The organism is Kitasatospora sp. NPDC036993 (assembly GCF_055607525.1).
The window spans coordinates 229734-285231 of the sequence record NZ_JBVJRP010000011.1; the positions used below are offsets into that span (position 1 = coordinate 229734).

A 55498-nucleotide genomic window follows, 5' to 3' on the forward strand; every position below is an offset into this window, starting at 1 on the left:
GTGCAACGCGGGGGGGGGGCTCACGGGGGAGGGGGGGGACGTGGGGGCGGGTGTGTGGGGGGGGGGGAGGCCTTCCTGGTGCGGAACGAACGGGCCTTCCCTGTGTGAACCCCCCCCCCCCGGGCCCCCGCGACGGGCCGGCGGCCGGCGGCGCTCAGATCTCGTCGTCCAGGCCCTGCTCGATCGCGTACCTGACCAGTTCCACCCGGTTGTGCAACTGGAGCTTGCCCAGGGTGTTCTGCACGTGGTTCTGCACCGTCCGGTGCGACAGCACCAGCCGGTCGGCTATCTGCCGGTAGGACAGCCCCTTGGCCACCAGCCGCAGCACCTCGGTCTCCCTGGCGGTCAGCCGCGGGGCGGCCGGCGCCGAGGCCGGGGCCGGCTCGGCGGCCAGCCGGCGGAACTCGCCGAGCACCAGGCCGGCCAGGCCCGGGGTGAACACCGCGTCGCCGACGGCCGTACGGCGCACCGCGTCCAGCAGCTCCTCCCGCCCGGCCGACTTCACCAGGTACCCGGTCGCGCCGGACTTCACCGCCTCCAGCACGTCCTGGTGCTCGCCGCTGGCGGACAGCACCAGTACCCGGACCGCCGGGTCCTGCGCGACCACCTGACGGCACGCCTCGGCTCCGGACAGGCCGGGCAGGTTGAGGTCCATCACGACCACCTGCGGCGAGCAGGCGCGGGCCCGGCGGACGGCCTCCTCGCCGTCGCCCGCGGTGGCCACCACGTCCAGCCCGGCCTCGGCGAGGTCACGCGAGACGGCGTCCCGCCACATCGGGTGGTCGTCCACCACCATCACCCGCACCGGCCGGTCGGTGGTCGGCTGATCGGTCATCGGCTGGCTGGTCATGGAGTGGCCTTCCTCGGGACGCGCAGTTCGACCTCGACGCCCTCCCCGGGCACCGAGTACAGCTCGGCCGTGCCGCCGAGGTCCAGCAGCCGGCCGCGGATGGACTGGGAGACACCGAGCCGCCCGGCCCGCTCCGCCTCGCCGAGCCGCCCGGGGGCGAAACCCGGGCCGTCGTCGCGGATGCTGACCGTGACGGCCTCCGGCTCGTCCTCGACCAGGATCCAGGCCCCGGCCCGCTCCCCCGCGTGCCTGCGCACGTTGTCGACGGCGGCGCCGACCGCCGCCGCGAGCTCGCCGGCCGCCGGCCCCGGCAGCAGCACCGGGGTGCCGGGGGCGGAGAGCGTGATCCGCTCGTCCGCGTACGGGCGCAGCAGCGCGGTGAGGTCGCACGGCTCGTCCGGGTCCCGCGGGTCGGCCGCGTCGGGCCGCGCCGCGCGTTGCCCGGGCAGCGGACCGGCCGTCATCAGGGCCCGCAGCGCGCGTTCCTGCTCGCCGGCCAGCCGTCCCAGCTCGGCGAAGTCCGCGCCGCCTGCCGTCCCCCCGCCCAGCTCGGCGCCGCGCCGCTGGACCAGGGCGAGCACCTGGAGCACGCCGTCGTGGATGTCCCGGGAGAGCCGCTCGCGCTCCCGGGTGGCCGCCTCGACCTGGAGCGCCCGGGTGAGCGTGGCCTCGCTGGCCCTGGCCAGTTCGATCACGTAGCCGATCGCGCAGCCCGCCACCATCAGCAGCACGATGTTGTGGATGTTGTCACCGGTCGGCCCGCCGTGGCCGAGGATGTTGGCGACGCCGATCAGCGAGCCCGAGGCCGCCGCCGGGCGCCAGCCGCCCTTCGCCGCGAAGCCGAGCACCGTCCCGGCCGCCCAGATGGTCGGCAGGGTGGGCGCGCCGTGGCTGATCCGGGCCGGGGAGTCGGTCAGGCCGCTCATCACGATGCCGGTGACGGCGAGGGTGAGGTCGGTGCCCAGGACGTACCAGGTGCAGCGCTGCGGATTGGCGAAGGCCCGGGTGCTGGCCAGGGTCCAGAGGGTCAGCGCGCCGAGGAAGATCCAGCCGGCCACCGGGTGCAGGAAGTGCAGGTACGAGTTGAAGTACCGCAGCAGGGCGTAGCACAGGGCCAGCACCCGGAAGTAGGAGATCGCCTTCCACAGCGGCAGCTCGACGGACATGCCGCCGACCGCCACCGTGCCGCCGACCGCGCCGGCTCTGCCACCGTCGTCCGTCATCCGCCCCGCCCCTCCCCGGGCCCGTCGGGACCGCCGGAGCGGCCCCGGCGCCTACTCCGGCTTGCCCGGCTCGGCGGCCTTCTCCGCCTCCGCCGCCTTCTCCGCCTCCGCCGCCTTCTCCGCCCGCTCGGCCTCGGCAGCCTTCTCGGCCTTCTCCGCCTCGGCGGCCTCCGCCTTCTCGGCCTTGGCGGCGGCCCGGCGCTCGGCGTCGGCCTTCTTCTTGTCGTCGGCGATCTGCCGCTTGGCGGCGGTCGCGTAGATGTCCACGTACTCCTGGCCGGAGAGCCGCATGATCTCGTACATCACCTCGTCCGTCACCGAACGGAGGATGAAGCGGTCGTTCTCCATGCCGTGGTAGCGGGAGAAGTCCAGCGGGCGGCCGATCCGGATGCCGGGGCGGATGCCGAAGTTCGGGACCACCTGGCCGGGCGGCTGCACCTTCTCGGTGTCGATCATGGCGACCGGGATCACCGGGGCACCGGTGGCCAGCGCGACGCGGGCCAGGCCGCCGACCTTGCCGCGGTACAGCTTTCCGTCGGGCGACCGGGTGCCCTCGGGGTAGACGCCGAACAGCTCGCCCTGGTCCAGCACCGCGATGGCGCTGCGGATCGCGGCCTCACCGGCCCCGCGCACGCCCGAGCGGTCCACCGGCAGCTGGCCGACGCCCTTGAAGAACGCCGCGGTCAGCCGGCCCTTGAGCCCCGGGGTGTTGAAGTACTCGGCCTTCGCGATGAAGGTGACCCGGCGCCTGATCAGCGCGGGGAAGAAGAACGAGTCCGAGAAGGACAGGTGGTTGCTCGCGATGATCGCCGCACCCTCGGCGGGAATGTTCTCCTCGCCCTCGATCCACGGCCGGAAGAAGAGCCGAAGCAGTGGCGCGACGATCATCTTCATCAGTCGGTAGAACAACCCGGGCCTCCTGTTATGCGGACCGGTCGATCCTAATGCCCCGCGACCGCCCGCTGCGCCCGCCCCCGCCGAAGGGAGGCCGCCCGAGCCCCTCGGAGGGGGTGTACGGCCCGGCGCGGAGCGTGGGACGATGCGGATTCGCAGCACTCCCCCTCCAGCGTCCCCTCCCCCAGCGCCGTCCGCCCGCGAAGGAGTCCGCCATGCCGTTGCTGCCCGGTGCCGAGCCGTACCGCCACCGCGGCGGGCCGGTGGGGGTGCTGCTCTGCCACGGTTTCACCGGCTCGCCGCAGTCGCTGCGGCCGTGGGCCGGGGAACTGGCGGCGGCCGGGTTCACCGTCTCGCTGCCGCTGCTGCCCGGGCACGGCACCCGCTGGCAGGACATGCAGCTCACCCGCTGGGAGGACTGGTACGCCGAGGTGGAGCGCGAGCTGCTGGCGCTCGCCGAGGAGTGCGAGCAGGTCTTCGTCTGCGCGCTGTCGATGGGCGGCGCGCTGGCCCTGCGGCTCGCCGCGCTGCACGGGCCGACGGTGTCCGGGCTGGTGCTGGTCAACCCGTCGGTGCGGCCGGACACCCCCGCGAGTGTGCTGCTGCCGGTGCTGCGCCACCTGGTGCCCAGCGTGCCCGGGGTCGCCGGCGACATCGCCAGGGCCGGTGCCACCGAGGTCGGCTACGACCGGACCCCGCTGCACGCCGCCTGGTCGCTGAGCCGGCTCTGGCGGGAGGTCGGGCGGCTGCTGCCGGAGGTGACCCAGCCGGTGCTGCTCTTCCACAGCCCGCGGGACCACGTCGTCTCGCCGGCCAACTCGGAACTGGTACTGGCCCGGATATCCTCGACGGACGTGACGGAGCGGCTGTGCCGGCGCAGTTTCCACGTCGCGACGCTGGACCACGACGCGGCGGAAATATTCGCGGCGAGCCAGGACTTCATCCGACGGCTGGCTCCCGCGCACGCGGCGGGCGTCACCCGGGTCGAATCCGACGATCACCATGGCTGAAGGGCCGGAAGTGCACGAGAGCAGCACGGCGGGCGGGGACGAGGCTCCCCGCGAGGACGGCGCGACGAAGGACGGCGGAGCGAAGGACCGCGGGACGGACGCCGCCGTCCCGGGCGGTGCGCCGACGGACCGTACCGGCCAGGACGGCGCCGCGACGCCCCCGCCCCTCAGGGACCCGGTCAAGGGGTCGGTCAAGGAGCCCGCCGGGGAGGCCGCCGAGCCGCAGGCCCCCGTCGACCGCCGGGCGCGCCGCACGCCCGAGCGCAGCCAGGCCGAGCAGGACGAGATCTTCGCCGCCCTGGTCGCCCAGTTCGACGACCCCGTCGACCTCAACAACCCCAACTGGCCCGAGGTCGAGAACCTCCGGGCGCAGAACGAGCTCAAGGGTGGCCACAAGAGCGGCCCCGACGGCCGCGGCGAGCAGGACGACCTCTCCGACCTCGCCCCGCAGCCCCGCCCCCGCTCCGGCCGGCCGGTGATGCCGGCCGGCGGCTCGGGCCCGCGCGACTTCGAGCTGGCCGAGGAGACCGACGAGGGCCACTTCGTCCCGCCGGAGCCCCCGCCGCTGCCCGCTGCCGACGTGACCGCCAAGTTCGCCTGGCTGGCGGTGCTCGGCGGCCCGGCCCTGCTGCTGGTCGACGCGGTGGTCTGGCGGGAGGTCTCCGGCTGGCCCGCCTGGGTCGGGATCACCGCCTTCCTCGGTGGCTTCGTCACCCTGGTCGCGCGGATGAAGGACCGCGACGAGGACGAGCCGGAGGACCCGGACAACGGCGCGGTGGTCTAGTCCCTAGGGCCTCGGGATCTCCAGGACGGCGAGCACCGGCAGGTGGTCGGTGGCGGCCCGCAGGTCGGCCTCGGTGACGCCGGGCAGCCCGTGCGGCACCCCGCAGCCGAGGACGGTGATCCCGGGCGTGGCGAACACGGCGTCGATCCGCTGGTAGGGGCGCTCGGGTACCGAGGTGAACTCGCCGCCCCAGGGCGCGGTCGGGTGCCCGTCCTGGAGCCGGGAAGCCAGCAGCTGCCAGCCGGGCCCGTCCGGGTGCTCGTTGAAGTCCCCCGCCACGACGCCGAGTTCGGCGATCGCCAGCTGGTCGAGCAGCAGCTCGAACTGCCCGTACCGCTCCTCCTGGTCCAGACTGAGGTGGCAGCTGGTGACGGTGAACGGCGCCGAGCCCGGCAACCGCAGCAGCGCGGTGGCGAAGCCCCTGGCGTGCAGGCCGCGGGTCTTGGGCAGCAGCCGGTCGTGCACCCCGAGCAGTTCCACCGCGCCGGGCCGGCCGAGCAGCAGCGGACCGGCGGCGGTCCGGCCGCCGCCGGCCAGCACGGTGGTGCCGGTGTTCCCGGCCAGCCAGGCGGCCTGGCCCTCGGGCCGCCAGTAGCGCGGGGACTCCTGGACGCAGACCAGGTCCGGCTCGCAGGCCCTGATCACCCGGGCCAGTGCCCGCCGGTCGTCGCGCAGCGAGCGGATGTTGTAGCTGAGCAGGCGCAGCCGGCCGGGGCCGGACGGTGGCAGCGGTCCGACGGCCACGGCGGTCCCGGCCTCGGTCTCGCTCTCGGTCACAGCGGCGGTCTCGGTCACGGCAGCGGTCGTCTTCGCGGCGCTCAATGGTCCTCCCCTGGGCATCGTCACCGGATCGCTCCGACCGTACGCGGCCGGCCCCGGACGTGCGACGGCGGCGGCGCGTCCGGGATCGGTCGGGACCCGGTCGCACCGCCGCCGGCGGGCTGGAGAGGGTGTCAGGCGGTGCGGGCGAGGTCCGCCGCGCCGACGATGCCGGCCGCGGAGCCCATCGAGGCCAGCACGATGTCGGCACGCGGGCGGTGCACCCCGCCGGTCAGGTAGTGCTCGAACGCCTTGGCGACCGGGTCGAGCAGCAGGCGGCCGGAGTCGGAGACGCCACCGCCGAGCACGAAGACGCCCGGGTCGAACAGCGAGGCGAGGTCGACCATGCCGCGGCCCAGCCAGTCGGAGAGTTCGGCGTAGCACTCCAGGGCGAGCGGGTCGCCCTCCTCGGCGGCCTGGGTGATGTGGATGCCGCGGATGGTCTCGGCGACGCCGTCGTTGAGTTCCAGCATCCGGCGGCCGCGCACCTGGTCGGCCGCCGCCTTCTCCCGGCCGTAGCGGCGCAGCGCGCGCCCGGAGCCGTACTGCTCCCAGCAGCCCTTGCCGCCGCAGCCGCAGGGCAGGCCGTCGGGGATCATGTTGAGGTGGCCGATCTCGCCGGCCACGCCGAAGCGGCCGCGGTGCAGCCGGCTGTCCAGGACGATGCCGCCGCCGATGCCGGTACCGACGGTGATCAGCACCATGTCGCGGTGGTCGGCGGCCGCACCGAAACGGAACTCGGCCCAGGCGGCGCAGTTGGCGTCGTTCTCGACGACGACGGACAGGCCGGTGAGCTCCTCGATCCGCCCGCGCAGCGGCTCGTTCTCCCAGTCGATGTTGGGGGCGAAGATCACCGTGGAGCGGTTGCTGTCGACGAATCCGGGGGCTCCGACACCCACCGCCGCCACGTCGGGGTGCTGCTCCTTGAGCTCGCGCACGACCTGCGCGATGGCGTCCACCGCCCACTGCGGGTCGGCCGGGGTGGGCACCCTGGTCCGGGCCAGGATGGCGCCCGCCTCGTCGACCACGCCTGCCGCGATCTTGGTCCCGCCGACATCGACGCCGATGGTCAGAGCCATGTGTCCCTCAGCTATTCACTCGTTCCCGCTGGACGGAACGCTACCGCCCAACCCTGCCTCCGTACACAACCTCGCATACATTATCCGAAGACAATCTTGGGAGAACCGAGCCGCGACGCTTCAAAAGTCGTATCTAATCTCCATCTTCGTGACGCAAGTGAGCAGCGTGATCACGCTCCGAAATTAACGGTTTCACTGCTTGGCGGACGGCTCGTCACTCTCGTCAAGATCGGCTTCGGCGTCCGCGTCGAGGTCGAGGTCGAGGTCGATCTTCTCGGCCGACGCGCCCTGCCCCGCGGTCCAGCGGCTCTCGTGCCCGGCCACGGCGGCGCGGTAGGCGGCCAGCAGTTCGGTGCCCGCGGCGGCGAGCCCGGTACCGGCGGCGGAGAGGTGGGAGTAGACCTCCGGCTGCTGGTCGCGCAGCTTGTCGGCCAGCCCGGACAGGGTGATCAGGGTGGTGGCGCCGGCCTCCTGGGCCTTCTCGCCCAGCGCGCCGGCGAACCGGCGCACCTCGTCCACCAGCGGGCCCAGCTCCGGCCCGAACGGGTGGGACTGCCCGCCGTCCTGCCCGCCGTCCTGCCCGGCGCGATCGCCGGAGCCGCCCGAGGACTCGGCACGATCGCCGGAGGGCTCCGTACGGTCGTCGCCGGGCTCGGTACGGTCGTCGGTGCTGGTCATCGCGGGCGCCTCCTCAGCCGTGGCCGCACCCCGCGGCCCTCCGGCCCGACGCTACCCGACCGGCCGCGCGGCCAGGAAAGGCCCGAGTGCCCGTCAGCCCCGCGGCCAGAGCGCCGGGTCCGGCGCGAACCGCACCGAGAGCACCCCGTCGTGCAGCCCCGCCCCGGCCACCGTGCAGCGGCGCAGCGCGGAGGGCAGGACGAGCACCCGGCGGTGGGTGCCGAGCCCGAGCACCAGTTCGTCGCCCCGGCGGACCAGGTCCAGCTCGGTGCGGTCGGCGCCGGGCAGGTCGAGGTGCCAGACCAGCAGGCCCTCCTCGGCGAGCCGGTCCTCGACCGGCCAGGGCGCGGGGGCGAGCCGCTCCGGCCCCCCGCCGTCCCCGTAGAGCCGGTCGGCGACCGCTTCCAGGGTGGCGTCGGCCAGGCCCGCGACCAGCACGGGGGCGTCGGTCTCGGCGGCGAGCCCGGTCAGCTCCTCCTGCCGGCGGCGGGCCAGCGCGGCCAGCCACGGGTCGGGAGAGGAGACGGCCGCCTCCGGGAGCGCGCCGTGCACCACCACGGCGTCCGGCCGGTGCCCGTGCAGCGCGAGCCCCGCCCTGATCCGGCGCAGCTCCCGGTACGGGTGGCCGTCGGCGCGGACGACCAGCCGGACGCTGGTGCCGGGTCCGGTGATCGCGTCGCGGGACTCGGCGAGCGCCGCGGTGGCCTTGGTGCGCCCCTCGTACAGCCAGTCGGCGGGCATCGGGACGCCGGCCAGCCCGGCGAGCAGCGGGCGCAGCGCCCGGGCGGCCTGCCGCTGCTCGGGGACGAGGCGGTCCAGGTAGCGGGCGAGCTGCTCGGGCAGGGCGAGGGTGGCGATCAGTTCGGCGGGCGCCGGGGCGAGCACGACCAGGACGTCGTGGTCGGCGGCGGGCAGGGCGCGCAGCAGGGCGAGCCGGGCGATACCGGGGAGGGCGGTGAGTTCCTCGGGGTCGAGCTGTTCGGCGCCGAGCAGGTCGAGGGCGGGCTTGAGCCGGCCGGCGAGCTCGCCGACGGCGTAGCGGAAGGCCGCCTGCTCGTCGATCCGGGAGACGGTCAGGCCCGGTGCGTACAGGAGCGGTTCGGGCTCCAGCCGGGTGCCGAGGACGGAGTCCAGGGTGTGGTGCGGATCGTCGGCGGCCAGCAGCCAGGTGCGGTGTCCGCGCCGGGCGGCGTGCAGCGCGGTGGCGGCGGCCACCGTGGGCGCGCCCGCGTCGCCGCTGACCAGGATGGTGCGTGTCGCCGTCATGCCGTCAGCCCCCGTTCGGTGTGTCAGCCCTGGGCGGGCTTCTTGCCGCCGGCGTCCTCGACGCGCTTCTTCAGGCCGGCCAGGGCGCGGTCGATGATGACCTTCTCGGCCTTGCGCTTGATCATGCCGAGCATCGGGATCTTGACGTCCACGGCGAGCTGGTAGGTCACCTCGGTGCGGCCGCCGGCCAGCGGGGCGAGGGTGTAGGAGCCGTCCAGCGAGCGGAGCATCTGGCTGCGGACGAGGGTCCAGGAGACCTCGCGGTCGCCGTCCCAGGTGTAGGCGAGGACGTGCTCGTCCCGGATGGCGCCGGCGTCGAGCAGCAGCCGGACCCGGGCGGCGCGGCCGTCCCCTCCGGTCTCCAGGACCTCGACCTCCTTGACCTCTCCGGTCCAGGCCGGGTAGGCGGCGAAGTCGGCGATCACGGCCATGACCGTGGCCGGGGTCGCGTCGATGGTGATGCTCGACCTGGTGTGCTCCGCCATGGAATGGCCCTCCGCGTCGTCCCGCTGCTGACGGCCGGGGCGCGCTCGGCCCGGTCCGCCCGGAGCAGGCTATCGCGACCGGAGATCGGCTCGGCGGCGCGGGCCGCGGCGGACCGGCGGGCGCGGCCCGCCGCGGAGACGAACGGGCGGGTCAGAGCCGTCGGAGGGCCCGGCATGTTACCGGCCGGTCGCTCTCCGCTGCCGTAGGGTGCCATTCGAACGACCCGGTCACGTCCAGGTCGGACCCGGCCGGGTGTGACACTTCGAACACCGGAGCCGACCCCTCTGGTCGAAGCTGCCTACCGGGCAGTAACGTCCTGCCGTCCCGCAGCGTCGCGAACGAGGAGCAGTCTTGCTCGACTTCAGCCTTCCGGCCCTCTACCAGGTACCCAGCGGTGGCAACCTCGCCGACCCGGTGCACCGGAACGCCGAGGAGCACCCGGACGTCGCCGTGCTCAGCCGGAAGGTGAACGGCCGGTGGCGGGAACTGACGTCGGTCCAGTTCCTGGCCGAGGTGCACGCCGCCGCCAAGGGCCTGATCGCCACGGGCATCCGGCCGGGCGACCGGGTGGGCGTCATGTCCCGCACCCGGTACGAGTGGACGCTGCTGGACTTCGCGATCTGGACGGCCGGCGCGATCACCGTGCCGGTGTACGAGACCTCCTCCGCCGAGCAGGTCGAGTGGATCCTCGGCGACTCGGGCGCGGTCGCCGTGATCACCGAGACCGAGCAGCACGTCCGGGTGGTCGGCGAGGTCCGCGACCGGCTGCCGGAGCTGGCGCACACCTGGCAGATCGACGGCGGGGCGATCGCCGCGCTGGCCGAGGCCGGGAAGGACGTCCCGGACGCGACGGTCCACGAGCGCCGCGGGATCGCCGGCCCCGACTCGATCGCCACCATCGTCTACACCTCGGGCACCACCGGCCGCCCGAAGGGCTGTCAGCTGACGCACGGCAACTTCCTGGCCGAGTGCGGCAACGTCGTCGAGCGCCTGGCCCCGCTGTTCCGCACCGGCGACAGCTCGGTCCTGCTGTTCCTGCCGCTGGCCCACGTGCTCGGCCGGATCGCCGAGATCGCCCCGGCGATGGCCCCGATCAAGCTCGGCCACGTCTCCGACGTCAAGGACGTCACCGCCGAGCTGGCCGCCTTCCGGCCGACCCTGATCCTGGGCGTGCCCAGGGTGTTCGAGAAGGTCTACAACACCGCCCGCGCCAAGGCCCAGGCCGACGGCAAGGGCAAGATCTTCGACAAGGCCGCCGACACCGCGATCGCGTACAGCCGCGCGCTGGACGCCGGTGGCGCGGGCCTGGTGCTGCGGCTCAAGCACGCGGTCTTCGACAAGCTCGTCTACAGCAAGCTGCGCGCCGCCCTCGGCGGCCGGGCCACCCATGCCATCTCCGGCGGCGCCCCGCTCGGCGAGCGCCTCGGCCACTTCTACCGCGGCATCGGCTTCACCGTCCTGGAGGGCTACGGCCTGACCGAGACCTGCGCGGCCACCGCCTTCAACCCGTGCGACAAGCCGAAGATCGGGACGGTCGGCCAGCCGGTGCCCGGCTCCTCCGTCCGGATCGCCGAGGACGGCGAGGTCCTCCTCAAGGGCCCGCACGTCTTCACCGGCTACTGGAACAACCCGAAGGCCACCGCCGAGACCCTCAGGGACGGCTGGATCGCCACCGGCGACCTCGGCTCGCTGGACTCCGAGGGCTACCTGACCATCACCGGCCGCAAGAAGGAGATCATCGTCACCGCCGGCGGCAAGAACGTCGCCCCGGCCGTGATCGAGGACCGGATCCGGGCCCACGCCCTGGTCGGCGAGGTCATGGTGGTCGGCGACCGCAAGCCCTTCGTCGCCTGCCTGATCACCGTCGACCCGGAGTTCTTCCCGAAGTGGAAGGAGCTCAACGGCAAGCCCGCCGACGCCACCGTCGCCGACCTCGCCGCCGACCCGGACCTGCTGGCCGCCCTCCAGACCGCGGTGGACGACGGCAACGCCGCCGTCTCGCACGCCGAGGCGGTCAAGAAGTTCCGGCTGCTGGACACCGAGTTCTCCGAGGAGGCCGGCTACCTGACGCCCTCGCTCAAGCTCAAGCGCAACGTCGTGCTGAAGGACTTCTCCGCCGACATCGAGGCGATCTACCGGAAGTAGCCGCCGCCGGCACGCGGGCCGGGCCCCGCCTCCGCGAAGGAGGCGGGGCCCAAGGCCCGTGCGTCACCCGGCCAGCAGCGAGGTCAGCCGCCCGGCCAGCAGGTCCCAGCGCCAGGAGCGCTCCACCCAGCGCCGCCCGGCCTCGCCCATCCGCCGCCGCAGCTCCTCGTCGCGCAGCAGCCGGACGATCCGCTCGGCCGCCGCCGGGGCCGAACCGCCGGGCACCACGTACCCGGTCTCGCCCTCCAGCACCGCGTCCGGCGCGCCGCCGGAGTCCCCCGCGACCACCGGCAGTCCGGTCGCCGAGGCCTCCAGGTAGACGATGCCCAGGCCCTCCACGTCCAGCCCCCCGCGCCGGGTGCGGCAGGGCATCGCGAAGACGTCCCCGGCCCCGTAGTGGGCGGGCAGCTCCTCCCACGGCACCGAGCCGGTGAACCGCACCGAGGCCCGTACGCCCCTGGCGTCCGCGAGCTTCTCCAGGTCCGCCCGGTAGGGGCCGCCGCCGACGATCAGCAGCACCGCGTCCGGCACGTCGGCGAGAATCTGCGGCATCGCCTCGATCAGGGTGTCCTGGCCCTTGCGCGGCACCAGCCGGGAGACGCAGACCACCACGGGACGGTCCGCCAGCCCGAGCCGGCGGCGCACCTCGGCGCCCCCGGAGTCCGGGTGGAAGGCCGACTCGTCCACGCCCGGCGGCAGCTGCGCCATCCGGGCCGCGGCCTGCGGCCCGACCGCGGCGGCGATCCGGGAGCGGGTGTACTCGCCCAGGTAGGTCAGCACGTCGGTGCCCGCGCCGATCCGCCGCAGCAGCTGCCGGGAGCCCGGCAGCTGGGCCCAGGCGGCCTCGTGCCCGTGCGTCATGCCGAGCAGCCGCCCGGCCCCGGCCCCGCGCAGCGTGGGCGCCATCAGCCCGAGCGGGGCGGCGGCGCCGAACCAGACCGAGTCGCACTTCTCCGCGCGCAGGATCTCGGCGGCCCGCCGGGTGACCCGGGGTGTGGGAACCATCACCTTCGTCCGGTCCCGGATGACCGGGAACGGCTGTTCGGCGTCGAAGCGGGCCACCTCGCTGCCGTCCCGCCAGGTCGAGGCGTACACCACGATGCCGCCTGCGGGCTGACGGACGGCCATGTTGTGGACGAAGGCCTGGATGCCACCGGGGCGGGGCGGGAAGTCATTGGTGACGATCAAGGTTCTGTGCATCAGGCCACGGCTCGCTCGGTCGGGGGGTGCGCGGTGTACCGCTGGGTGATCCGTACGATAGGTCAACACCATGACCCGCCGGGAACGGAACCGCACACGGCAACCGTTTGACCCCCGGGTCAGTCCTAGTACCTAGGCCGCGCTACGGCGGCCCGGGCGTCCGTCGGTACGACGCCTCCGGTGAGGACGTACGAGACGAACGAGGGAGCGCAGTGGAATTGGCCCCGGCCACCGAGTCCGTGTCGTCGCGCGGCCGCCTCGGCCGCCCGCTCGGGGCGCTCGCCGCGCTCGGTGCCACCTGGACGGCCACCCGCGCCCTGCTGGTGCTGATGGTGACGGGCGTGCTGAAGGCGGGTGGCGACGTCACCGCCGACGTCTGGATGATCTACCACGCCTGGTACGGCGTGCTCCAGACCGGCACCTTCCCGTTCGACGACGTGACCTGGCAGTACCCGCCGGGCGCCGCCCTGGTGATCCTGCTGCCGGGCCTGCTGCCCTGGTCGTACCTGGTCTCGTTCTGGGTGATCTGCGGGATCGCCGACGCCGCCGCGACCGCGCTGCTGGTCCGCACCGGCCTGCGCCGGGGCCGGGCGCTGACCGGTGCCTGGATGTGGGTGGTGGGCGTCCCGCTGCTCGGCCCGATGATCTACAACCGCTTCGACGTCATCGTCACCGCGGTCGCCCTGGCCGGCCTGCTGGCGCTGATCCGCCGCCCGGCGGTCGGCGGGGTGCTGCTGGGCCTGGGCGGCATCGTCAAGATCTGGCCGCTGATCGGCCTGATCGGCACCCCCTCCGGCCGCCGCACCCGCCGCTCCTGGACGCTGGCCGGCGCCACCGCCGTCTCCATCGGCTTCCTGCTGACGGCCGGGATGAACGGCGCCTTCGACTTCCTGGCCTTCCAGAAGGACCGCGGCATCGAGGTCGAGTCGCTCGGCGCGCTGCCGCTGCACCTCGCCAGGATCGCCGGGACCTGGGACGGCCGGGTCACCATGAACTACGGCTCCCCCGAGATGCTCGGGCCGTGGGTCGCCGTGATCAGCAAGGTGATGATGGCCGGCACCCTGCTGGGCTTCGCCTGGCTGCTGCTGTGGCGCTTCACCTCCAAGCGCCGCAACGCGGCCACCATGTACGACGCGGCGCTGTGCGCGCTGCTGATCTTCGTGGTGACCAGCCGGGTGATCAGCCCGCAGTACCTGGTCTGGCTGATCGGCGTCGCGGCGGTCTGCCTGACCGTGCGCAGCACCAGCCAGCGGCCGGTGGCGGTGCTGATCCTGCTCGCCTGCCCGCTGACCCTGCTCGAATTCCCGATCATGTTCTCCCAGGTGCTGGCCAGCGGCCCGGCGGCGGTCGCCGTGCTGGCCCTGCGCAACCTGCTGCTGCTGGCCGCGGCCCTGCTCTCCTGCGTCCGGCTCTGGCGCTCCACCCGTGGCGGGGCGGCGCTGCCGCCGACCGTGGTGCTGGACCGCGAGCCCGCCGAGCTGTCGGCCGCCGGCTACCCGGTGCGCCCCGGCATCGCCTACGAGCAGGACCTGCTGGACGGCATCGACCACCCGGGCGCCCCGGTCGAGCGGCGCCGCCCCGGCACCCCGGCCCAGCAGCGCCGCTGACCGGCCCTTCAACGGCGCCGATCAGCCCGGCGGCGCCGCCGACCGGCACAGCGGCACCGCGGACCAACACAGCGGGGCCGCTGTTCAGCCCTTCAGCGCCGCCACCTGCTCCAGCCAGAGCCGGGTGAAGTCGTCCAGGCCGACACCCAGTTCGCGGCGCAGCAGCCGGTCGGTGCGGCGCTCCCGGTCCTCGCCCTGCCCGTCCGCCGCGCCGACCGCCCGGTAGAGGGCGACCAGCCGGCCCGGCCCGTGCTCGCGGGCGATCAGCTCGCAGGCCAGCCAGGCCTGTTCGTAGGCCTGGGAGATGCCGGTCGCGCCGGCGGTGAAGTCCTGGTCGGCGGGCAGCGCGGTGGGCAGCTTCCCGTCGGCGACGTCCCTGGCCAGCTCGGGGGCGATCTGCCGCGGGCTGCGGCCCGAGTCGCGGTAGGCGGTCCAGTCGGCGACGCCCTCGGACAGCCACAGCGGGGTCCAGGCCCGGGTGTCGGCCCTGGTCGCGACGTGGGTGGCCTCGTGGGTGACCACCACCTGGCGGCCGAAGTCGCTGAGCCGCCGGTACGCCTCCGGGTTGACCAGCACCCGGTCCGCCGGGGTGTGCCAGGGCGCGCCGGCGGCGGCCACGGTGACCGCCGCCATGCCCGTCCAGCCGGCCGGGTCGCCCTCCAGCAGCCGGGCGAACTGCTCTCCGGTGGCGGGCCGTTCCAGCAGCAGCCGCCCGGGCCAGTCGCCGCCCCAGACCTCGGTGACGGCGGGCACCGCCCGGTCCCCCACCGCGACCAGTTCGGCCGGGTCGGGGCCGGCGGCCGGCCCGAGCACCAGGCAGTGCGCGCCCGGCGCCGACCGGAGCGGCCCGAAGTCCCACGGCGCGGGCGGCCCGCTCGCGGCCTCCTCGCGCTCGACCCGCCAGTCGGCCCCGGCCCGTACCAGCTCGATCCGGCGCGGGTACACCACCGGGTACTCGTCGTACCCGGCGATCCGCACCGCCAGGTCGGCGGCGGCGGTGAGCCGCTCCGGCCCGCCGGCCCCGGCGAGCACCAGGTTGCGGTACTCCGCCCCGGCCACCGGCAGCCCGGACCAGGGCGGCGCCGAGCGCACCCGCTCCGCGAGCACGGCGGCCACCTGCCCGCGGCGGTCCGCCGTCCGCGCCGCGGGCGCCGCGGGGGCGGCCGGCGGCAGCGACAGCTGGGTCAGCCCGCCGGCCGCGAGCAGCAGCGCGCCGCGCCTGGACAGCGTGCGTCGGGGGCCGGAGCCGGGTATGTCGGCGGGGTCGGTCGGCGGGGTGCTCAGAGCCGGACCACCCCGGAGACCGGCATGGCGCCGACGCTCTCGTAGCGGACCCTGGCGCCCGGGCGGGGGGCGTGCACGATCACGCCGCCGCCGGCGTACATGCCGACGTGGTGCATGTCCCGGTAGAAGATCACCAGGTCTCCCGGTCGCGCTTCGGACAGGCTGATCCGCTGCCCGGCGTACGCCTGGGCCTGCGAGGTGCGCGGCAGGGTCACTCCGGCCTGCCGCCAGCTGTAGTACATCAGACCCGAGCAGTCGAACGCGTGCGGGCCGGCGGCCCCGTAGACGTACGGGGAGCCGATCATCCGCACCGCGGCGGCCAGCGCGGCCGCACCGCGCTCGGAGGCGGGCGGGGCGGTGCCGAGGTCCAGCCGGTCGGTGCCCCGGGTGGCGCGGCGCTCGGCGTCCCTGGCGTCCTGGGCGGCCAGCCGGGCCCGCTCGGCGCCGCCCAGGCCGTTCAGCAGCTTCTGCGCCTTGGCCAGCCGCTGCTGGATCTGCTGCTTGCCGTCGGCGAGCGACCGGCGGGCCTGGTCCAGCTCGGCGAGCTTGTCGGCCGCCTCGGTGCGGCGCTGGTCGAGCCGGCGCTGCCGGGTGATCAGCTCGTGCAGGCTCTCCTGCTGGCGGGCGGCGGCCTGGCCCATGGCGCGGGCGCGGGCCAGGTAGCCCTCCGGGTCGGTCGAGAGGATCAGCTGGGCCGTCTGGGTCATGCCGCCGCCGCGGTACTCCGCCCCGGCCACCGTCGCCAGGTCGCCGCGCAGCTGGTTGAGCTGGTCCTGGGCGCCGGCGATCTCGCCCTGGAGGATGGTGGTCTCGCCCTGGAGGCGCCGCTGGGCCTCCTGCGCCGCGTTGAACTTCTCGGACGCCTGCTCGGCCTCGTCGTACAGCTGCTCCACCTGCGCCTTGACGTCCTGTCGGTCGGCCGGGTCCGGGCTGCCGGGGGCGGCCTGGGCGCTGCCTCCGGTGGCCACGCCCAGCGCGGTGGCGGCGGCCGCGGTCAGCACCAGCGCCCGGGCGAGCAGTTGGGAACGACGGTGCACGGGCATGGCGGCAGCGGCTCCAATCCTGCGGCGCGGTCCCCGCCGCCGCGCCATGGTGGGCGGCCGTCGAGCGGGAGTCCGGTGGCAGACGTTAGCGAGTCCGGGCAACCGAGTCCAAACCCCTCCCAACCCGAATATTCGCCCACTAATCGGACATCAGCTCGACCTTCCGGAAAAGCCGCAGGCCCGGCCTTCCCCGAGGAAGGCCGGGCCCGGAAGCGTCCGAGCGGGGATCAGACCCGCACGATGCCGGTCAGCGGCATGTTGGTGACCGCCTCGTAGCGCACGTTCGTGCCCGTCCTGGGCGCGTGCAGCACCTGGCCGTTGCCGGCGTAGATGCCGACGTGGTGGGCGTCGGTGTAGAAGATCAGCAGGTCGCCGGGCTGGGCCTGGGAGATGTCCGTGCCGATCCGGGTGCCGGCCGAGGCCTGCGCCTGCGAGGTGCGCGGCAGCGACACGCCGGCCTGGTTGTACGCCCAGACCATCAGACCGGAGCAGTCGAAGGAACCCGGGCCGGTGGCGCCCCAGACGTACGGGCTGCCGACCTTGGAGGCGGCGTACGAGAGGGCGGCGGCACCGCGGGAGCTGCCGGCCGCGACCTTCACCGGCGCGGCGGCGGCCGAACCGGTCGAGATGTCGCTGCGGCTGTTGTCGCGCGAGGCGCGGTCGGCCTGCTGCTGCGCCTTGGCCGCTTCGGCCTTGGCGGCGTCGGCCTTGACCTTGGCCTCGGCCGCGGCCTTCTCCTCGGCCTGGCGCAGCGCCTGGCGCTCCTGCTCGGTCAGGGTGTTCAGCAGGTCCTGGGCGGCCTTCAGCTTGCCCTGGACGTCCTGCTTGGCGGTCTTCAGCTGCTGGGTGGTGGACTCCAGCTCGGCGAGCTTGCCCTGGGCCTCGTTGCGGTCCTGGTCGAGCTTGCGCTGCTGCTCCTGGAGCTCCTTCAGCTGACCCTTCTGGGTCGCACCGGCCTGGTTCAGCGCACCGGCCTGGGTGAGGAAGCCCTCCGGACTGGAGGAGAACATCAGCTGGACGGTCGGCGAGATGCCGCCGTTGCGGTACTGCTCGCCGGCGATCTCGGCCAGGCCGCCCTGGAGCTCGGTCACCTGGGACTGCTGACGGGCCACCTGGTCCTGGAGGCCGGAGACCTGCTTCTCCAGCTCCTGCTGCTTGGCCTGGGCGGCGTTGTAGTTCTCGGTCGCGACCTCGGCCTGCTCGTTGAGCTGGTCGACCTGCTCCTTGACCTGTTCCTTGGTCGGCTGCGGGTCGGCGTGGGCGCCGGACTGCGCGGAGAGGGCGACGGCTGCGGCGGCGACTCCGGTCAGGATCGAGACGCGGGCGCGGCCGGCGGGCTTGGGACGACGATGGGACGCCACGAAGGCGGACTCCTTCTTCCTACGGCCGCCTACCGGGTGAGCTGACGGGTTCGGGCCGGAAGCATGCCCTACGACGCCTCACGGCCGTTCCACCGGCCGACCTGGCGCCGATTCACCCCGGAGGAACGTGGTTCCCCGGCTCCGCTCCGCAGCGCCCCCACGAACTGGGCTCCCCTGTCGGGCAGTCGCTTCGACCTGCCCCGCTGCCTTGCGAACTCGACGGAAACCACCGCCGCCACCCTGGCTGGGCGATCGAGAGTGCGGTGGTTCAGGGCACGACCCTAGTAACTGAACCGTGATCGGTTCAAATCCTTGTCAGAAAAAAGACAGAAGATTGCCAAAGTTCTTTTGTGAAAATGACCGATGGTGACCACTGCCACACGTAAGGCTGATCAGTTCTCACCATGCGGTCACGAAACGCCGAAAACCCGAACGCCACCCCCACAAGGGGGTGGCGCTGATCACAGGTCCGGGGAAGGGGCCCCTCCGGCGTGTCGGGCCGTCAGACCCGGCGGATGGTGTTGATCGACATCGCGTCGGCCTTCATCACCTTCACCACGTCGCCGGTGTGCGGCGCGTGGACCACCATGCCGTTGCCGATGTACATCCCGACGTGGTGCATGTCGTTGCCGTAGACCACCAGGTCGCCCGGCTGGGCCTGGTCCAGCGAGGGCACCTTGGTCCCGTAGTGGCCCTGCTCCTGCGAGGTGCGCGGCAGCGAGACGCCGGCCTGGCCGTACGCCCAGACCATCAGGCCCGAGCAGTCGAAGGTGGTCGATCCGGTGGCGCCCCACACGTACGGCGAGCCCTGCTTGCCCATCGCCTTGGACACCGCCACCGCCGCGAGGCCGCCGGCCGGCGGCAGGCTGCCGAGGTCGACCCGGTCGCTGCCGCGCGAGGCGCGGTCCTCCTGCGTCTGCTGGGCCCGCAGCGCGGCTCGGTCGGCGGCGCTGAGCGAGTTCAGCAGGTCCTGGGCGGCCTTCAGCTTGGTGTTGACGTCCGTCTTGGCCTGGTTCAGGTCCTTGGTGGTGCTCTCCAGCGAGGCGAGCACGGTGGCCGCCTCGGTCTTCTGCTGGTCCAGCCGGCGCTGCTGGTCCAGCAGCCCCTTGAGCGCCTCGGCCTGGCTGGTGCCGGCCTGCTGGATGGTGGAGGCCTTGTCCAGGTAGCCGGACGGGTCGGAGGAGAGCATCAGCTGGACGGACGGGTCGATGCCGCCGGTGCGGTACTGCTCGCCCGCCACCTCGGCGAGGCCGCCCTGCAGCTGCGTCATCTGCTCCTGGCCGCGGGCCACCTGGTCCTGGAGCTGGCCGGACTGCTTGCGCAGCTGGTCGGCCCGCTCCTTGGCGCCGTTGTACTTCTCCGCCGCCTGCTCCTGCTCCTCCTGGAGCTGGTCGATCTGCGCCTTGACGTCCGACTTGTTCGGCTGCGGCGCGGCGTGCGCGGCCACCTGGGCGGAGAGGGCGACCGCGGTCGCAGCGGCGGCGGTGAGCACGGAGATCCGTGCGCGGCTCGGCTGCTTGGGACGGCGGTGGGATGCCAAGGGTCCGGCTCCTTCTTCCATCGGACTCACCTGATGGGATGAGATTCCGGAAAATAGGTTTGACGCCAGACCCTAGTGAACATCTACCCGTTCTGCTACTCCCCCGTAGGCGTGAAATCCGGTTCCCATGCTGACGTCACAAGACCCGCACACCCGCTCGGAACCACCCCTGACCAGGCATCATTCCATCCGGTCCGGACTCAGGGCCGGGCCAGTCTGTTCAGCAGCAACACCGAGGCCACGGGGCGCGCGCCGGCCTTCCGCACGCCCTCCGCGACCTCCCGGTCGGTGGAGACCACCACCACCGGACGGCCCTGCGGCTCGGCCCGCACCAGACGGCGGATCAGCTCGTCCGCGGTCTCCCCGGTCCGGCTGAACCGCACCCGGACCCCGCGCGGTGGCGCCATGATCACCGGGACGTCCAGGTCCTGCCCGTCGAACACACAGGTGACCTCCGCCTGCGTGCGCTGGGCCAGCATCGCCAGCCCGCCCAGCAGCCGGATCCGCTGCTGCTCCAGCGGCAGCGCCGGATAGCCGGTCTTGGTCACGTTGTAGCCGTCCACCAGCAGGTGCACCTGGGGGATCGCCAGCAGCTGGTCCAGCAGCGCCGGATCGTCCTCGGCGAGGCCGCGCCGCGCCACGTCGTGCGGCGAGGCCGCCCCCGGCACCACCGCCTCCACCAGGTCCGCCGGACGGATCTGGGAGACCGGCAGCGCCAGCTCCCGCTGGAGCCCCTGGGCCGACTGCAGCACGGTGTCCAGCAGCAGCCGCAGCCGCATGTCCTCGACGCTGCGCCCCTCACGGGCCGACCGGCGGCCCTGCTCGGCCGCGTTCTCCAGCTCGGAGACCCGGTGCCTGAGCCGGCGCGCCTCGGTCTCCACCGCGCCGCGCTCGGTCGCGGCCTGCGCCTTCGCGGCCTCCAGCTCGCCGGCCAGCCTGCGGGTCTCGGCCTGCGCCCTGCGGGTGTCGCTCTCCAGCGACCGCACCTTCTTGCGCAGCGACTCGGCCTCCTTGCGGACGCCGTCCGACTCGGTCCGCTGCCGGTCCAGGTCAGCCCGTGCGGAGGCCCGCACCTCGGCCAGCTCCGCCTGTAGCTTCTCCACCAGCCGGGTCGCCTCCGCGGCCGCGTCCTCGGCGCCGGCCCGCTCGACCTCCTCGCCGGCCTCGGCCACCAGCCGGCTCCAGCCGGCCGACCGCACCAGGTAGGCGGCGGCCGCGACGTCCATCGGGTCGGCGGCGCTCGGAACGGTGCCCGACTCCAGCGCCTTCACCAGGTCCGGCTGCCCCAGTCTCAGCCGCTCCGCTATCCGCACCCGGAAGGCCGGCTCCGACTCCAGCGCCGCCGCCAGCGCGGTGGCCGCGTACTTGGCCCGCCGCGCCGGGGTGAACTTGACGTACTGGCGCAGGCTCTGCGGCAGCTCGGCCGGCGGCAGCCCGCCGAGCGCGTCCGAGGCCAGCCCGACCACGCGCCGGCGCACGCCCTCCGGCAGCGGCCGGTCGAGCTTCTCGGCCGCGCGCTCCACCGCGGGCTCGGAGGAACCGTCCTCCACCCGGGCCGGCTCGGCCGGGGCCTCGGCCGCAGCGGGCTGAAGCCCCCGCTCTTCGCCGGGCTCCTTCGCTGCGTCCACCACGTCCTCGGCTCCGATCCTGGTCCAGCGGGGTACGGCCGCGGCCGCCCCTGTCGTCACGCTCCGTGCGTCTTGTTCTGTATTGTCCCGTGCGGCGGACGGGCATGCCGCGCACCCGCCCGCCGCACCGACGGGGTCAGCCCTGCTCGGCGGCGGCCTCCGTGCTCTCGGCGCCAGGCCTGGCCACCAGCTCGACCTGGTCGACCGCGTTGCACCAGCGGCAGCGCACCGACTCGATGGTCTCGCTCAGTACCTCGGTCTCCTCGACCTTGGACCCGCCGGCCAGGTCGAAGTGCAGGAACTCGGTCACCCGCGCGGTGCGGGTGACGTCGAAGCGGGTGAGGTTGCCGCACAGGGTGCAGCGCCAGCGCGTCTCGGCGGTCAGAGCGGGGACGGTCATCGGGGGTCCTCTCGGGTGATCCCTGCGTGGGCCAGGCGCTCCCCCCGGAGCCCCGGCATCGGCGGCGGGAGGCGGGAATGCCCGCCCCAAGCCTATTGCCTGGGGCTGCCGTCGCGACCACCGGTTGCCTGAACACCCGGGCTAGTCCACCTGCCGTAAACCACGGTGTCACCTGCGGCGCCCGGAGGGATGCTTGGCCGCATGGCGCTCGCGGCCCCCGACCACACCGCTGCCCGGGGCGACCGCCCGGCGGTGCCCGTCCCCGTGGTCAGCTACGCCCTGATCGCGCTCAACACCCTGGTCTTCCTGTTCGCCCCGGCGGCCGGCCTCAACCCGCTGTACGGCACCGGCCAGGCCAGGGTCTGCGCGGAGCAGCGGTACGAGCAGCGCTGGGGCGCCGTCCCCGCCGAGCTGCTGGCCGGACGGCCGCTGACCGCCGAGCAGCTGGCCGAGGCCCCCGACCCGGTCCCCGGCTGCCCGGCCGCCCCGACCCCGGGCAAGCACCCGTCCCTGTCCGTCCTCACCGGGCTCTTCCTCCACGCGGGCTGGCTGCACCTGCTGGGCAACCTGCTCTTCCTCCACGTCTTCGGCCCCACCGTCGAACGGCGGCTGGGCCGGGTCAGGTACGCCCTCTTCTACCTCGCCGCCGGAAGCGTGAGCACGTACGGCTTCGCGCTCGCCGAGGCGCACTCGCCGGGTTCCACCCGGGTGCTCATCGGGGCGTCCGGGGCGATCTCCGCCGTCCTCGGGGCCTATCTGCGCTTCCACCCTCGGGCCCGGGTCACCACCCTCGTCCCGCTGCTGTTCTTCCTGCCGCTGCGCTTCCCCGCCTGGCTGGTGCTCGGCCTCTGGTTCGCCCTGCAGTGGTGGTCGGTGCACTCGGCCGGCCCCGGGGTCGCCTACCTGGTGCACGTGATCGGCTTCTCGGCTGGGTTCCTCTACGCCTGTACCGCGGTCCGCCACCCCCCGCGACGGCCCGGCTGACGCCCGATACGCTGGCGGCACCTCACAAAGGAGCCCGAACCGTGATCACCGCCATCGTCCTGATCAAGACCAGTGTCGACCGCATCCCGGAGATCGCCGAGTCCATCGCCGCCATCGAGGGCGTCAGCGAGGTCTACTCGGTGACCGGTGGCTACAACCTGGTGGCGATGGTGCGGGTCCGCCACCACGACGACCTGGCCGAGGTCATCCCCGGCCGGCTGAACAAGGTCCCGGGCGTGGCCGACACCGAGACCCAGATCGCCTTCCGCACCTACTCCCAGCACGACCTGGAAGCCGCCTTCGCCCTCGGCCTGGACGAGTAGCGGGGCGCGGGGTCTCTCCTTCGGGGCTCAGCCCTCCCGACGCGCCCTGTCGATCTGCACGGTCGCGACGCAACGCCCGCCCTCGTTGCGGTAGTTCCAGCTCGCGCCGTCCGTGACCAGCTCCCGGACGGCCGTCAGGAAGCGGTCGACGTGCTCGTCCGGCGTCCCGGCGCCGAAGCTCACCCGGATCGCGTTCAGGCTGCGCTCGCCCGGCAGCGAGGGCTCCGGCGCACCGCACTCCGACGGGGCCACGTCCTCGTCCCCGAGCAGGGTGCGCACCAGCGGGTGGGCGCAGAACAGGCCGTCGCGCACCCCGATGCCGTACTCGGCGGACAGCGCGGCCGAGAAGTGCGAGCTGTTCCAGCCCTGGACGACGAAGGACAGCACGCCCACCCGGGCCGAGCCCTCGCCGAACAGGTTGAGCACCTTGACCTGCGGGATCTCCGCCAGCCCCGCCGTGAGCCGGGCGACCAGCCGCTCCTCGCGGGCCTCCAGCGCGTCGAAGCCGGCCTCGGTCAGCGCCCGGCAGGCCGAGGCGATCGCGTAGGCGCCGATGACGTTCGGCGAGCCGGCCTCGTGCCGGGCCGGACCGGTGTGCCACTGCACGGCCACCGAGCCGTCGGTCTCCCTGGCCACCGTCCTGGTCGCCCCGCCGCCGGCCAGGTACGGCTCGGCCGCGTCCAGCCAGTCCGCCCGGCCGGCCAGCACGCCGGCGCCGAACGGCGCGTAGATCTTGTGGCCGGAGAAGGCGATCCAGTCGACGTCCAGCTCGCGCACCGAGACCCGGTGGTGCGGTGCCAGCTGGGCGGCGTCCAGCACCACCCGGGCGCCGTGCCGGTGGGCGGTCGCGGTCAGCTCGGCGACCGGCCACAGCTCGCCGGTCACGTTGGAGGCGCCGGTGACGCAGAGCAGCTTGGGGCCCTCGGGCGCCTCGGCGAGCGCGGCGTCCAGCGCGGCCACCGCCTCGGCCCGCGAACGCGGCGCGCGCAGGTAGGTGACGCCCAGTCCGGCGTGCGCCCAGGGCAGCAGCGAGGCGTGGTGCTCGGTCTCGAAGGCGAACACCCGGGTGCCGGCCGGAACGGCGGCGGCCAGCAGGTTGAGCGAGTCGGTGGTGGCCCGGGTGAAGACCACCTGGTCGCCCTCGCGCAGGTCGAGGAACTCGCCGACGGTGCGGCGGCTCTGCTCGAACAGGTCGGTGGACAGCTGCGAGAGGTACCCGGCCCCGCGGTGCACGCTGCCGTAGTACGGCGCGTAGGCGGCGACGTCGTCCCACACCCGCTGGAGGGCCGGCGAGCTGGCCGCGTAGTCGAGCGCCGCGTAGCCGACCTTCTCACCACTGGCGAGCGGGACCTGGACGTCGGAGCCGAGGACGGCGAGCGGGGCGCAGATTTCGGTGGCCAGGGACATGAGAACGCACTCCTTGGGGGGTATGGGACCCCCGGGAGTGCTAGTCGTCGGGTGTCCGCGCTTGCCGCACGGACGGTTTGCCGTGACGACCCGGTCCTCACCCAGGGCACCCCGCCACGGACGGAGGGTTGCCGGACAGCAAGCTGGGGCTTCGCGCTGTCACTCATGACCTGGCGAAGACTCTAGGCCGCGTCCAGCGGTCGGTCAAACGGACATCCAGCATCCGGACAGCACCGGAGCCCGGGCCGGTGCGCCGGCCCGGGCTCCCCAACTGCCGTCTCAGATCCGGCTGGTGGCCTCCGACCAGCGCCGCAGCAGGTCCTGCGCGGCACCGGAGTCGATCGCCTTCGCCGCCCGCGCCATGCCCGCCGCCAGCTGCTCGGGGAGCGGCGCGTCGCCCAGGTCGACCGCGACCAGCGCCGCCGCCGTGTTCAGCAGGACGGCGTCCCGCACCGGCCCGTGCTCCCCCGCCAGCACCCGCCGCGCGACCTCGGCGTTGTACGAGGCGTCCGCCCCGCGCAGCGCCTCGATGCCGACCAGCTCGATGCCGACGTCCCGCGGGTCGAAGGAGGTCTCGGTGACCACCCCGTCGCGCACCACCCACACCTGCGAGGTGGTGGTGATGGTCAGCTCGTCCAGCCCGTCGTCGCCGCGGAAGACCAGTGCCGTCGCGCCCCGCCCGGCCAGCACCCCGGCGATCAGCCCGGCCAGCCGGGTGTCGAAGCAGCCGATGGCGTGGGCCTTGACCTTGGCCGGATTGGTCAGCGGACCGAGGATGTTGAAGGCGGTCGGCACCCCGAGGTCGCGCCGGGCGGTGGCGGCGTGCCGCATCGAGGGGTGGAACTTCGCCGCGAAACAGAAGGTGAGCCCGACCTCCTCGGCCACCTCGGCCACCCGCCGGGCGGACAGGTCCAGCGCCACCCCGAGCTTCTCCAGCACGTCCGAGGAGCCGCTGGTGGACGAGGCCGACCGGTTGCCGTGCTTGACCACCTTGGCGCCGGCGGCCGCCGCGACGATCGCCGACATGGTGGAGATGTTGACGGTCTTCGCCCGGTCGCCACCGGTGCCGACGATGTCCACCGCGGGACCGGGGATCTCCAGCGGCTCGGCGTGCTCGTACATCGCGTCGACCAGGCCGGCGATCTCGTCGACCGACTCGCCCTTGGCCCGCAGCGCGATCATGAACCCGGCCACCTGGACGGGGGACGCCTCGCCGCTCATGATCCGGTCCATCGCCCACGCGGTGGACGAACGGTCGAGGTCCTCCCCCTGCAACAGCGCCGCCAGGAGGTCCGGCCAGGTGCGGACCACCTGCACGGGGTCGCTACCGCCGTTCGCAGGGTTCACGTTCACCATGGCTGACTCCACTGTTGTCGGTTCCCCGCGCGGGGGGACGTCCGTACGGATGGAGCCAGCCTATCGAGCGGAGCCGCCGCGACGGCCGCTCTTCTCGCCCACCGGACGTCGGTCAGCGGACGGCCGGAGTCCGCTTCGCCAGCCGCGCCCGCAGCAGGGTGGCGGCCGCCCCGGCCAGCGCCACCGGGTCCACCGGGTGGGAGATGGCGGCGTCGGCCCGGCTCCAGGCGGCGAGCCAGGAGTCCTGCGGCCGGCCGATCAGCACCAGCACCGGCGGGCAGCCGTAGATCTCGTCCTTCAGCTGCCGCCCGAGGCCCAGCCCGCCGGCCGGCACCGCCTCGCCGTCCAGCACGCAGAGGTCGACGCCCCCCTTCTCCAGTGCCTTGAGCACCGCGGGGGTGGTCGCGCACTCCAGGTAGGACAGTTCCGGAAGATCCTCGGCGGGCCGGCGGCCGAGCGCCGTCAGCACCTGCTCACGGGTGTTGCGGTCGTCGCTGTAGACGAGGACGGTGAGCGTCTCATCGGTCGTGTACGCCATGGACCCTGCTCCCTCAAGTGTGATCCGGACCACGTTCGCCTGATCCGGATGCTACTCCCGATCACCCTCCGCCGAGTCCCCCTCGCGCACGTTCCTCGCCAACCCGCCGCGCCCCCGGCTCACCCGCCCGGAGGACGGCCCGTCACCCGACCCCGGCCAGTCCACCCGTACGGCCGACCCGGAGCCCCTCCCCCCTACCTCCTGCGGCTACTCCGACCGTGCAACGGCGCGCCGGGCAAGGGGGTCTCGGGCTCCTCCGAGGAACCATCAGAAAAGGGACACGCCGCTGCTCAGTCCCCGTCCGGGCCCCCCACCGGCCTCCAAGCGGGCATACCGCACGCACCGGACACTCCGAGGGACACCCCCCGGCGTGAAGACGGAATAAGGGACCGACATAATGTCCGTCGTGGCGACAGCAACAGCAGTAGAAACCGGGCACGCGCACGGATCGGTCAACCGGCCGAACATGGTCAGCGTCGGAACGATCGTCTGGCTCAGTTCCGAGTTGATGTTCTTCGCGGCCCTCTTCGCGATGTACTTCACGCTCCGCTCCGTCAAGGGGCCGGAGTTCTGGACCGAGAAGGCCCACGCCCTCAACGTGCCCTTCTCCTCGGTCAACACCACGATCCTGGTGCTCTCCTCGCTCACCTGTCAGCTCGGCGTGTTCGCGGCCGAGCGTGGTGACGTGAAGAAGCTCCGTGCGTGGTTCATCCTCACGTTCGCCATGGGCGCGGTCTTCATCGGCGGTCAGGTCTTCGAGTACACCGAGCTGGTCAAGAAGGACGGCCTCTCGCTGTCCTCCGACCCGTACGGCACGGTGTTCTACCTGACCACCGGCTTCCACGGGCTGCACGTGACGGGTGGTCTGATCGCCTTCCTGCTGGTCCTGGGACGGACGTACGCAGCCAAGCGCTTCACGCACGAGCAGGCCACCGCCGCGATCGTCGTGTCGTACTACTGGCACTTCGTCGACGTCGTGTGGATCGGCCTGTTCGCGACCATCTACCTGATCAAGTAACCAGCTGATCAGGTCGCTGGCCACCGGCTGCGGCCCCCGCCCTCACCGGCGACGGGCCGCTTCTGCCGGTGCCGACGCTCCCACCGACCGACCGCGCGCGCAGCCCTAGACAGGCAGCCTCGTGCCGGCCAGACCGGCCGCCGGGTGCACCCACCAGTCGACCAGATCCTGACACCGGGGTTATTCCGTGAAAAAGCTCTCCGCACGACGGCGCCACCCATTGGCGGCGCTGGTCGTCCTACTTCTCGCCCTGGCGGCAACCGGGGGGCTGTACGCCGCGTTCGCGCCCGCCGACAAGGCGCAGGCCGACGTCGCCGCGCAGTCGCTCGCGATCGATGAGGGCAAGAAGCTCTTCGCCGTGGGCTGCTCCTCCTGCCACGGCCTGGACGGCCAGGGCAGCAGTGACGGTCCGAACCTGGTCGGCGTCGGCTCCGCCGCTGTCGACTTCCAGGTCGGCACCGGCCGCATGCCGGCCCAGCAGCCCGGCGCCCAGGTCCCGCGCAAGAAGAACATCTACTCGCAGGCCGAGATCGACCAGCTCGCCGCCTACGTCGCCTCCCTCGGTCCCGGCCCGGTGACCCCCAAGGAGGAGCAGTACACCTCGACCAACCCCGAGGACCTCGCCAAGGGTGGCGAGCTGTTCCGCACCAACTGTGCCCAGTGCCACAACTTCGCCGGCCAGGGTGGTGCCCTGACCAAGGGCAAGTACGCCCCGTCGCTCGAGGGCGTGGACGCCAAGCACATCTACGAGGCCATGCAGACCGGCCCGCAGAACATGCCGTCGTTCCCGGACACCACCATGCCCGAGGAGCAGAAGAAGCAGATCGTGGCCTTCGTCCGCCACACCACCAACGATGAGCCCAACCCCGGTGGTCTCACCCTGGGCAGCCTCGGTCCGGTGACCGAGGGCCTGTTCGGCTGGATCTTCGGGCTCGGCACGCTCATCGCGGTCGCGATCTGGGTCGCCGCCCACACCACCAAGGCCAAGAAGTCATGAGCCACGACATGTCAGAAGAGAAGCTTCCGGAGCCGCACGGCTCCGCCGGCGAGGTGGCCGACCACGGCCACCCGTTCGCCGACCCGGGCCTGCCGGCCCACGAGCCGCGTCGCACCGACATCGACGAGCGGGCCGCCAAGCGGGCCGAGCGTCAGGTCTCGCTGATGTTCGTGATCTCGATGCTCGCCACCGTCGCGTTCATCGCCTCGTTCGTGGCCATCGACGCGGACCGGATCGTCTACATCTTCCCGCTCGGTCATGTCAGCGCGCTGAACTTCGCGCTCGGCCTGACCCTGGGCGTCGCGCTGTTCATGATCGGCGCGGGTGCGGTCCACTGGGCCCGCACCCTGATGTCGGACGTCGAGCTGCCGGCCGAGCGTCACCCGATCGAGGCCTCCGAGGAGGTCCGCGCCGACGTCATCGAGCAGTTCAAGACCGGTGCCGCCGAGTCCGGCTTCGGTCGCCGCAAGATGATCCGCAACACCCTGATCGGCTCCATGGCGCTGGTCCCGCTCTCCGGCGTGGTCCTGCTCCGTGACCTCGGCCCGCTTCCCGAGAAGAAGCTCATGGAGACCGGCTGGAAGGAGGCGACCGAGAGCAAGCCGCTGCCGCTCGTCAACATGAACACCATGCAGCCGATGAAGCCCGAGGACATCATCGTCGGCTCGCTCACGTTCGCCATGCCGGAGGGCCTGTCCACGCACAGCGAGGACTTCCAGCAGCGGATCGCCAAGGACGCCCTGATGCTGGTCCGCATCGCGCCCGACGACATCAAGGACGAGAAGTCCAAGGACCTGGGCTTCGAGGGCATCCTCGCCTACTCCAAGATCTGCACCCACGTCGGCTGCCCGATCAGCCTGTACGAGCAGCAGACCCACCACGCGCTCTGCCCCTGCCACCAGTCGACCTTCGACCTGGCGGACGGCGCTCGCGTCATCTTCGGCCCGGCCGGCCACCCCCTGCCGCAGCTGAAGATCACCACTGACGAGAAGGGCAACCTGGTCGCCACCGGCGACTTCGCTGAGCCCGTCGGCCCGAGCTACTGGGAGCGTGCTCGATGAGTAGCGCGAGCAGCACCACGACCGGTGCCGCCAAGCCCTCCAGCACGCGTGACAAGCCCGCCAACAAGTGGGAAGCCGCCGCTGACTGGACGGACGGCCGGCTGGGGATCTACTCCCTCGCCAAGGCCAACCTGCGGAAGATCTTCCCGGACCACTGGTCCTTCATGCTGGGCGAGATCTGCCTCTACACGTTCGTCATCATCATCCTGACCGGTGTCTACCTGACGCTGTTCTTCAAGCCCTCGATGGCCGAGGTCATCTACGACGGCTCGTACGTGCCGCTCAAGGGCCTGCCGATGTCGGAGGCCTACGCCTCCACGGTGAACATCAGCTTCGAGGTCCGCGGCGGTCTGCTGATCCGCCAGATCCACCACTGGGCCGCCCTGGTCTTCGTGGCCGCGATGCTCGTGCACATGATGCGCGTGTTCTTCACCGGCGCGTTCCGCAAGCCCCGCGAGATCAACTGGGTCTTCGGCTTCCTGCTGCTGGTCCTGGGCATGTTCGACGGCTTCTTCGGCTACTCGCTGCCGGACGACCTGCTGTCGGGTACCGGTATCCGCTTCATGGAAGGCGCGATCCTCGCCGTCCCGCTGATCGGCACCTACGTCCAGATGTTCCTGTTCGGGGGCGAGTTCCCCGGCCACGACATCGTGCCGCGGTTCTTCACCATCCACGTGCTGCTGATCCCGGGCATCATGCTCGGCCTGCTGGTGGCGCACCTGATCCTGGTCTTCTACCACAAGCACACCCAGTGGGCGGGCCCGGGCAAGACCGAGAAGAACGTCGTCGGCATGCCGCTGATGCCGGTCTACATGGCCAAGGCCGGTGGCTTCTTCTTCCTGGTCTTCGGCATCATCGCCATCATCTCGGCGATCGCCACGATCAACCCGATCTGGTCGGTCGGCCCGTACCGCCCCGACCAGGTCTCCACGGACGCCCAGCCCGACTGGTACATGGGCTTCTCCGAGGGTCTGATCCGGATCATGCCCGGCTGGGAGATCAGCGTCTGGGGCGGCCACACCCTCAACCTGGGTGTCATGGTCCCGCTGGCGATCTTCCCGCTGGTCCTGGTCTCGATCGCGGTCTACCCGTTCATCGAGGGCTGGATCACCGGCGACAAGCGCGAGCACCACATCCTGGACCGCCCGCGCAACGCCCCGGTCCGCACCGCCCTGGGCGCCGCCTGGATCAGCCTCTACCTGCTCCTGCTGGTGGCCGGCGGCAACGACCTGTTCGCCACCCACCTGCACCTGTCGATCAACTCGGTCACCTACTTCGTCCGCGTCGGCTTCTTCGTCGTCCCGGTCGTCGTCTTCATCATCACCAAGCGCTGGTGCCTCGGCCTCCAGCGCCGTGACAAGGAGAAGGTGCTGCACGGCCGCGAGACGGGCGTCATCAAGCGCCTGCCGCACGGCGAGTTCGTCGAGGTGCACGCCCAGCTGCCGCAGCAGGACCTGCACAAGCTCACGGCGCACGAGCAGAACCAGCCGGTCGAGCTGCCGGCCCAGACGGACGAGAACGGCGTGGCCCGCAAGGCCGGCGTCGTCACCCGCACCCGGGCCAAGCTCTCCCGCGGCTTCTACGGCGAGGGCAGCCAGATCCCCAAGCCCACCGCCGAGGAGCACCACGAGATCACCAGCGGCCACGGCCACCACTGATCCCGCAGGCACCACCGCGTCACCCCGAGGGCCGCTGACCAGAGTTCGTCTGGTCAGCGGCCCTCGGCCCTTCCCGAACCCGCCGGCCCCGTACCCGCCCGCGCCCCCAGGAGCCCCCGTGCAGCTCTCCGTCGACCCCGCCAGCGCCACTCCCCCGTACGAGCAGATCCGCGCCCGGATCGCCGACCTGGCCCGCTCCGGGGAGCTGCCGACCGGGCTGCGACTGCCCACCGTCCGGGCCCTGGCCGAGGAGCTGGGACTGGCCGCCGGCACCGTCGCCCGGGCCTACCGCGAGCTGGAGGCGGACGGCGTGGTGGAGACCCACGGCAGGCGCGGCACGCTGATCGCCGCCACCGGCGACGCCGCCCACCGGCTGGCCGCCGAGGCCGCCGCCGAGTACGCCGCCAGGGCGAGCCGGCTGGGCCTCTCCCCCGCGGACGCCCTGGCCGCCGTGGACACCGCCCTGCGGCTGGCCTACCCGAAGGGCTAGCGGGCCCGAGGAGGGCCTTCAGAGCTCGGGGCGGATCATTCCCGCGGCCTGGGCCTGGGAGGCCGGTGCGGTGGTGCTGACGGCCTGTCCCGAGGCGCTGTGCCGGACCCAGTCCGCCCAGTCGATGTTCCAGTCCCCGAAGCCGTTGCCGAAGGGCTCCATCTCGCCGCCGCGGCTGTTCACCACCGTCACCGGGTCCCCCACCCTGGTGTGCTCGTAGAACCACTCGGCGTTGCCGGTGCTCATGCCGGTACAGCCGTGACTGACGTTCTCCAGGCCCTGCGAGCCGACCGACCAGGGCGCCGCGTGGACGTACTCGCCGCTCCAGGTCACCCGGGTGGCCCACAGCACGTCGAGGTCGTACGCCTCCGTGCTGCCCGCCGCTATGCCGATGGTCTCGCCGTTCATCCGGACCGACCGCTCCTGGCCGAGCACCACCTTGACGCCGTTGCGGGTGTCGAAGCCGGGCTTGCCGGTGGTGACCGGGATGCTCCGCAGGACCTCTCCGTCGCGCTTGAGGGTGAGCTCGTGGGCGGCCGCGTCGATCACCGACTCCACCCGTTCGCCGATCCGCAGCTTCAGCGCGCTGCGGTCACCGCCGTAGAGCCCGTCCTCGATCCGGCTGCCGGTGCCGTCGAAGGCCAGTGAGACGGTCGTCCCGGCCGGCCAGTAGTCCTCCGGACGGAAGTGCAGGTTCCTGTCGTCCACCCAGTACCAGGCGCCGGTGACGGTGGGCTGGGAGGCGACGGTCAGGACGCGCTCGACCTCCTGGCGGGCCTGGGGGTCCTTCACCGCCTCGGAGAGCTGCACGGTGAGCGGCTGGCCCACGCCGTAGACGCCGCTGCCGGAGGAGTCCGGGCCGAGCTTGGCGGTGAGCAGGCGCTGGGCCGCGAGGGTGCCGAAGTTCGCGGTGGTGTCGCCGCGGCCGCCCTTGCCGTCGTCGGCGGAGATCCGCACCGAGTACGCGGTGGCGGCCTTCAGCCGGCCGGTGGTCTGCCAGCTGCGCTGGTCCTCGGCGAGCTTCCCGGCGACCACCCGGCCGTCCGGGCCGACCACGGTGACGTCGGTGAGCCGGCTGCCCTGGAGGGCGGTCACGGTGACCGGCTGGGAGGGGTCGGCGTTGCCGTCCGCCGAGAGGTGGACCAGCGGGGCCGCGTCGACCCGGTGCGGCCCCTTGGGGGCGTCTTCCCCGGCCGTGCAGGCGGCCAGCGGGGCCAGCACGGCGAGGGCCAGCGAGATGCCGCCGAGAGCTGCGATTCCGCGCCTGTCGGCCATGACCGCCTCCGAGGGTTCGCACGATTGATCAGATCGTAGGAACGCCCCTGCCGAAGCGACATCCGAGGGACTCCCGGTTCACCCACCGGAGTGAAGCCGTCATTCCGGGGACGCAGCACGCCGGGAACGCCACAGGGCCGGCCCTCCCCTGCGGGAGGACCGGCCCTGGTGCCGGAAGCGGGAACCCTACTGGTTCTGGTTCTCGCCCCGGTAGAACTCGAAGACCCATCCGAAGATGCCGATCAGGATGATCGGGGCGGCCCAGAACATCAGCCACCAGCCGAAGATCACGCCCAGGAAGGCGAGCGCGCCACCGAGCGCCAGCGAGAGCGGCTGCCAGCTGTGCGGGGCGAAGAAGCCCAGCTCGCCGGAGTCGTCCGCGACCTCGGCCTCGGGGTTGTCACCCGCGCCGCTGTCCACCCGGCGGGCGGTGAAGGCGAGGTAGTACCCGATGAAGGCGCAGAGCCCGAAGGCCAGGAACAGCGCCGTGGTGCCGGCGGCCTCGATGCCGAGGTCCGAGTGGTTGGTCCACAGGCCGTAGGTCAGAGCCATGGCCAGTACGAAGACCGACAGGCCCAGGAAGATCTTTCCCTGTTCCTTCATCAGGCGTCGCCCTCCTTGTTGCCCTTGCCCAGCTTCGGGGCGTCGTACTTCGCCGGGGTCACGCCGGCGAGGTGCTTGGCCGGCTCGCCGTGGTTCTCCAGGTAGTCCAGCGCGGCGATCTCCGGGTGGTGGAGGTCGAAGGCCGGGGATTCGGAGCGGATCCGCGGAAGGGTGAGGAAGTTGTGCCGCGGCGGCGGGCAGGAGGTCGCCCACTCCAGCGAGCGGCCGAAGCCCCACGGGTCGTCCACGGTGACCTTCTCGCCGTACTTGGCGGTCTTCCAGACGTTGTAGAGGAACGGCAGGAGCGACAGGCCGAGCACGAAGGAGCCGATGGTCGAGACGGTGTTCAGGGTGGTGAACCCGTCCGACGCCAGGTAGTCGGCGTAGCGGCGGGGCATGCCCTCCGCGCCGAGCCAGTGCTGCACCAGGAAGGTGGTGTGGAAGCCGATGAACAGCGTCCAGAAGGTGATCTTGCCGAGGCGCTCGTCCAGCATCTTGCCGGTCATCTTCGGCCACCAGAAGTGGAAGCCGGCGAACATCGCGAACACGACGGTGCCGAAGACCACGTAGTGGAAGTGGGCGACGACGAAGTACGAGTCCGAGACGTGGAAGTCGATCGGCGGGGAGGCCAGCAGGACACCCGTCAGACCACCGAAGAGGAAGGTGACCAGGAAGCCGACCGTCCAGAGCATCGGGGTCTCGAAGCTCAGCGAGCCCTTCCACATGGTGCCGACCCAGTTGAAGAACTTCACACCGGTCGGGACCGCGATCAGGAAGGTCATGAACGAGAAGAACGGCAGCAGGACTTGTCCCGTGACGTACATGTGGTGCGCCCACACCGTGACGGACAGACCGGCGATCGCGATGGTGGCCGCGATCAGGCCGGAGTAGCCGAACATCGGCTTGCGGCTGAAGACCGGGATGATCTCCGACACGATGCCGAAGAACGGCAGCGCGATGATGTACACCTCGGGATGCCCGAAGAACCAGAACAGGTGCTGCCAGAGCATCGCCCCGCCGTTGGCAGGGTCGAAGACGTGGGCACCGAACTTGCGGTCCGCCTCCAGGGCGAACAGCGCGGCGGCCAGCACCGGGAAGGCCAGCAGGACCAGCACCGAGGTCAGCAGGACGTTCCAGACGAAGATCGACATCCGGAACATCGTCATGCCGGGCGCGCGCATGCAGATGATCGTGGTGATGAAGTTGACCGCACCGAGGATCGTGCCGAAGCCGGAGAAGGCCAGACCCATGATCCACATGTCGCCGCCGATGCCGGGCGAGTGAACCGCGTCCGACAGCGGGGAGTAGGCGAACCAGCCGAAGTTGGCGGCGCCGTTCGGGGTCAGGAAGCCCGCCACCGCGATGGTCGAACCGAAGAGGTACAGCCAGTACGCGAACATGTTCAGACGCGGGAACGCCACGTCGGGGGCGCCGATCTGGAGCGGCATGATCCAGTTCGCGAAGCCGGCGAAGAGCGGCGTCGCGAACATCAGCAGCATGATCGTGCCGTGCATCGTGAAGGCCTGGTTGAACTGCTCGTTCGACAGGATCTGGGTCCCGGGACGAGCCAGCTCGGCACGCATGACCAGGGCGAGGATGCCACCGATCAGGAAGAAGGCGAACGACGTCGCCAGGTACAGCGTGCCGATCGTCTTGTGGTCAGTGGTGGTCATCCACTTGATGATGGTCGAACCCGGCTTCCGGGTCCGCTGCGCCCCGACCGTGACGGCCTCGGCGCCCCCGCCGGCCGCGGCGGGCTCGTTGAGGATTGTCACTTCTCTTCACTTCCCATGGTGATCAGGCCGGAGGGCACCGCACCGTTCTGGCCCTTGGCGCGAAGATCGGCCAGGTGCTTGTCGTAGTCGGCGCGGTCGACGACCTTGACGTTGAACAGCATGCGCGAGTGGTCGACGCCGCAGAGCTCGGCGCACTTGCCCATGTACTCGCCCTTGACGGTCGGCGTGACCTCGAACTTGTTCACCACGCCCGGCACGACGTCCATCTTCATCATGAAGTTGACGGGCCAGAAGTCGTGGATGACGTCACGCGAGGTGAGGCGGAACTGCGTCGACTCGTTGACCGGCATCCAGAGCGTCGGAACGTCCTTGGGGGTACCGACGTCGTACGCGGCGTCCTTGTTTGCCGCGTCGGGGGTCTCGGTGTTCTCGTAGTTGAACGCCCAGCTCCACTGGAAACCGACCACGTTGACGTAGTGCTGCGGCTTCTCGGAGGTGGCGATCAGCTTGCTCTCGTCGCGGGCGACGAAGTAGAAGAGCACCGAGACGATGATGATGGGGACCGCGGTGTAGAGCGCCTCGATGGGCACGTTGTACCGGGTCTGCGGAGGGACCTCCACGCCGGTGCGCTTGCGCCGGTGGAAGATCACGCTCCAGATGATCAGACCCCACATCAGTACGCCGACCACCAGCGCCGCGATCCAGGACCCCTGCCACATCTGGAGGACCATCGGCCCTTCCTTGGTGACGGGGCTCGGGAGGCCAAGCCTGGGGAGGTCGTTGGCCGAGCAGCCGGTAGCGGTCGCGATGACGAGGCCCAGTGCCAGCGCCTGAGGCAGCTTCCGCCGCATCGTGCGCCGCGGCGAGCGGTCGGAGCCGTTGGGACTCACGTAGCGCCTTCCCGAAGTCTCGCCCGCCTTCGCGTCGCCCCGGAGAGGAGTGTGAGCCTCCCCGGCGACCCGTCCACGGGCACGGTTTGAATGCTTATGCGGGCCAAACCCTACTCCAGCCTTATGCGCTCCTGACGGGCAGCCCCCGGTAACGCGCCGCCCGCTAGCCCGATCAGGCCCGGTGGGGGCTGCGTCGCAGGTCATCGTAGGCATTCGAGGTCCGTACGCCCGATCGGGGGATGACCTCGGATGACATCCGTGACGATCCGTCGGACGCGGACGAAGCGGACATTCGGGGTGATCGACTGACGGTGGGTGAGCCGCGTGACCCGGCCGGGTCGCGCACCGGGTGTGTCGTTAAATGTGACCGTGTACTTCGACGCGGCCTCGACGGCCCCCCTGCACCCCGTCGCGCGGCAGGCACTGACCGCCGCCCTGGACGAGGGCTGGGCCGATCCGGCCCGGCTGTACCGCTCCGGCCGGCAGGCCCGGATGCTGCTGGACGCCGCCCGCGAGACGGTGGCCGCGGTGCTGGGCGCGCGGGCGGACGAGATCTCCTTCACCGCCAGCGGGACGCAGTCCGTCCAGCTCGGTCTGCTCGGCGCCCTGGCCGGCAACCGGCGGCGCGGCGGCCACTTCGTGCACTCCGCGGTGGAGCACTCCAGCGTGCTGCACGTCGGCGAGCGCCACGAGGCGGGCGGGGGCGAGGTGTCGGTGGCCCCGGTGGACCGGGGCGGCCGGGCCGACACGGAGGCCTTCGCCGCGCTGCTGCGCCCGGACACCGCGCTGGCCGCGCTGCAGAGCGCCAACCACGAGGTGGGGACGGTGCAGCCGGTCGGCGAGGTCGCCGCGCGGTGCGCCGAGGCGGGCGTCCCGCTGCTGGTGGACGCGGCACAGAGCGCCGGACGGACGGACGTCCCCGCGGGCTGGTCGCTGCTGACGGCGAGCGCCCACAAGTGGGGCGGCCCGGCCGGGGTCGGGGTGCTGGCGGTGCGCAAGGGCGTCAGGTACGCCTCGCCGCTGCCTGCCGACGAGCGCGAGGGCGGCCGGGTGCCCGGCTACGTCAACGTCCCGGCGATCGTGGCCGCGGCCGCCTCGCTGCGCGCCGTACGGGCCGAGGCCGAGCGGGAGAACGCCCGGCTGCACGCGCTGGTGGAGCGGATCCGCACCCGGGTGCCGCAGCTGGTGCCCGAGGTCGAGGTGGTCGGCGACCCGGTGCGGCGGCTGCCCCACATCGTCACCTTCTCCTGCCTGTACGTGGACGGGGAGGTGCTGCTGACCGAGCTGGACCGGGCGGGCTTCGCGGTCTCCTCCGGCTCCTCCTGCACCTCGTCCACGCTGACGCCCAGCCATGTGCTGGCGGCGATGGGGGTGCTCACCGAGGGGAACGTCCGGGTCTCGCTGCCGTACGGGACGGCCGAGGCGGACGTGGAGCGCTTCCTCGCGGTGCTGCCCGGCCTGGTGGCCGGCGTCCGGGCGCCGCTCGGGCTGGACCTGCCGGCGCCGGAGGCCCCCGCCGGGGAACTGCTGCTGGTCGTCGACGCCCTCGGCAAGCGCTGCCCGCTGCCGGTGATCGAGCTGGCGAAGCGGATCGGCGAGGTGCCGCCGGGCGGCACGGTCGCCGTGCTGTCCGACGACGAGGCGGCCCGGCTGGACATCCCGGCCTGGTGCGGGATGCGCGGGCAGGAGTACCTGGGCGAGGCCCCGGCCACCGAGTACGGCGGTGACCGGGGCTCGGCCTACCTCGTGCTGCGCCGCTCCTGAGCGGGGCCCGCTACTTGACCAGGTACGCGCGGATCTCGGCGGTCGCCTCGGCGCCGTAGGCCTCCTCGAAACGGCCCAGGAAGGCGGCCGGGCGCAGCTCGTACTCCTGGGTGCCGACGGTCTCGATCACCAGGGTGGCGAGCATGCAGCCGAGCTGGGCGGAGCGCTCCAGGTCGAGGTCCCAGGACAGGCCGGCCAGGAAGCCCGCCCGGAAGGCGTCGCCGACGCCGGTCGGGTCGACCTTGGCCTCCTCCTTGGCGCAGCCGACCAGGATCGGGGCCTCGCCCTTGCGCTCGATCCGGACGCCCTTGCTGCCCAGGGTGGTGATCCGGGTGCCGACGCGGGTGAGCAGCTCCTCGGCGTCCCAGCCGGTCTTGCTCTCGATCAGCGCGGCCTCGTACTCGTTGGTGAAGAGGTACGCGGCGCCGTCCACGATCTCGCGGATGTCGTCGCCCTCCAGGCGGGCCAGCTGCTGGGAGGGGTCGGCGGCGAAGGCGTAGCCGCGGGTGCGGCACTCCTGGGTGTGGCGGACCATGCCCTGCGGGTCGTCGGCGCCGACCAGGACGAGGTCCAGGCCGCCGACGCGGTCGGCGATCGGCTTCAGCTCGATGTTGCGGGCCTCGGCCATGGCGCCGGTGTAGAACGAGGCGATCTGGTTGTGGTCCTCGTCCGTGGTGCACATGAAGCGCGCGGTGTGCCGGGTCTCGGAGATGTGGACGGAGTCGCAGTCCACGTTGTTGCGCTCCAGCCAGCTGCGGTACTCGGCGAAGTCCGCGCCGGCGGCGCCGACCAGGATCGGGCGCAGGCCGAGCACGCCCATCCCGAAGGCGATGTTCGGCGCGACGCCGCCGCGACGGATGTCCAGGGTGTCGACCAGGAAGGACAGCGACACGGTGTGCAGCTGCTCGGCGACCAGCTGGTCGGCGAACCGGCCGGGGAATGTCATCAGGTGGTCGGTGGCGATCGAGCCGGCGACGGCGATACGCACGGGAGGTCTCCTCAGGATGGCTGCGGGGCCAGCGGGCAAGCGGGGGTGAACCCGCCCACGGTACCCGGCCCCGGCGAGCGCGCCGCAAGAGTGCCTCGGGTTGACGCCCTCACGGCCATGGTGGCACTCGTTGCGCTCGAACGTGTACTACCTGCCGGTAGCACTGGTGGGCGGCCCGAGCCCTGCCTAGGGTCGGCCTGGGGGCGCCTCCGTCGACTCCGGAGCCGCCTCCCGGAGGCCCGCCGTGCAGGCGGGCCCCGTCGTCGACCGCGGCAGCGTGGCCGCGGCCCCGGATCGGAGCGCTACCCGATGACCGACCACTCCCCCGTGCCCGCCCTGCGGACCGAGGACGGCGAGACCCTCGACGCCCTGGTGGACTCCTCCCGGCGGCTGCGCCGGTTCTGGCCACAGCTCACCGTCGGCCCGGAGCCCGCCGCCCCGTCGCCTGCCGGCTTCCTGGTGCCCTCCGGGGCGCAGCGGGTGGTCGCGGGGATGGCCGAGTACGGCTTCTGAACCCGGGCCGGCCGGTACGGAACCGGATCCGTCCGGAGCACGTCACATCCGCGCGGAGCGGCCGCGGAGGCGGCACCGCTGAACCCTCGGGAGGATGTGCAGATGGATCCGGAGACGATGCCCCGGCGCGGTCGGCGGACGGTGGCCCTGGCGGGCCTGGCCCTGGCGGCGGTGGTGACGGCGGCCGGCTGCGACGGGGGCGGCGGGACCGCCTCGGACGCGGCGGCGGCCGGCGCGACCGCCTCGGCCCCGGCCCCGGCGAGTGCCTCCGCGCGGACCCCGGCGGATTCCGGGAGTCCGGCCCCGACGGCTCCGACCGGGAGTGCCTCCGGTACCGCGCAGCCGGCCTCGCCACCGCCGACCGGCTTCACGCCCGCCCCGGCCTCCCCGCCGCCCGGTCGGCCGGAACCGGCCACTCCCCCGGGCAACGGGATCGCGGTGGGCGAGCCGAACCCGAACGGTTCGGGCTCGCCCGTCCGCCCACCGGTCGGGTACCGGGTGGACGGCACCACCAAGCTGACCGTCTACTTCTTCGGCGGGGTCTGCACCACGTACGCGCTGAAGGCCGACGAGTCGCAGCCGGGCCGGGTGGACGTGCAGGTCGTGCCGGGCCCGCCCACGGTCCAGCCGGGGCAGGTGTGCAACGCGCTGGCCAAGCGGCAGTCGGTGTCGGCCGACCTGCGCTCGCCGCTGGCCGGGCGGACGGTGGTCGACAGGTCGAGTGGCCAGGAGGTGCCGCTGGAGGGCGACCCGCGCATCGGACCGGATCCGGTCACCCCGGACGTCGCCGGGCAGTAGCAGCCGGAGCGGTAGCGGCCCGGGCGGCAGGAGCCCGGGCGCGGAAACGGAAAGGCGGCCCCGGGGATGATCCCCGGGGCCGCCTTCCGCAGCGGGCCTGGCTGAGGCCTAGCTGAACGAGTCGCCGCAGGCGCAGGAGCCGGTGGCGTTCGGGTTGTCGATGGTGAAGCCCTGCTTCTCGATGGTGTCGACGAAGTCGACGGTGGCGCCGCCCAGGTACGGGGCGCTCATCCGGTCGGTGACGACCTTGACACCGTCGAAGTCCTTGATCACGTCACCGTCGAGCGAGCGCTCGTCGAAGAACAGCTGGTAACGCAGGCCGGAGCAGCCACCGGGCTGGACGGCGACGCGCAGCGCGAGGTCCTCGCGGCCTTCCTGCTCCAGCAGGGCCTTGACCTTGCCCGCGGCGGCATCGGTAAGGAGGATGCCACTGTCGACAGTGGTCTCGTCCTGGACGGTCATCTGCTTTCTCCCGGTCTTGGCGACGGTCTGCCGCAAGTGCCAACCAACAGCCGTCCGGTTTCATTTCCCGGTCGGCGGTGGATTTCTGTGGCCTGGTCGCGGCTGGATATCCGTGGGCCGGGTGTGCCACCCGCGTCCCCTACGCTCCCCATGCTCGCACACCCCGCGGGGCCGGTCACCGCCCGAGGCACGGATCCGGGTGAACCGGCCCCGGCGCGGCCCGCGGGACGCCAGGATGGTCCGCATGATCCTTCGCCCGGTCAGGGACACCGCCGCGGACGCGGAGGCCGTCCGGGAGCTCACCGCCGCCGCGTTCGCCGACGACGCCCCGGCCGGGTCCGCACCGGACCCGACGCCGCTGCGGCTGGCCGGGACCAGGCACCTGGCGCGCACCGATCCCGGGGGCTGCTGGCTGGCGGAGAGCGGTGGCGAGCCGGTCGGGGTGGTGCTGTCGATCCGCCGGGAGGGCCTGTGGGCGCCCTCGCTGCTCGCGGTCCGGCCGTCGGCGCGGGGCAAGGGCGTCGGCCGGCTGCTGCTGGAACGGGCGGCTGCGCACTCCAAGGGCTGTCTGCGCGGGATGGTGTGCGCCGCGGACTCCCCGGCGGCGGCCCGCCGCTACCGGCTGGCCGGGTTCACCCTGCATCCGGCGATGGGGCTGGCCGGACGGGTGGACCGGAGCGGGCTGCTCGACCCCGGGGACATCCCGGTGCACCGCGGCAACGCCACCCACCGGCACCTGCTGGACTCGGTGGACCGGCGGCTGCGCGGGTCCGCGCACGGTCCTGACCACGAGCTGATGCTGGGCCACTTCGAGGAGTTGCTGATCGCCGACGCGCTGGCCGGCAGCGGCTACTGCTACCGGGACGGCGGCGTGGTGCGGCTGCTCGCGGCGACCAGCAAGCGGATCGCCGCCCGGCTGCTGCGCGAGGCACTGGCCCGGGTGCCGGACGGGGCCGAGGCCCGGGTGGAGTACCTCACCGCGGAGCAGGAGTGGGCGCTGGACGTCGGGCTGGAGGTCGGGCTGACCCCGCGGTCCCGCGGTTTCGTCGGGGTGCGGGGGATGCGGCCGCCGGCGCCGTACCTGCCGAGCGGGGCGTTCCTGTAGCGCGGGCGTTCCCGTGGCGCGGGCGCCGTCCGTGGCGAGGCCGGGCGGGAGCGCGTCCGGCCCCACCGGGGAGCCGGTGGGGCCGGACGGCGGATGCCTCGGTCAGGCCATGGTGGCCAGGATCTCCTCGACCATCTCCATGGTGGTGCCGGGGTGGAGGAAGGCGAAGCGGGCGACCGTCTCGCCGTCCCAGCCGGTGGGGGTGACGAAGCCGATCTGGTCCGCGAGCAGCTGCTGCGACCAGCGGTAGTAGTCGTCGTTGGTCCAGCCCCTGCGCTTGAAGCAGACCGCCGAGAGCTGCGGGTCGAACAGCAGCTCCAGGTGCTCGGTCTCGCGGATCAGCCGCGCGGTCTCCCTGGCCAGGGTGAGGCCGGCCTCGATGGCGTCGGTGTAGGCCTGGACGCCGTGCACGGCCAGCGAGAACCAGAGCGGCAGGCCGCGGGCGCGCCGGGTCAGGTGGTAGGCGTAGTCGGTGGGGTTCCACTCGTCGCCCTCGGTGTGCAGCACGTCCAGGTAGGAGGCGTCCTGGGTGTGCACGGCGCGGGCGAGCTGCGGGTTGCGGTAGATCAGCGCGGCGCAGTCGAAGGGGGCGAACAGCCACTTGTGCGGGTCGACCACGAAGGAGTCGGCGTGCTCGATGCCGTCGTAGCGCTCGCGGACCGAGGGGGCGAACAGGCCCGCGCCGCCGTAGGCGCCGTCCACGTGGAACCACAGGTCGCGCTCGCGGGCGACCTCGGCCAGGCCCTTGAGGTCGTCGACGATGCCCTCGTTGGTGGTGCCCGCGGTGCCGACGACGGCGATCACCGTCTCGGGGTCGGGGTCGGCGGCCAGCGCGGCGCGCAACGCCTCGCCGGTGAACCGCCGGTCGACGGTCGGGACCTTGAAGGCCTCGACGCCGATGATGTTGAAGGTGTTCTTGACCGAGGAGTGCACCTGGTCGGCGACCGCGATCCGCAGCCGCGCCTCCGGACCGACGCCGAGCCGGCGGCGGGCCGTGTCGCGGGCGACCACGAGGGCGGAGAGGTTGCCCGCCGAGCCGCCGGAGACGAAGGTGCCGCCGGCCGACTGGGGCATGCCCGCGCGGTCGGCGATCAGGCGCAGCACCTGGTTCTCGGCGGCGATCGCGCCGGCCGCCTCCAGCCAGGAGATGCCCTGGAGGGAGGCGCAGGAGACGACCATGTCGAACAGCAGCGCGGCCTTGGTCGGGGCGCACGGGATGAAGGACAGGTAGCGCGGGCTGTCGGCGGAGATGACCGCCCTGGACAGCTCGTGGTCGTACAGCTTCAGCACGTCGGCCGGGGCGTTGCCGTCCTGGTTGAGCAGGCCGGCCAGCTGGCCGCGCAGGTGCTCGCCGTCGCCGGGGTGGTCGAGCGGGACGGGGTCGTACTGCAGCCGCTCCCGCATGTAGTCGAAGACCAGGTCGACCAGGTCGTTGTCGGGCCGGTGCATGCGGTCGGGTGCTGCGGACACGGCTGTCCCTCTCGGCGTGGGGTGTCGGGGGGCGTCCGGTCGGCGGGACGCTTCACCGCGACGGCCGGACATGATCAGCGTAGGCAGCACCGGCACCCCGGCGCGCGTCGGAACGCGGCTGGTCAGGCAGGTTTCGGGCGTCTTCGGGACGGTCCGCGCAGGATTCCTGCGTGCCGCCCGCAGGGGCTATCCGATGAGCTGTGAGAGGACCACGGAGGAGCGGCTGCGCTGCACGCCGGGCTCGCGCCGGATGCGCTCGATGACGGCCTCCAGGTGGCGTATGTCGGCGGCCCGCAGGTGCACCAGGGCGTCCGGATCGCCGGTGACCGTCCAGGCGGCGACCACCTCGGGGAACTGCCGCAGGCTGGCGAGGATCTCCTCGGGGGCGGTGCGCTCGCGGCAGTAGACCTCGACGAAGGCCTCGGTCTGCCAGCCCAGCACGGAGGGGTCGAGCACCACGGTGAAGCCCCGCACCACGCCGCGCGCCCGCAGCCGGTCGATCCGCCGGCGCACCGCGGTGGCGGAGAGGTTCACCTGGAGGCCGATCTCGGCGTAGGAGGCACGGCCGTCGCTGCCGAGCCGGGCGAGCAGGAGGCGGTCGGTCTCGTCCAGGTCGGCCCCGACCACCTCGTGCGCTCGGCTGCTGGTCATCGGTGCGGGGCTCCACGGGTCGTACGGGCGTTTCGGCGGGGCGCTCCGGTGGCGGGCTCCACTGCCCGGGCGCCTTTGCCGAAACGGTTCGTCACCATTCTGGCGGATGACCCGGACGAGTTCACCGCCGACGGACGACCGGCGGGCGGCCGTCACCGGACGAGCAGCACGATCTTCCCCCTGGTGCGGCCCTCGGCGCTGAGCGCCTGGGCGGAGGCCGCCTGGGCCAGCGGGAAGGTGGAGGCGACGGTGACGGTCAGCCGGCCGTCGTCGGCGAGCGCGGCCAGCTCGGCGAGGTCTCCGGCGTCCGGACGGACCCAGACGTACCGGCCGCCGAGCGCCTTGACCCCGAAGTCGGCGGTCGAGGCGATCCGGCCCGGGTCGGCCACCAGGCCGGCCGAGACCTGGACGGCTCCGTGGCCGACCAGGTCGAGGGCCGCGTCCACCCCGTCGGGGGCGAGCGCGCGGACCCGCTCGGCCAGGCCCTCGCCGTACACGACCGGCTCGGCGCCGAGGCCGCGCAGGAAGTCGTGGTTGCGCTCGGCCGCGGTGCCGATCACCCGGGCGCCGCGCGCCCTGGCCAGCTGCACCGCCAGGTGGCCCACCCCGCCGGCGGCGGCGTGCACCAGGACGGTCTCCCCCTCGGCGACGCCCAGCGCCCGCAGGCCCTGCAGGGCGGTGAGCCCGGCCAGCGGCAGGCCGCCGGACTGCGCCCAGTCCAGCGCGGCCGGCCTGCGGGCCAGGGTGCGGATCGGGGCGGAGACCAGCTCGGCGTACGTCCCGTGCTCGACGGCGTCCTTGCGGACGTAGCCGTACACCTCGTCGCCCGGGGCGAACTCGGTGACCGCGCCGCCGACCGCGCGGACCACCCCGGCCACGTCCCAGCCCATGACCAGCGGGAAGTGCACGTCGAAGAGGCCGTCCAGGGCGCCGTCCCTGATCTTCCAGTCCACCGGGTTCACCCCGGCCGCCCTGACCTCCACGAGAACGGAGTCGGGCCCGACCCTGGGGTCGGGCAGGTCGGTGTACTCGACCACCTCGGGGCCGCCGTAGCGGTTGATCGCGATTGCCTTCATGGGCTCAGCCATACCCCCGGGCTCCGGCATATCGATTCGGCCACACCCGGACTGCCCCGAATCGGTGATCCGGCTCCGCGGGGTCCATTCCGGCAAGCGGTTCTCGTCACATCGACAGAATGGCCGTCGTCACTCTGACGCTAAGCGGTTAGAATAGATAGCGTCAGTTAGACGAAAAGGCCCCACCGCTAGCTCGGCCGCACAGAAGGGCACCCGCCCGTGACCACCACCATCACCGAGACCTACGGCGTCGACCCCACCCCGACGCCGCTCGCTCTGCTGCTGCTCGGCCGTGAGGCCGACCCGAACAGCGAGCGCGGCGTCGAATGCCCCGGTGACCTCCCTCCGGCCTCCGACCCGAACCTCGTCGAGCGAGCCCGGGCGGCCAAGGCCGCCCTCGGCGACCGCGTCTTCATCCTCGGCCACCACTACCAGCGCGACGAGGTGATCGAGTTCGCCGACGTCACCGGCGACTCCTTCAAGCTCGCCCGCGACGCCGCGGCCCGCCCCGAGGCCGAGTACATCGTCTTCTGCGGCGTGCACTTCATGGCCGAGTCCGCGGACATCCTCACCAGCGAGCGCCAGCAGGTCGTCCTGCCGGACCTCGCGGCCGGCTGCTCGATGGCCGACATGGCCACCGCCGAGCAGGTCGCCGAGTGCTGGGACGCGCTGACCGACGCCGGCATAGCCGACGTGACCGTACCGGTCTCGTACATGAACTCCTCCGCCGACATCAAGGCCTTCACCGGGCGGCACGGCGGCCTCATCTGCACCTCCTCCAACGCCAAGCGCGCCCTGGAGTGGGCCTTCGAGCAGGGCCAGAAGGTGCTGTTCCTGCCCGACCAGCACCTCGGCCGCAACACCGCGGTGCGCGACATGGGCTTCTCCCTCGACGACTGCGTGGTCTACAACCCGCACCGGCCGAACGGCGGGCTGACCGCCGAGCAGCTGCGGGACGCGAAGATGATCCTCTGGCGCGGGCACTGCTCGGTGCACGGCCGGTTCAGCCTGGACTCGGTCAACGACGTCCGCGAGCGGATCCCCGGCGTGAACGTCCTGGTGCACCCCGAGTGCAAGCACGAGGTCGTCGCGGCCGCCGACATGGTGGGCTCGACCGAGTACATCATCAAGGCGCTGGACGCCGCCGAGCCCGGCTCCAAGTGGGCCATCGGCACCGAGCTGAACCTCGTCCGCCGCCTGGCCAAGGCGCACCCGGACAAGGAGATCGTCTTCCTGGACCGCGCGGTCTGCTTCTGCTCGACCATGAACCGGATCGACCTGCCGCACCTGGTCTGGGCGCTGGAGTCGCTGGTCGAGGGCCGGGTGCCGAACGTGATCACCGTCGACCCGGAGACCGAGAAGTACGCCAAGGCCGCGCTGGACCGGATGCTGGCCCTGCCGTAGCCCCCGGGCGGACGACGACGAAGGGCGGGCCCCCTCCGGTGGGAGGGGGCCCGCCCTTTCGTCTGGCAGCAGTCGCAGCGCTACTCGGGGAAGCCCGGGATCACGCCTTCGCCGTCGGCCAACAGCAGCTCGCGGACCTCGTCGATCGTCGCGTCCGCGCTCGGCAGGATCAGCTCCGACGGCTCCAGAGAGTCCAGCGGCAGCGGAGCGCCCGAGCCCTTCACCGCGGCAAGCAGCTTGCCGTAGGTCAGCCGGAAACGCTCCTCGTCGCCCGACTCCACCGCGGTGACGAGGTCAGAGTCGAGCGTGTTCAGCTCGTTCAGGTGGTCCTCGCCCACCTCGTACTGCCCTTCACCCATGACCCTGATGATCATGCCGTGCGTCTCCCTGGTTCGTGGGGTCGAGCTCAGATCACTTGTTGTAGTTGATGCGCGGGGTGTCCTGCTGCGGCTGCGGCTGGGCGTCCTGCGGCCTGCCCTGCTCGATCGCGGCGGGGCCGGCGGAGGAGGGACCGGACAGCTCGGCCTTCATCCGGGCCAGCTCCAGCTCGACGTCGGACCCGCCGGCCACCCGCTCCAGCTCGGCCTCGATGTCGTCCTTGCGGCCCAGGCCGCTCGCGTCGTCCAGCGCACCGGAGGCGAGCAGCTCGTCGATCGCACCGGCCCTGGCCTGCATCTGGGCCGTCTTGTCCTCGGCCCGCTGGATCGCCAGGCCGACGTCGCCCATCTCCTCCGAGATCCCGGAGAAGGACTCGGCGATGCGGGTCTGCGCCTGGGCGGCCGTGTACGTCGCCTTGATGGTCTCCTTCTTGGTGCGGAAGGCGTCCACCTTGGCCTGAAGTCGCTGGGAGGCGAGGGTGAGCTTCTCCTCCTCGGCCTGGAGCTGCTGGTACTGCGTCTCCAGGTCGGTGATCTGCGACTGCATGTTGGCCTTGCGGGTCAACGCCTCACGGGCGAGGTCCTCGCGGCCCAGGGACAGGGCCTTGCGGCCCTGGTCCTCGTACTTCGCCGACTGCTGCTGGAGCTGGGTCAGCTGGAGTTCGAGCCGCTTGCGCGAGGTCGCGACATCCGCGACACCCCGTCGTACCTTCTGGAGCAGCTCAAGCTGCTTCTGGTAGGAGTAGTCAAGCGTCTCACGCGGATCCTCCGCCCGATCCAAGGCCTTGTTCGCCTTGGAGCGGAAGATCAGCCCCATACGCTTCATGATTCCGTCGCTCATGGGCCTCGGGTGCCCCCTTCTCCGGCCTGCGGTCTCTATCTCGTTACCAGACACGACGAGTGTATGTGCAGCGAGCCCGTCGCCGCAGTGCACCTGCCTGCAACAAGACTGCTACAGGCACCAGGGGCGTTTCCTCCTCCCCCGGGTGGATCCGCCCCTCATACCCCCCATCGTCCATCCGACTGATCCCCTACGGGAAGGCCCCGGGAAACCCGCGCCGGACCGCGACCTCGCGGTATCGATATGTGTTCGGTTCCGAGGGCACCCGTGGAAGCCGCGTCGCACCCCGTACGCTGGGGGTGTGTTCCGACGCCGTTCAGATGATGCCGCCGCCTCCGCCACCGTGCTGGAGAAGCAGGACGAGACGACCGCCCGCGACCCGCAGGCCAAGAAGGGCCGACCCACCCCCAAGCGCAGTGAGGCCGAGGCCAACCGGCGTACCCGGGTGACGGTGCCCAAGGACCGCAAGGAGGCCAGCCGCCAGGCCCGCGACCGCATGCGGGTCGAGCGCGAGAAGCAGCGCCAGGCCCTGATGGACGGCGACGAGCGCCACCTGCCGGCCCGTGACAAGGGCCCGGTGCGCAGGTTCACCCGCGACTTCGTGGACTCCCGCTGGTCGCTCGCCGAGTTCTTCCTGCCGGCCGCCGTGGTCATCCTGGTGCTGAGCATCGTCAAGGTGCCGACGCTCCAGCTGCTCTCCACGCTGCTGTTCCTGCTGTTCTTCGTCTTCGTGATCCTGGACTTCGTCCGCCTCGGCCTCGGCCTGCGCAAGCAGCTGGCCGAGCGCTTCGCCGGGCAGAACACCCGCGGCGCCGTCGCGTACGGCATCATGCGCACCCTCCAGATGCGCCGGCTGCGCCTGCCCAAGCCGCAGGTGCGGCGCGGGGAGAAGCCCTGACCGCCGAACCGGTCGACTCCGGCTGGGCCCCGCCGTCCTGGGAGGGGCCCGGCCTCTACGCACTTCCCGGCCATGGGGACGCGCTTCCCGGCCAGGGGGGCGCACTTCCCGGACACGGGAGCGGGCTTCCGGGGCAGGGTGAGGGCGTCCACGACCGGCTCGCCCAGGAGCGTCGGCTGCCCTCCCGCAGCGGGTCCTTCGCCGGCGGCACCGGTGCCTGGCTGGAGCGGCTCGGCGGGCTGCGCAACTTCGTCCGCCAGGAGCTCGTCGCCCGTCAGCTGGCCGAACAGCTGGCCGGGCGCAGCGCGCAGCGCGTCCTCGACATCGGCTGCGGCCAGGGCACCCAGGCCCTGCGGCTGGCCCGGGCCGGCCACTACGTCACCGGACTCGACTCGGACCCGGTCGCGCTCGGCGTCGCCCAGGGGGCGCTCGCCGAGGAGCCGCCGGAGGTCCGCGGCCGGATGCAGCTGCTCAGCGGCGACGGCCACCAGTGCGGGCGCTGGTTCGGCCCGCGCAGCTTCGACGTGGTGCTCTGCCACGGCGTGCTGATGTACCTGCCCGACCCGGACCCGATGATCGCCTCGCTGGCCCGGCTGCTGGCGCCCGGCGGACTGCTCTCGCTGCTCGTCCGCAACCGCGACGCGCTCGCCCTGCGGCCCGCCGCCGCCGGGGACTGGCGGGCCGCGCTGCACGCCTTCGAGAGCGACCGGTACTACAACCGGCTCGGACTGGCCGCGCGCGCCGACCGGCTCGCCGACCTGACCGTCACCCTGTCCGAGGTGTCGGTGCCGATCCGGCACTGGTACGGCGTGCGGGTCTTCACCGACAACGCCCCGGACGACGCGACGCCGCCGGTGGACGGGCGGCAGCTGGCCCAGCTCCTGGAAGCCGAGGACCGGGCCGGCCGCACCGACCCCTACCGGCAGGTCGCCGCGCTCCTGCACGTGATCGGGGCGAAGTAGCCCCGCCGGATCGGGGCGAAGTGGCCGCACCGGCCGCACCGGCCGCTCCACCCCGTCGGGCCTACTCCTCGCTCAGGCTCATCGCGTAGACGACCCGGTCGTCCTCCAGCAGCACCGCGGTGTCCACACCGTCCTCCGCGAGCTGCTTCCAGGTCTCCCCGATCCAGGTCTCGGCGTCCCCCTGGCCGGCGAACTCCTCCTGGTTGCCGCCGGGCGCGACCGCACTGCCGTCCGACTTCTCGTACCGCCACGTCCAGACCATGCCGGCTCCTCCCACTGACCACTGACCACGCTGCCTGTGTTGCTGCGCACCATAGCCTGCCCGGCTCGATCTTCCGTATGCCTCGTCCGGCAGGATGGACGGCATGGCGACCCCATCCCAGCCCAGCCGCCCCGCGCCGCCCCGGACCCTGCTGCTCGGCGGCGCCCGCTCCGGCAAGTCCACCCGCGCCGAACAGCTGCTCGCCGGCCACCGGGACGTCCTGTACGTGGCCACCGGCGGCACCAGGGACGGCGACACCGAGTGGGCCCAGCGGGTCGCGCTGCACCGGGAGCGCCGGCCCGCGAGCTGGCGCACCGCCGAGACCTGCGACCTGGAGGCCGTCCTGGCCGACCGGACCGACCGGGCGCCGGTGCTGGTCGACTGCCTCGCGCTGTGGCTGACCGCCGTGATGGACGAGTGCGGCGCCTGGGACGACGAGGTCTGGGCGGACGGCGGAGAGGCCGCCGTGCAGCGCCGCTGCGAGGCGCTGGCGCGGGCCTGGGCGGCCACCGGCCGGGCCGCCGTGGCGGTGAGCAACGAGGTCGGCATGGGCGTCGTCCCCGCCACCGCCGCCGGCCGCCGCTTCCGCGACACCCTGGGCCGGCTCAACATGGCCGTGGCGGACGCCTCCGAGCGGGTCCTGCTGGTGGTGGCCGGGCAGGCGCTCACCATCAAGCCGGACCCCTTCGCACCGGACGTCAAGCCAGCCTCGGCATGAACATCCGCGGCGTGTAGCCTTCCGGACGATGGACACGACCGTGGATCTCGATACGTTCTCCTCGCTCGTCGAGCGCCCCGACGAGAGCGCCCGGCGGGCCGCCGAGGAACGCTGGCAGGCGGCCGACCGGCCGCGCGGCGGGCTCGGCAGGCTGGAGGAGCTGGGCAGCTGGCTGGCCTCCGTACAGGGGCGCTCCCCGGTGCTGCCGGTCTCCGCGCCCAAGGTGCTGCTGTTCGCCGCCGACCACGGCGTGGCGGCGCTCGGGGTCTCCCGGATGCCCGCCGACGGCGGCACCGCGGCCCGGGTGCGGGCGGTGCTCGACGGCAGCGCGCCGGTGTCCCGGCTGGCCGCGCGCTACGGCGCACAGGTCAGGGTGGTCGACGTCGCGGTGGACGCCGACCCGGCCGACTTCCCGGACGAGGTGGTCGCCCACCGGGTCCGGCGCGGCTCCGGGCGGATCGACGTCGAGGACGCGCTCACCGCGCAGGAGACCGTCCGGGCCTTCCGGGCCGGCATGGCCGTCGCCGACGAGGAGGCCGACGCCGGCACCGACCTGGTGCTGCTCGGTGACCTCGGGGTCGGTGCCACCACGGTGGCCGGCGTCCTGGTCGGCGCGCTGTGCGGGACGGACGCGGCGGCGGTGACCGGGCGCGGCTCCGGGATCGACGACCGGGTGTGGATGGTCAAGTGCGCCACCATCAGGGACTCGCTGCGGCGGGCCCGGCCGGTGCTCGGCGACCAGCTGGCGCTGCTCGGCGCCACCGGCGGGGCCGACTTCGCGGCCATCACCGGTTTCCTGCTCCAGGCGGCCGTACGGCGGCTGCCGGTGGTCCTGGACGGCGTGGTCTCGGCGGCCTGCGCGCTGGTCGCCCAGCGGATCGCCTTCCGGGCACCGGAGTGGTGGCGGGCCGGGCAGTCCAGCGGCGAGCCGGCCCAGGCGAAGGCGTACGACCGGCTGACCCTGACGCCGTTGCAGGACCAGGGCATCATCATGGGCGAGGGCCTCGGGGCGCTGCTGGCGCTGCCGCTGCTCCAGGCCGCGGGGGACGTGCTCGCGGACGAGGCGCCCAAGCCGTTCGTGCCGGCGGCACCGCGGGAGCCGAAGGCGCAGCCGAAGCTGCCCTCGGCGGCGGACCTGCTGCGAAAGCTGTAGACGGAGGCGGGGGCATCGGCGACCGGCCGCCCGCGACCGGGTGACGGTTCGTCGCCTTCCGCCGTACGGTTCCCCGCGCCCCTGTCGGGCGCGGGGATTTCCGTTTGTGCGGTGCGGTGCAGCGCGGTGCGGGTCAGGGCAGCGCGGTGCGGGTCAGGGCAGGTCAGTGCGATGAGGAGATGACGATGGCCGGCGGCGGCGATCGGGCCGGCTGGGCCGACGGCCTGCGGTTCGGGTTCGGGACGCTGTCCGTCCTGCGGGTGCGGGTGGAGCGGTGGGACCGGGCGGCCGGGGCCCGGGCGATGATGACGGCTCCGCTGGTGGGGCTGGTGCTGGGGACGGCCGCGGCCGCGGCCGGAGCGCTGGTGGCCTGGCGGGCGGGCGGGCTGCTCGGCGCGGTGACGGCGGTGGCGGTGCTCGCCGGGCTGACCCGGGGGCTGCACCTGGACGGTCTGGCGGACGTCGCCGACGGGCTGGGCAGCGGGAAGCCGGCCGAGGACGCCCTGCGCATCATGAAGCAGTCCGACATCGGGCCGTTCGGCGTACTGACCCTGGTCCTCGTCCTGCTCCTCCAGATCGCCGCCCTGGCCGGTCAGTTCGGTCACTCTCCGTTGCGAGGCGCGCTCGCGGTGCTCGCCTCCGCGACGGCCGCGCGGTGCGCGCTCACCTGGGGTTGCCTGCGCTCGGTGCCACCCGCACGGCCCGGCGGGCTCGGGGCGATGGTGGCCGGCACCGTGCCGCCCGCGGGAGCCGCCGCGGGGACGGCCGCCACGATGCTCGCCCTGGCCGCGCTCGGATTTTCTGACGGATGGTCAACTCTCCGGCTGCCACTGGCCGTTGTGATCGGCGTGGGCTGCGCCCGGCTGCTGCTCGGCCGCTGCGTGCGCCGGTTCGGCGGGATCACCGGCGACGTGCTCGGCGCGATGGCCGAGACCGCGACGGCCGCCTCGCTGTTCGCCCTGGCGTTGCTCGGCTGACACCGGGCGGCGCGTGATCCCAGCATGCGGACTACCATGCGTGAAGCACCGCAGCCCTGCACCGTGGCAGGTCCTGCCCGCCCGGCGCGCACCGAGGAGCCGGGGCCTCTGATGTGCGCGGCCGCCTCCGGCGGACGCGCGCTCCAGGGGGCCCGGACCTCCGGGCCCGCCGGCGGACGGCCTGCGACGGCGGGCTGCGCCGGTGCGGCAGTCTCGCCGTGACCGGCCGTGGACCGCGAAAGAACAGGACGCATTACGTGACTGCATTGTCTGTGAGCACCTCCTCCGCCGCCTCGCTGCGCGCGGACGCCCTGGTGGTCGGTGTCGCGAAGGGCCCGAAGGGCATCGTGCTGGCCCCCGGCGCCGAGGCCGTGAACGAGGCGTTCGAGGGCAAGCTGGCCGAGGTCCTCGGCACCCTGGGCGCGACCGGCGCCGAGGGCGAGGCCGTCAAGGTCGCCTCCCCCGCCGGGCTGAAGGCCGCGCTCGTGCTCGCGGTCGGCCTGGGCGAGGCCGCCGAGGACGGTTACCAGCCGGAGGCGCTGCGCCGCGCCGCCGGTGTCGCCGCCCGCACCCTGGCCGGCGCCAAGAAGGCCGCGCTGGCCCTCCCGGTCGAGTCCGCGGCGGACGTCGAGGCGGTCGCGCTGGGCGGCCTGCTCGGCTCGTACGCCTTCGGCGCGTACAAGGCCAACGGCAACGGCAAGGAGCCGGTCGGCGAGCTGGTCGTGCTGGCCGCCCGCAAGGGCAGCAAGGACGCCAAGGCCGCCGTGGAGCGTGCCGCCGCGATCGGCGAGGAGATGAACCGCGCCCGCGACCTGGTCAACACCGCGCCGAACGACCTGAACCCGAAGAGCTTCGCCGCGATCGCCCAGGCGGCCGGCAAGGAGCACGGCCTCAAGGTCGAGGTGCTGGACGAGAAGGCGCTGACCAAGGGCGGCTTCGGCGGCCTGCTGGGCGTCGGCGGCGGCTCGGCGAACCCTCCCCGCCTGGTGAAGGTGGCCTACACCCACCCGAAGGCCAAGGCCACCCTGGCGTTCATCGGCAAGGGCATCACCTACGACTCGGGCGGCATCTCGCTGAAGCCGGCCGGCCACAACGAGACCATGAAGTGCGACATGGCCGGCGCCGCCGCCGTGTTCGCCACCGTGGTGGCCGCCAAGCGCCTGGGCCTGGCCGTCAACGTGACCGGCTGGCTCGCCCTGGCCGAGAACATGCCGTCCGGCAGCGCCACCCGCCCGGGTGACGTCCTGAAGATGTACGGCGGCAAGACCGTCGAGGTCCTGAACACCGACGCCGAGGGCCGCCTGGTGCTGGCCGACGCGATCGTGCGGGCCGGCGAGGAGAACCCGGACGTCATCATCGACGTGGCGACCCTGACCGGCGCCATGGTGATGGCCCTGGGCAACCGCACCTTCGGCGTGATGGCCAACGACGACGAGCTGCGCTCGGAGCTGCACACCCTGGCCGGCGAGGCGGGCGAGCAGTCCTGGCCGATGCCGCTGCCGGCCGACCTGCGCAAGGGCTTCACCGAGTCGACCATCGCCGACCTGTCCAACATGGGCGAGCGGATGGGCGGCGGCCTGACGGCCGGTCTGTTCCTGCAGGAGTTCGTGGCCGAGGGCACCGCCTGGGCGCACCTGGACATCGCCGGTCCGGCGTTCCACGAGGGCGCGCCGTACGGCTACACCCCGAAGGGCGGCACCGCGAGCGCGGTGCGCACCCTGCTCCGCTTCGCCGAGCAGAAGGCGAACGGCAAGGCCTGATCCAGGCACCTCCCCGCTGACGGGGCCCGGCGCGCGTGCGCCGGGCCCCGTCGGCGTTCCGGCCCGGTTACCCACGGGTAGGCCGGGGCGCCATGGCGAACCCCTGTTCGCTGCGGGCGAAACTTTGTTCCACAGTGCGGAAGTCGCCGCGGCGAGCGGTGCGGAAGCCGCCCGTCCGGCGGCTGTCAACACCGCGCTGAGCTGCGATGATGCCCTTCCGTCCGGGGTGCTCCCGCCCCGGTGACCGCTCCACGGGACACCCCTGGGGCGGGCCCGGACATCAGCCGCCGTGAACAAGTGCGAAGATGTATTTCCGGCACGACTGGGCGCCCCACAAAGGCTTCCGACCCACCGGACCGCGACCGGCCCGGCGACCCACCCCATGCATGGAGGACGTGACGTGGCGAACGACGCCAGCACCGTTTTCGACGTTGTCATTCTCGGAGGCGGAAGCGGCGGTTACGCCGCGGCGCTCCGCGCCGCTCAGCTGGGCCTGAGCGTCGCCCTGGTCGAGAAGGGTGAGCTCGGCGGCACCTGCCTGCACCGCGGCTGCATCCCGACCAAGGCTCTGCTGCACGCCGCGGAGATCGCGGACGAGACGAAGGAGGCCGCCGAGTTCGGCGTGCTGGCCACCTTCCAGGGCATCGACATCAACGGCGTCCACAAGTACAAGGACGACGTCATCGCCGGCCTGTACAAGGGCCTCCAGGGCCTGGTGGCGTCCCGCAAGGTGACCTTCATCCAGGGCGCGGGCAAGCTCTCCTCGCAGACCTCGGTGGACGTCAACGGCCAGCGCATCGAAGGCCGCCACATCGTCCTGGCCACCGGTTCGGTGCCGCGCTCGATCCCGGGCCTGGAGATCGACGGCAACCGCGTGATCTCCTCGGACCACGCCCTCAAGCTCGACCGCATCCCGAAGTCGGTCGTCATCCTCGGTGGCGGCGTCATCGGCGTCGAGTTCGCCTCCGTCTGGAAGTCCTTCGGCGTCGAGGTCACCATCGTCGAGGGGCTGCCGCACCTCGTCCCGCTGGAGGACGAGAACTCCTCCAAGCTGCTGGAGCGCGCGTTCCGCAAGCGCGGCATCAAGTTCGAGCTGAAGGCTCGCTTCTCGGGCGTCGAGTACACCGAGACCGGTGTCCGCGTCTCCACCGAGAACGGCAAGCAGATCGACGCCGACCTGCTGCTCGTCGCCATCGGCCGCGGCCCCGTCTCGGCCGGCCTCGGCTACGAGGAGAACGGCGTCGCGATGGACCGCGGCTACGTCCTGGTCGACGAGTACATGCGCACCAACGTGCCCACCATCTCCGCCGTCGGCGACCTCGCCCCGACCCTCCAGCTGGCCCACGTCGGCTTCGCCGAGGGCATCCTGGTCGCCGAGCGCCTGGCCGGCCTCAAGCCGGTGCCGATCGACTACGACGGCGTTCCGCGCGTGACCTACTCCAACCCCGAGGTGGCCTCCGTCGGCATCTCCGAGGCCAAGGCCGTCGAGCTGTACGGCAAGGAGAAGGTCGTCACCCTGAAGTACAACCTGGCCGGCAACGGCAAGAGCAAGATCCTGAAGACCGCCGGCGAGATCAAGCTCGTCCAGGTCAAGGACGGCGCCGTGGTCGGCGTCCACATGGTCGGTGCCCGCATGGGCGAGCAGGTCGGCGAAGCCCAGCTGATCTACAACTGGGAGGCGCTGCC

General features: G+C 72.7%; 52 protein-coding genes, 1 pseudogene and 2 riboswitches (1 of these 55 running past the window's edge). Of the genes and pseudogenes, 23 read left to right on the forward strand and 30 right to left on the reverse strand.

Annotated elements, in window-relative coordinates; genetic code table 11:
* Positions 1-154 precede the first annotated feature (154 nt).
* The 3 genes from ACZ7C5_RS24605 to ACZ7C5_RS24615 are packed head-to-tail and all read right to left on the reverse strand — an operon-like array spanning position 155 to position 2967.
* Positions 155-850, reverse strand: a complete 696-nt coding sequence (locus tag ACZ7C5_RS24605; protein WP_401078912.1) for a response regulator — start codon at positions 848-850, stop codon at positions 155-157.
* Positions 847-2073 (reverse strand): MacS family sensor histidine kinase, encoded by a 1227-nt coding sequence (gene macS / locus ACZ7C5_RS24610; protein ID WP_401078909.1) that lies wholly within the window; start codon positions 2071-2073, stop codon positions 847-849. Before macS ends, ACZ7C5_RS24605 begins: the two co-directional genes overlap by 4 nt.
* 51 nt (positions 2074-2124) lie before the next feature.
* Positions 2125-2967, reverse strand: a complete 843-nt coding sequence (locus tag ACZ7C5_RS24615) for a lysophospholipid acyltransferase family protein (protein WP_470323493.1) — start codon at positions 2965-2967, stop codon at positions 2125-2127.
* Between the two features lie 215 nt (positions 2968-3182).
* Between ACZ7C5_RS24615 and ACZ7C5_RS24620 the strand changes: the two genes are divergently transcribed.
* Positions 3183-3977, forward strand: coding sequence for an alpha/beta hydrolase (locus ACZ7C5_RS24620; protein ID WP_470323474.1), 795 nt, complete (start codon positions 3183-3185; stop codon positions 3975-3977).
* A gap of 10 nt (positions 3978-3987) precedes the next feature.
* Entirely contained in the window at positions 3988-4761 is a 774-nt protein-coding gene (locus ACZ7C5_RS24625) for a hypothetical protein (RefSeq protein ID WP_470323475.1), read from the forward strand.
* 3 nt (positions 4762-4764) lie between these two features.
* On the opposite strand, the gene ACZ7C5_RS24630 is transcribed toward ACZ7C5_RS24625, so the two are convergent.
* From ACZ7C5_RS24630 to ACZ7C5_RS24650, 5 genes are all read right to left on the reverse strand, one after another.
* A complete protein-coding gene (locus tag ACZ7C5_RS24630) occupies positions 4765-5505 on the reverse strand; it encodes an endonuclease/exonuclease/phosphatase family protein (RefSeq protein WP_470323494.1) in 741 nt (246 codons plus the stop codon).
* A gap of 209 nt (positions 5506-5714) precedes the next feature.
* A complete protein-coding gene (locus ACZ7C5_RS24635; protein WP_401078898.1) occupies positions 5715-6659 on the reverse strand; it encodes an ROK family glucokinase in 945 nt (314 codons plus the stop codon).
* A 192-nt stretch (positions 6660-6851) separates the two neighbouring features.
* Positions 6852-7337 (reverse strand): DUF5304 family protein, encoded by a 486-nt coding sequence (locus ACZ7C5_RS24640; protein ID WP_401078895.1) that lies wholly within the window; start codon positions 7335-7337, stop codon positions 6852-6854.
* Between the two features lie 93 nt (positions 7338-7430).
* Complete coding sequence (locus tag ACZ7C5_RS24645) at positions 7431-8603, reverse strand: ArsA family ATPase (protein ID WP_401078892.1); 1173 nt, start codon at positions 8601-8603, stop codon at positions 7431-7433.
* A 23-nt stretch (positions 8604-8626) separates the two neighbouring features.
* Positions 8627-9088 carry an SRPBCC family protein gene (locus tag ACZ7C5_RS24650; protein WP_401078889.1) on the reverse strand — a complete coding sequence of 154 codons (462 nt, stop codon included), beginning with the start codon at positions 9086-9088 and terminating at the stop codon, positions 8627-8629.
* A 352-nt stretch (positions 9089-9440) separates the two neighbouring features.
* On the opposite strand from ACZ7C5_RS24650, the gene ACZ7C5_RS24655 reads away from it, so the two are divergent.
* On the forward strand, positions 9441-11234 hold the full coding sequence (locus tag ACZ7C5_RS24655; RefSeq protein ID WP_401078882.1) for an AMP-dependent synthetase/ligase: 1794 nt from the start codon (positions 9441-9443) through the stop codon (positions 11232-11234).
* Between the two features lie 63 nt (positions 11235-11297).
* On the opposite strand, the gene ACZ7C5_RS24660 is transcribed toward ACZ7C5_RS24655, so the two are convergent.
* Positions 11298-12434 (reverse strand): glycosyltransferase family 4 protein, encoded by a 1137-nt coding sequence (locus ACZ7C5_RS24660; protein WP_401078879.1) that lies wholly within the window; start codon positions 12432-12434, stop codon positions 11298-11300.
* Positions 12435-12646: 212 nt separating this feature from the next.
* Between ACZ7C5_RS24660 and ACZ7C5_RS24665 the strand changes: the two genes are divergently transcribed.
* Entirely contained in the window at positions 12647-14041 is a 1395-nt protein-coding gene (locus ACZ7C5_RS24665; protein WP_401078876.1) for a glycosyltransferase 87 family protein, read from the forward strand.
* 84 nt (positions 14042-14125) lie between these two features.
* On the opposite strand, the gene ACZ7C5_RS24670 is transcribed toward ACZ7C5_RS24665, so the two are convergent.
* The 6 genes from ACZ7C5_RS24670 to ACZ7C5_RS24695 all read right to left on the reverse strand — a co-directional run bounded on the left by ACZ7C5_RS24670 (position 14126) and on the right by ACZ7C5_RS24695 (position 21297).
* Positions 14126-15148 carry a hypothetical protein gene (locus tag ACZ7C5_RS24670; protein WP_470323476.1) on the reverse strand — a complete coding sequence of 341 codons (1023 nt, stop codon included), beginning with the start codon at positions 15146-15148 and terminating at the stop codon, positions 14126-14128.
* A 173-nt stretch (positions 15149-15321) separates the two neighbouring features.
* Positions 15322-16368: a C40 family peptidase gene (locus ACZ7C5_RS24675; protein ID WP_401078870.1), complete on the reverse strand. Its 1047-nt coding sequence runs from the start codon at positions 16366-16368 to the stop codon at positions 15322-15324.
* 227 nt (positions 16369-16595) lie between these two features.
* Positions 16596-17729 carry a C40 family peptidase gene (locus tag ACZ7C5_RS24680; RefSeq protein ID WP_401078867.1) on the reverse strand — a complete coding sequence of 378 codons (1134 nt, stop codon included), beginning with the start codon at positions 17727-17729 and terminating at the stop codon, positions 16596-16598.
* Positions 17730-17739: 10 nt separating this feature from the next.
* Positions 17740-17893: riboswitch (cyclic di-AMP (ydaO/yuaA leader) on the reverse strand.
* A 338-nt stretch (positions 17894-18231) separates the two neighbouring features.
* Positions 18232-19269: a C40 family peptidase gene (locus ACZ7C5_RS24685; protein WP_401078864.1), complete on the reverse strand. Its 1038-nt coding sequence runs from the start codon at positions 19267-19269 to the stop codon at positions 18232-18234.
* A 200-nt stretch (positions 19270-19469) separates the two neighbouring features.
* Positions 19470-20819, reverse strand: a complete 1350-nt coding sequence (locus ACZ7C5_RS24690) for an NYN domain-containing protein (RefSeq protein ID WP_401079775.1) — start codon at positions 20817-20819, stop codon at positions 19470-19472.
* Positions 20820-21033: 214 nt separating this feature from the next.
* The gene (locus ACZ7C5_RS24695; RefSeq protein WP_470323477.1) at positions 21034-21297 is read right to left on the reverse strand and encodes a hypothetical protein; all 264 of its coding nucleotides are present in this window, start codon (positions 21295-21297) and stop codon (positions 21034-21036) included.
* 201 nt (positions 21298-21498) lie between these two features.
* Between ACZ7C5_RS24695 and ACZ7C5_RS24700 the strand changes: the two genes are divergently transcribed.
* Positions 21499-22281: a rhomboid family intramembrane serine protease gene (locus ACZ7C5_RS24700; protein ID WP_401078858.1), complete on the forward strand. Its 783-nt coding sequence runs from the start codon at positions 21499-21501 to the stop codon at positions 22279-22281.
* 41 nt (positions 22282-22322) lie between these two features.
* On the forward strand, positions 22323-22604 hold the full coding sequence (locus ACZ7C5_RS24705; protein ID WP_188297367.1) for an Lrp/AsnC family transcriptional regulator: 282 nt from the start codon (positions 22323-22325) through the stop codon (positions 22602-22604).
* A gap of 27 nt (positions 22605-22631) precedes the next feature.
* Here ACZ7C5_RS24705 and ACZ7C5_RS24710 read toward each other — a convergent pair whose 3' ends face one another.
* The 3 genes from ACZ7C5_RS24710 to ACZ7C5_RS24720 form a co-directional block, all read right to left on the reverse strand.
* Positions 22632-24011: an aminotransferase class V-fold PLP-dependent enzyme gene (locus tag ACZ7C5_RS24710; protein WP_470323478.1), complete on the reverse strand. Its 1380-nt coding sequence runs from the start codon at positions 24009-24011 to the stop codon at positions 22632-22634.
* 52 nt (positions 24012-24063) lie between these two features.
* Positions 24064-24182, reverse strand: a riboswitch (SAM riboswitch).
* 108 nt (positions 24183-24290) lie between these two features.
* Complete coding sequence (gene trpD / locus ACZ7C5_RS24715; protein ID WP_401078851.1) at positions 24291-25367, reverse strand: anthranilate phosphoribosyltransferase; 1077 nt, start codon at positions 25365-25367, stop codon at positions 24291-24293.
* 112 nt (positions 25368-25479) lie between these two features.
* Positions 25480-25905 (reverse strand): response regulator, encoded by a 426-nt coding sequence (locus tag ACZ7C5_RS24720; RefSeq protein WP_188297370.1) that lies wholly within the window; start codon positions 25903-25905, stop codon positions 25480-25482.
* A gap of 397 nt (positions 25906-26302) precedes the next feature.
* Here ACZ7C5_RS24720 and ctaE point away from each other — a divergent pair, with 397 nt between their 5' ends.
* The 5 genes from ctaE (at position 26303) to ACZ7C5_RS24745 (ending at position 31129) form a co-directional block, all read left to right on the forward strand.
* On the forward strand, positions 26303-26923 hold the full coding sequence (ctaE, locus tag ACZ7C5_RS24725; RefSeq protein ID WP_049651835.1) for an aa3-type cytochrome oxidase subunit III: 621 nt from the start codon (positions 26303-26305) through the stop codon (positions 26921-26923).
* A gap of 187 nt (positions 26924-27110) precedes the next feature.
* The gene (qcrC, locus tag ACZ7C5_RS24730; RefSeq protein WP_401078847.1) at positions 27111-27920 is read left to right on the forward strand and encodes a cytochrome bc1 complex diheme cytochrome c subunit; all 810 of its coding nucleotides are present in this window, start codon (positions 27111-27113) and stop codon (positions 27918-27920) included.
* An 8-nt stretch (positions 27921-27928) separates the two neighbouring features.
* On the forward strand, positions 27929-28981 hold the full coding sequence (gene qcrA, locus ACZ7C5_RS24735; RefSeq protein WP_401078844.1) for a cytochrome bc1 complex Rieske iron-sulfur subunit: 1053 nt from the start codon (positions 27929-27931) through the stop codon (positions 28979-28981).
* Positions 28978-30639 (forward strand): cytochrome bc1 complex cytochrome b subunit, encoded by a 1662-nt coding sequence (gene qcrB, locus ACZ7C5_RS24740; protein WP_188297373.1) that lies wholly within the window; start codon positions 28978-28980, stop codon positions 30637-30639. Before qcrA ends, qcrB begins: the two co-directional genes overlap by 4 nt.
* A gap of 118 nt (positions 30640-30757) precedes the next feature.
* Positions 30758-31129 carry a GntR family transcriptional regulator gene (locus tag ACZ7C5_RS24745; protein ID WP_470323479.1) on the forward strand — a complete coding sequence of 124 codons (372 nt, stop codon included), beginning with the start codon at positions 30758-30760 and terminating at the stop codon, positions 31127-31129.
* An 18-nt stretch (positions 31130-31147) separates the two neighbouring features.
* Here the strand turns inward: ACZ7C5_RS24745 and ACZ7C5_RS24750 are convergent, their stop codons facing one another.
* From ACZ7C5_RS24750 to ctaC, 4 genes are all read right to left on the reverse strand, one after another.
* Positions 31148-32404, reverse strand: coding sequence for a L,D-transpeptidase (locus tag ACZ7C5_RS24750; RefSeq protein ID WP_401078838.1), 1257 nt, complete (start codon positions 32402-32404; stop codon positions 31148-31150).
* Between the two features lie 186 nt (positions 32405-32590).
* Entirely contained in the window at positions 32591-33007 is a 417-nt protein-coding gene (locus ACZ7C5_RS24755; RefSeq protein ID WP_188297376.1) for a cytochrome c oxidase subunit 4, read from the reverse strand.
* On the reverse strand, positions 33007-34782 hold the full coding sequence (gene ctaD / locus ACZ7C5_RS24760; protein WP_188297377.1) for an aa3-type cytochrome oxidase subunit I: 1776 nt from the start codon (positions 34780-34782) through the stop codon (positions 33007-33009). Before ctaD ends, ACZ7C5_RS24755 begins: the two co-directional genes overlap by 1 nt.
* Positions 34779-35633 (reverse strand): aa3-type cytochrome oxidase subunit II, encoded by an 855-nt coding sequence (gene ctaC, locus ACZ7C5_RS24765; protein ID WP_401078835.1) that lies wholly within the window; start codon positions 35631-35633, stop codon positions 34779-34781. The genes ctaD and ctaC overlap by 4 nt, the downstream gene beginning before the upstream one ends.
* Positions 35634-36002: 369 nt before the next feature.
* Between ctaC and ACZ7C5_RS24770 the strand changes: the two genes are divergently transcribed.
* Positions 36003-37397, forward strand: coding sequence for a cysteine desulfurase/sulfurtransferase TusA family protein (locus tag ACZ7C5_RS24770; RefSeq protein WP_401078833.1), 1395 nt, complete (start codon positions 36003-36005; stop codon positions 37395-37397).
* Positions 37398-37407: 10 nt separating this feature from the next.
* Here ACZ7C5_RS24770 and ACZ7C5_RS24775 read toward each other — a convergent pair whose 3' ends face one another.
* Entirely contained in the window at positions 37408-38385 is a 978-nt protein-coding gene (locus ACZ7C5_RS24775; protein ID WP_188297380.1) for a carbohydrate kinase family protein, read from the reverse strand.
* A gap of 309 nt (positions 38386-38694) precedes the next feature.
* Between ACZ7C5_RS24775 and ACZ7C5_RS24780 the strand changes: the two genes are divergently transcribed.
* Together ACZ7C5_RS24780 and ACZ7C5_RS24785 are read left to right on the forward strand one after the other, a co-directional pair.
* Complete coding sequence (locus ACZ7C5_RS24780) at positions 38695-38898, forward strand: hypothetical protein (RefSeq protein ID WP_401078829.1); 204 nt, start codon at positions 38695-38697, stop codon at positions 38896-38898.
* Between the two features lie 102 nt (positions 38899-39000).
* A complete protein-coding gene (locus tag ACZ7C5_RS24785) occupies positions 39001-39696 on the forward strand; it encodes a hypothetical protein (protein WP_401078826.1) in 696 nt (231 codons plus the stop codon).
* A 108-nt stretch (positions 39697-39804) separates the two neighbouring features.
* On the opposite strand, the gene erpA is transcribed toward ACZ7C5_RS24785, so the two are convergent.
* A complete protein-coding gene (erpA, locus tag ACZ7C5_RS24790; protein ID WP_188297383.1) occupies positions 39805-40158 on the reverse strand; it encodes an iron-sulfur cluster insertion protein ErpA in 354 nt (117 codons plus the stop codon).
* A 244-nt stretch (positions 40159-40402) separates the two neighbouring features.
* Between erpA and ACZ7C5_RS24795 the strand changes: the two genes are divergently transcribed.
* Positions 40403-41263 (forward strand): GNAT family N-acetyltransferase, encoded by an 861-nt coding sequence (locus ACZ7C5_RS24795; RefSeq protein ID WP_401078823.1) that lies wholly within the window; start codon positions 40403-40405, stop codon positions 41261-41263.
* 102 nt (positions 41264-41365) lie between these two features.
* On the opposite strand, the gene ACZ7C5_RS24800 is transcribed toward ACZ7C5_RS24795, so the two are convergent.
* From ACZ7C5_RS24800 to ACZ7C5_RS24810, 3 genes are all read right to left on the reverse strand, one after another.
* Positions 41366-42733 carry a pyridoxal phosphate-dependent decarboxylase family protein gene (locus ACZ7C5_RS24800; protein ID WP_401078820.1) on the reverse strand — a complete coding sequence of 456 codons (1368 nt, stop codon included), beginning with the start codon at positions 42731-42733 and terminating at the stop codon, positions 41366-41368.
* Between the two features lie 186 nt (positions 42734-42919).
* Entirely contained in the window at positions 42920-43384 is a 465-nt protein-coding gene (locus ACZ7C5_RS24805; protein WP_470323480.1) for an Lrp/AsnC family transcriptional regulator, read from the reverse strand.
* Between the two features lie 152 nt (positions 43385-43536).
* On the reverse strand, positions 43537-44460 hold the full coding sequence (locus ACZ7C5_RS24810) for an NADP-dependent oxidoreductase (protein WP_401078817.1): 924 nt from the start codon (positions 44458-44460) through the stop codon (positions 43537-43539).
* A 219-nt stretch (positions 44461-44679) separates the two neighbouring features.
* On the opposite strand from ACZ7C5_RS24810, the gene nadA reads away from it, so the two are divergent.
* Positions 44680-45864 carry a quinolinate synthase NadA gene (nadA, locus tag ACZ7C5_RS24815; RefSeq protein ID WP_401078814.1) on the forward strand — a complete coding sequence of 395 codons (1185 nt, stop codon included), beginning with the start codon at positions 44680-44682 and terminating at the stop codon, positions 45862-45864.
* Positions 45865-45944: 80 nt separating this feature from the next.
* On the opposite strand, the gene pspAA is transcribed toward nadA, so the two are convergent.
* Positions 45945-46238: a PspA-associated protein PspAA gene (gene pspAA, locus ACZ7C5_RS24820; RefSeq protein WP_401078811.1), complete on the reverse strand. Its 294-nt coding sequence runs from the start codon at positions 46236-46238 to the stop codon at positions 45945-45947.
* A 37-nt stretch (positions 46239-46275) separates the two neighbouring features.
* A complete protein-coding gene (locus tag ACZ7C5_RS24825) occupies positions 46276-47082 on the reverse strand; it encodes a PspA/IM30 family protein (RefSeq protein WP_188297387.1) in 807 nt (268 codons plus the stop codon).
* A gap of 301 nt (positions 47083-47383) precedes the next feature.
* Between ACZ7C5_RS24825 and ACZ7C5_RS24830 the strand changes: the two genes are divergently transcribed.
* A complete protein-coding gene (locus ACZ7C5_RS24830; protein WP_317620133.1) occupies positions 47384-47980 on the forward strand; it encodes a DUF3043 domain-containing protein in 597 nt (198 codons plus the stop codon).
* Positions 47981-48201: 221 nt separating this feature from the next.
* Entirely contained in the window at positions 48202-48942 is a 741-nt protein-coding gene (locus tag ACZ7C5_RS24835) for a class I SAM-dependent methyltransferase (RefSeq protein ID WP_223244421.1), read from the forward strand.
* Between the two features lie 61 nt (positions 48943-49003).
* On the opposite strand, the gene ACZ7C5_RS24840 is transcribed toward ACZ7C5_RS24835, so the two are convergent.
* Positions 49004-49204, reverse strand: a complete 201-nt coding sequence (locus ACZ7C5_RS24840; protein WP_188297388.1) for a hypothetical protein — start codon at positions 49202-49204, stop codon at positions 49004-49006.
* 136 nt (positions 49205-49340) lie between these two features.
* On the opposite strand from ACZ7C5_RS24840, the pseudogene cobU reads away from it, so the two are divergent.
* The 5 genes and pseudogenes from cobU to lpdA all read left to right on the forward strand — a co-directional run.
* Positions 49341-49922 (forward strand): annotated as a pseudogene (gene cobU / locus ACZ7C5_RS24845) (bifunctional adenosylcobinamide kinase/adenosylcobinamide-phosphate guanylyltransferase); the annotation flags it as partial.
* Between the two features lie 28 nt (positions 49923-49950).
* Positions 49951-51075: a nicotinate-nucleotide--dimethylbenzimidazole phosphoribosyltransferase gene (locus tag ACZ7C5_RS24850; protein WP_401078807.1), complete on the forward strand. Its 1125-nt coding sequence runs from the start codon at positions 49951-49953 to the stop codon at positions 51073-51075.
* 179 nt (positions 51076-51254) lie between these two features.
* On the forward strand, positions 51255-52052 hold the full coding sequence (locus tag ACZ7C5_RS24855; RefSeq protein WP_401078804.1) for an adenosylcobinamide-GDP ribazoletransferase: 798 nt from the start codon (positions 51255-51257) through the stop codon (positions 52050-52052).
* Between the two features lie 257 nt (positions 52053-52309).
* Entirely contained in the window at positions 52310-53812 is a 1503-nt protein-coding gene (locus ACZ7C5_RS24860) for a leucyl aminopeptidase (protein ID WP_401078801.1), read from the forward strand.
* A gap of 382 nt (positions 53813-54194) precedes the next feature.
* Positions 54195-55498: the 5' portion of a dihydrolipoyl dehydrogenase gene (gene lpdA / locus ACZ7C5_RS24865; RefSeq protein WP_188297393.1), read on the forward strand. The gene runs 103 nt beyond the window's last position; only the first 1304 of its 1407 coding nucleotides appear in the window; its start codon is at positions 54195-54197; its stop codon lies beyond the right edge, outside the window.

Coding starts and splice junctions, on each gene's coding strand:
- ACZ7C5_RS24605 (WP_401078912.1), bottom strand. CDS start 850: ATGACCAGCCAGCCGATGACCGATCAGCCGACCACCGACCGGCCGGTG.
- macS (WP_401078909.1), bottom strand. CDS start 2,073: ATGACGGACGACGGTGGCAGAGCCGGCGCGGTCGGCGGCACGGTGGCG.
- ACZ7C5_RS24615 (WP_470323493.1), bottom strand. CDS start 2,967: ATGAAGATGATCGTCGCGCCACTGCTTCGGCTCTTCTTCCGGCCGTGG.
- ACZ7C5_RS24620 (WP_470323474.1), top strand. CDS start 3,183: ATGCCGTTGCTGCCCGGTGCCGAGCCGTACCGCCACCGCGGCGGGCCG.
- ACZ7C5_RS24635 (WP_401078898.1), bottom strand. CDS start 6,659: ATGGCTCTGACCATCGGCGTCGATGTCGGCGGGACCAAGATCGCGGCA.
- ACZ7C5_RS24640 (WP_401078895.1), bottom strand. CDS start 7,337: ATGACCAGCACCGACGACCGTACCGAGCCCGGCGACGACCGTACGGAG.
- ACZ7C5_RS24645 (WP_401078892.1), bottom strand. CDS start 8,603: ATGACGGCGACACGCACCATCCTGGTCAGCGGCGACGCGGGCGCGCCC.
- ACZ7C5_RS24650 (WP_401078889.1), bottom strand. CDS start 9,088: ATGGCGGAGCACACCAGGTCGAGCATCACCATCGACGCGACCCCGGCC.
- ACZ7C5_RS24660 (WP_401078879.1), bottom strand. CDS start 12,434: ATGCACAGAACCTTGATCGTCACCAATGACTTCCCGCCCCGCCCCGGT.
- ACZ7C5_RS24675 (WP_401078870.1), bottom strand. CDS start 16,368: ATGCCCGTGCACCGTCGTTCCCAACTGCTCGCCCGGGCGCTGGTGCTG.
- ACZ7C5_RS24695 (WP_470323477.1), bottom strand. CDS start 21,297: ATGACCGTCCCCGCTCTGACCGCCGAGACGCGCTGGCGCTGCACCCTG.
- ACZ7C5_RS24700 (WP_401078858.1), top strand. CDS start 21,499: ATGGCGCTCGCGGCCCCCGACCACACCGCTGCCCGGGGCGACCGCCCG.
- ACZ7C5_RS24710 (WP_470323478.1), bottom strand. CDS start 24,011: ATGTCCCTGGCCACCGAAATCTGCGCCCCGCTCGCCGTCCTCGGCTCC.
- trpD (WP_401078851.1), bottom strand. CDS start 25,367: ATGGTGAACGTGAACCCTGCGAACGGCGGTAGCGACCCCGTGCAGGTG.
- ACZ7C5_RS24720 (WP_188297370.1), bottom strand. CDS start 25,905: ATGGCGTACACGACCGATGAGACGCTCACCGTCCTCGTCTACAGCGAC.
- ctaE (WP_049651835.1), top strand. CDS start 26,303: ATGTCCGTCGTGGCGACAGCAACAGCAGTAGAAACCGGGCACGCGCAC.
- qcrA (WP_401078844.1), top strand. CDS start 27,929: ATGTCAGAAGAGAAGCTTCCGGAGCCGCACGGCTCCGCCGGCGAGGTG.
- qcrB (WP_188297373.1), top strand. CDS start 28,978: ATGAGTAGCGCGAGCAGCACCACGACCGGTGCCGCCAAGCCCTCCAGC.
- ACZ7C5_RS24750 (WP_401078838.1), bottom strand. CDS start 32,404: ATGGCCGACAGGCGCGGAATCGCAGCTCTCGGCGGCATCTCGCTGGCC.
- ACZ7C5_RS24755 (WP_188297376.1), bottom strand. CDS start 33,007: ATGAAGGAACAGGGAAAGATCTTCCTGGGCCTGTCGGTCTTCGTACTG.
- ACZ7C5_RS24780 (WP_401078829.1), top strand. CDS start 38,695: ATGACCGACCACTCCCCCGTGCCCGCCCTGCGGACCGAGGACGGCGAG.
- ACZ7C5_RS24785 (WP_401078826.1), top strand. CDS start 39,001: ATGGATCCGGAGACGATGCCCCGGCGCGGTCGGCGGACGGTGGCCCTG.
- erpA (WP_188297383.1), bottom strand. CDS start 40,158: ATGACCGTCCAGGACGAGACCACTGTCGACAGTGGCATCCTCCTTACC.
- ACZ7C5_RS24795 (WP_401078823.1), top strand. CDS start 40,403: ATGATCCTTCGCCCGGTCAGGGACACCGCCGCGGACGCGGAGGCCGTC.
- ACZ7C5_RS24805 (WP_470323480.1), bottom strand. CDS start 43,384: ATGACCAGCAGCCGAGCGCACGAGGTGGTCGGGGCCGACCTGGACGAG.
- ACZ7C5_RS24810 (WP_401078817.1), bottom strand. CDS start 44,460: ATGAAGGCAATCGCGATCAACCGCTACGGCGGCCCCGAGGTGGTCGAG.
- pspAA (WP_401078811.1), bottom strand. CDS start 46,238: ATGATCATCAGGGTCATGGGTGAAGGGCAGTACGAGGTGGGCGAGGAC.
- ACZ7C5_RS24825 (WP_188297387.1), bottom strand. CDS start 47,082: ATGAGCGACGGAATCATGAAGCGTATGGGGCTGATCTTCCGCTCCAAG.
- ACZ7C5_RS24840 (WP_188297388.1), bottom strand. CDS start 49,204: ATGGTCTGGACGTGGCGGTACGAGAAGTCGGACGGCAGTGCGGTCGCG.
- ACZ7C5_RS24850 (WP_401078807.1), top strand. CDS start 49,951: ATGGACACGACCGTGGATCTCGATACGTTCTCCTCGCTCGTCGAGCGC.
- ACZ7C5_RS24855 (WP_401078804.1), top strand. CDS start 51,255: ATGACGATGGCCGGCGGCGGCGATCGGGCCGGCTGGGCCGACGGCCTG.